The organism is Fulvivirga sp. AWR4_260 (assembly GCF_056158185.1).
Window position 1 is genome coordinate 2,479,876 of the sequence record NZ_JBSWSU010000015.1, and the last position, 57,671, is coordinate 2,537,546.

Sequence of the window (57,671 nt, forward strand, 5' to 3'; positions counted from 1 at the left end):
TGTTTGAGTTGATGAGCTTTTTGCTATGTTTATCTATTGGTCTTTTTATCTCATTTTCAATTTTGTCAAGCACATCTAAAAAAGTTTGCATCTCTTCTGTGGATAGATGAAGTGCTTCACTGAGTTTGTAGGAGAAAAAACCGTAGTCTTCAATCTGTTTCACTAGCGGAGATCCTAAAATTAGATCCGGATGAAAGTTTAGCGCTCTGCCCAGAGGTTGATAGATATCGGTTTTATCTCGCACGTCTATTACCTGACCTGGGCCTATAAACACCAATGTGCCTTCTTGGTAATCATAAGTATGTTTTCCATAAATGAGATCACCACATTTTACTTCTTTTAATATTATCGCATAGGTGCCAAAGGTCATTTTGTGGCCATGCCTTGGCTTAGCTTTAGAGAAGTCCAGGACACTCACCAGAGGATGATGGGTGGCGTGGTTATTAAAATCATTATAGTCTTTAACCGTGTCGAATGTTTTGTGATCACTCATATTACTAGTGTTTAAGAGCTCCAATGTAGGGCTATTATTGATGGATTATGCCTCAATAAGTAATTATGGTAGGCATAACCGTAATGTATATACTTACTTCCAGATGATCCAGCCGTAAGATTGTATAAAGCTAACAGAAGACAATGAAATTCATTTAAATATTCCATACACATGAAAAAGCAATTATTATTTGGACTTATGTATACCATGCTGTCATATGCAGCTTTGGCTCAAGAGTCTGTATTTCCCAAAGGAGAAAAAGCACCGAATGTGCATCATACAGGAGATGTTTGGCTCAATCATATCAGTGCCTCAGATGATACTTTCGATTACAATATTGTACTCACTACTATGGCCGCTGGCGCCAGGCTTAACTGGCATAAACATCCTGAAGGACAGCAACTTCTCATTACTAAAGGAGTAGGCCTCTACCAGGAGCGTGGAAAAAAAGGTCAGGTGGTATATGCAGGTGATGTGATTAAATGTACACCTAATGTTGAGCACTGGCATGCAGCAGCTCCAAACAGTGATTTTGCCTATCTGGCTATTTCAGGTACTAAGCCTACAGTATGGACTACCGAACTTACGCAAGAAGAGTACAATGCCATAGATATACCAAGTGAAGAAGATTTGGAACAAAAGATTATAACCCTTTCTGGACAGAAATGGAAATGGATGGCAAACAAAGAAAATGACAAGCTGGAGAAGTTATTCCATGACAAAGCAGAGTTTGTGCATATGGGAGGTTCATGGGGGAAAGAACAGGAGTTAAATATCATTAAGAGTGGTGGTATTTGGTACAAGAAAGCTGATGTTCACGAGGTTAGAGCTAATGTTATAGACAATACCGTTATACTTCTCAATAGAATAACACTAGTGGCAGAAGTAGGGGGCAATGAAGTGACTAATCCGTTTGAAGTAACTGAGGTTTATGTGCATGAAGGGGGAGAATGGAAGCTTGGCTCGCTATCATTTACCAAATTGCTCACCCCGGGTGACCATTGATATGTTGAGGTTAAAGAATTTCAGTTTCACAAATATGATATTGCAAATTTTATTATTCAGTGCCTTTTTTCTGAGCTGTAATTCAAGCGGTGAGGAGTACAATAAGGCTGTAGAAAAGCCACTGCCAGAAGGCACTCTTATCTTATATCTTTCTCGCACCAATAATACCAAAGCTGTAGCTGAAATGATACATCAGCAGGTTGGAGGAAGTTTATTGCCGCTTGAATTAGAGAATCCATATCCGGAAGATTATCAGCAAATAGTGGATCAGGTGGCTAATGAAAACGCATCAGGGTATTTGCCACCACTAAAAACTAAGATCGACATAGCTACCTATGATACTATTTTTCTAGGTTTTCCTACATGGGGAATGCAGCTGCCACCCCCCGTGAAAAGCTTTCTAAATGAATATAATCTTCGGGGTAAAACCATCATTCCATTCAATACTAATGCTGGTTATGGGGTAGGTGGTAGCTTCAGTACAGTAAAGGAACTATGTCCTAAAAGCACTGTGCTTGAGGGGTTTACTACTAAAGGAGGTATAGAAAGAGATGGTGTTTTGTTTGTTATGGAAGGGAAAAAACAGGTGGAAGTCCAAGGGCAAGTGGCAGCATGGTTAAAAAGAATAAATGTATTAAAGTGAAATTTTAAGAATGAAGACTATTCAATTAAATAATGGGGTAGAGATGCCCATTTTAGGATATGGAGTTTATCAAATTCCAGATTATGATGAATGTAAAAAGAGTGTTTTAAAGGCACTTGAAGCTGGCTATAGGAGCATTGATACAGCTCAGGCCTATCATAACGAGCAGGCCGTGGGAGACGCCATTAGAGAAAGTGGCATTAAAAGAGAAGAGCTATTTATAACCACAAAATTATGGATTTCAGATTATGGATTTGAAAATGCGCAGAAGGCATTTGAACAGTCCATCAATAAATTACAATTAGATTATTTAGATCTCTACTTACTTCATCAGCCATACAATGATGTTTATGGCTCTTGGCGGGCACTTGAAAATTTGCAAAAAACAGGAAAAACAAAGGCAATAGGAGTGAGTAATTTTTTTCCTGATAGGTTGGTGGATTTGGTGAGTTATAATGAGATAACACCTGCAGTAAATCAAATAGAAACACATGTTTTTTATCAGCGAATCAAAGATCATGAAGTGATGAATGAGTTGGGTGTTCAACATGAATCATGGGCCCCATTTGCAGAAGGTAAAAACGACTATTTCCAAAATGAAATCTTAACCAAAATTGGGGCTAAATATGGGAAATCTGCGGCTCAGGTGACGCTTAGATGGATGGTGCAGAGAAATATTGTTGTCATTCCTAAGTCTGTTACTCCCTCAAGAATAGAGCAAAATATTGATGTTTTTGATTTCGAATTATCTCAGGATGACATGAGTGCGATAGCACGGCTGGATACTAATGAAACCAAATTCTTTGATCATCGCGATCCGGAAAGAGTGAAATGGTTTGCCTCTCTAAAAAGATAGTTATACAATATGCCTCACCTAAAGCACGCTCTTCTGTTGAAAATATTCACTGGTCTAATGATCTTTTTAGCTCCAGGCCTTCATGCGCAAAAACTAATTGATAAATCCAGTGGACTATCACCTCAGCAACAATCTATTGTGAGAATTTCTTCATTGGCTGCTCAAGGCGATTTGGAGGGGCTCAGAAGTGCTCTTGATGAGGGTTTAGATGAAGGACTTACTATCAATGAAATAAAAGAGCTGTTAGTCCATATCTATGCGTATTGTGGTTTTCCCAGAAGCATCAGGGGCTTACAAACTTTCATGATGGTTTTGGAGGTAAGGAAGCAAAATGGTGTGCAAGATGAGTGGGGAAAGGAAGCTTCGCCTATTGTGGATACTCGTGATAAGCATCAAAGAGGACTGGAAACACTAGAAGAATTGCTGAAGGCAAAACTGGATGGCTCAAAGCCAGGCTACCAGCAATTTTCGCCTGAAATAGATGTTTTCCTGAAAGAACATTTATTTGCTGACATTTTTGAACGAGATGTCCTAACCTTTAAGCAAAGGGAGTTAACCACTATTTCTGTAATTGCTGCCCTTGGGGATTTGGAGCCAATGTTAAAATCACATATGAAAATTTGCCTTAAGACCGGCCTAACGCCATCAGAACTTGAGGATTATATACTCATTATTAAAAAGATAATAGGTAACAAAAAAACAAAAGAAGTAAAGAAAATACTTAAAGAGGTACTCAGTGATGAAATGTAAAATAAGCGTTAAAGAGTTAATGATCAGGATAATAGTTCTTTTGAGCCTCTTGTCATGTAGGGAAACGGATGCTCAAAAGGATCGGGCTCAGAATATATTTTCTAAAGGTGAAAAAATCACCAGCGACCATTTCACTGGAGAGGTATGGTTACATATGTTTGTTAGAGATGACAGTACATTAAATGCAGCTGTTGGTAATGTTACCTTCGAGGCTGGGGCACGTACCAAGTGGCATTTGCATCGCGGTGGGCAGATTTTGATTATAACAGATGGCGTGGGCTGGTATCAGGAGAAGGGTTCCGCCAGACGTGAGGTTCATGAAGGGGAAGTACTTACCTGTTTGCCAAACGTAGAGCATTGGCATGGTGCATCTAGTGAGCAATCTATGTCTCACATGGCCATGAGTATCAATACCGGGCGGGGAGAGGTGGTATGGGGTAATGAGGTGTCTGAAGAAGAGTATATGCGCACTGATTGATGGCTAATTTTAGCTGGCTGCCAGTTACCTTGAGTTTGGTAAATCTATGCCCATGATTATCGAACTTTAAGAGTTAATTCAATTTTTGCGCTAACTCGCTATATAACAGAGAATTATAAAGACAAAAAAATAGGGGTAAATGATTTTTTAAATCAATTACCCCTTCAGTAGTCCGTAGGGGAATCGAACCCCTGTTACCAGGATGAAAACCTGGCGTCCTAACCCCTAGACGAACGGACCTAGTTGTTTTCCCTTGTTGGGAGTGCAATGTTAGTGATATTATTTGAAATCACAAAATCTTTAGATGTTTTTTAGTTGAGGTTAGAACCTCAAAGATTTTATGATAGCATCATGCCCATTAATTTGCTCTTTCATATAAGTTATTTTGATATAACTCAAACTTTTTTTGCCCTACTTTTTCAAATCCAAGCTTTTCGTAAAACGCGCACAATTTAGGGTTTCCTGCATCGCAGTCTAACCTCAATAAAGGTATGCCTTCCGTTCTTGCTTTCTTGCCTATGAAATCCAGTACTTGCTGGCCTAAATTTTGGCCGGAATATTTTTCTGTGATAACCAGAGAGTGAACATACTTAGCTTTATCGGGCATCTGCCCCCAATACAATTCATCACTTGCTAAGACTCTAACCATACCAATTAGGTCATCATTATCAGAAATAATAAAGTAAAACTCTTTTTTACTAAACCCCTCTTTTAACCATTCAATTTTTTCTTTAGGTGGATTGTGCCAATATTGCCAATGATCAATTCCCTTTTTTGCAATACTCTCAGCGGCTTGTTTAAATAATAATAGGGCAGTGGTAAGCTCGGACTCTTCGGCTTGACGTAATTCAAAGTTGGGCATAAGCTCATGATGATGGTTTCTACACTAACTTACATTAATTAAATCGTTAAAAATCATAATTACGCTTTATTAGGAATATTTAACAGGCGTTAGTCTTGATTTAGTGAGGTTTCTGTTAAACCATATGAATTTTTAATCACTTATTTTTTGAATCAAGTTGATCTCACTCCACAGCCAATGAGTCTGTAAGAAGGTACGGGTTTTCTGGCTCAAGCATTTCAAGGGCTTGTTTATAGCGCCAATGCACATTTTCAAGACTAGCCTTGTTTAAAATAAATAAGTTTTCATATTTGCGCTGCACTTCTTGTATTTCAGCCCTAGTGGTTTGTTTGGAAAATAAACTTTCAAACACGGGAGTATGCAGGCCAAACTCCATCATTTTATCTTGCAGCTTTAACAATTGCGAATATTCTCCATAGGCTTCGTTTAATAAGCTTAATTCATAAAAGGAAAATTCAGAAAGCACCCCTGATTGATTAGCTGCCAGCCATGCATCATTCTGTAGACCTGAAGCCTTTACATAACTAAAAAAGGCATTCTGTATATCCGTTTTTAAATTTAGTAGTAAAACTTCATCGTGGCTGTCGTATGTTTCTAAAAGTCTATTAAATAGCTTGGTTACTTTCTGCTCTGTAGTATCCGCATGCTCAATCATCCATCCATCTATAAAGCGCAAGCCTCTTTCCAGCTCATGAGCTAAATGACGCCTGTAAGCTTGCTCTTTTTTATACTTCTGAAATTGATAATTTATATGGTAGCCCAACAACAACACTAACATACAACTGCCAATAATGGTAGCTTTATTTTTTATCTGTAGCATACTTCTTATTATAAATTGTTCATGAGATCTTGGTTGTTCACTTCAATTTGTTCCGTTATCTTATTACCTAAAAAATTGCCTAGGAGATTTTAAAATTAACTATGATACTAACGAACAATAATGACCTATCACAAATTAATGGGATAATTATTGAACAGAAGTGCCAATTTATAATTTGGTGCGTTTGTAAGGCTTTAATACTGTATGTTCGTGATAGTTGGTCACTCACTAATGATTTACTTACCAACTATTTCAAAAATATATTTATTTGGTAACCGAACATTTAATAGAAAGGTAAGGTTTGCAGCGCTTTTATAGTTCGGTTACTAAATAGATGTTTCTTTATCCGTGTTGCCAAGCGCTCAATAATAGGTTACTAGTTTTACTATTCTTTCCTTCAGCTATTTGTTTAGCTCAAGTATGGTAAAATTATACTTCAACCATACGGTGCTTTTTCTGATATTCAGTAGGTGTCATTCCCACCATATTTTTAAATATTCTATTGAATGAAGTCTTGCTTGGAAACCCTGCCTCATATCCAATCGCGAGTATTTTAAAATGGTCATATCCTGGGTTTTTCATCAATTGCTTTGCTGTATCTACCCTGTATAAATTAATGAAATTGTTAAAATTCTTTTCAAAACACGAATTAATGATTTCAGAGAACAAATGAATGCTCATGTTAAGTGCTTCTGCTATATCTGATTGCTTAATATCTGGATCGAGATAGGGTTTCTCACTCTCCATGTAGTTAAGTATCTTTTCCATGTAATGTTCTTGATCATCAGAGGGGATGGAGGCACTTTTAACAGAAGAGAGGCTCTCGGTTTCTTCTCTTTTCTGCACGTCATAGGCTAAAGACTGGAGTTTGTCCTTTAATTTTTCATTCTCATTTTCCAGTAATTTCTTGGCTCCTTCAAGCTGTATCGATTCGGCTTTAAATTGCTTTTTCTTTTGCACGTAATAATAGATAGACAATGCAAGTAGAGTGCAGAAAATGCTTAACGCTACAATGTATAACTGCTTTTGCTGATGCAGTGATTCAATAGACTGCTTATGCCCGGTAATGATGGCAGATTTATCTTCCGATTCTTTTTCAAGTTGCCTCCGTTCAGCATTCGATAATGATTGTAGGTATTTTTCTCTTGATCTGATATATTCTTTCTCTTCGTAAAGCGACTTTTCATAGCTAGATAGCATTTCGTATGCCTGTGCCAAGTACTGATGCGCTTCCATGTTAATTTTTAAAAAGCTCGCTTCAGCTGATACTTCTTTTGCCTTTTCCAATGGACTTACTGACTTTTCAGCATGCCCTAAACCGATGTAGGAGGCACCGATAATCAAATTGCTCCAACCCTGAATTTCCTTTAAATCATCATTAGTAATGCCATCTAAAGCTTTTTGGGCTACTTCAATGGCTTTCTCATAATTTTTAAGCTTAAGGTAGCACTCTGCTATATTATTATTAGCTATGATCATGGCATCCTCACGTTTCATACTTGCAGCTAGGTTTCTTACCTTCTGCATATATTCCAAGCCTGAAGTATAATCTTTTTTATTTAACATGGCCGTACCAATTACATTGTATGCTGCCAAAAGGTACTGCTCGGAGTTTTCATGTGCCTGGGCAAATGATATAATGGCTTTTGATGTAGAAATAGCCTCATCATATTGGCCCATTGCATTATATAAATTAGCCAAATTTGTTTTAACCAAATAGACAAGTTGATCATTCGTCTCGTAGCTTTCCTCCACTTGTCCCGCGGCCCTGATATAGTAGTCCAGCGCCTGCTTATACTGGTCTGTCTGCTGATAATAAATTGCTACATTTACTAAAGCTCTAACTTCTATTTCTCCTAATTGATTGGCTTCAGCTATAGACAATACCTTAACCGAATAATCCCTATAGTCATCCATATTGCCAGCCATATATGCCTCTACCGATAAGGATTTATATTTAGCTATAGTGTCTTGAATATGATGAGTTTTATCCTGTGCATAAGCTGATTGAATGCTTGGCAACGCACCTAATAAATAAAAACATAACAGACGAACTAAAAAGGGATTCATTGATTTAAGATATAGATTTAATAGCAGTAATGTGAAAATTGCTAAAATAGATTTTAAATATAAAAGAATTGTAGAGTAAATATAATTCCATCATCACTATTATTATAAAATAAGAAATTTCAAAAGTAAAATGCTTACAAGCAATAAATTGGATGATTTACTATGATTACTTTGCATGATTCTATGAAAGAATAAAATGATATAAGCCATGACTATAAGGGATTTATTGGCCGATGACTGGCTGGCCGTAAAAGAGATATATGAATTTGGAATAGCCACAGGTATAGCCACTTTTGAAAAGGAAGCGCCTACGTGGGCTAAGTGGGATGAAAACCACCTAGCCTTTAGCCGAAAAGTAGCCACTATAGACGGTTTAGTAGTAGGTTGGGTGGCCTTAAGTCCGGTATCTAGCAGGTGCGTGTATGCTGGCGTGGCTGAAGTGAGTATTTATGTGCACCCGGCATTCAAGGGTCAGCAGGTAGGTAAAGTACTTTTAAAAAACGCTATTGAAGACAGCGAAACTCATGGAATATGGACTTTAAATGCATCTACCTTTCCTGAAAATATAGCTAGCAGAAGTCTATTGCAAAAACTTGGCTTTCGTGAAATCGGGTACAGAGAGAAAATAGCCTTGAAAAATGATGTCTGGAAAGATAATATAATTCTAGAGCGAAGGAGTGAGCTTTCAAAGTTTAATTAATAACAAGTAGATTTAAGCAAGGCCTCTATAGAAATGAATTCTTAAACTGAATAGGGGATTGGTTAGTTTTGGTTTTGAAAAACTTGCTAAAAGACTGCAAATGCTCAAAGCCTAATTCATATGCAATTTCACTAACCGTTAAATCAGTAGTGGATAGCTTTTCTTTTGCCCTTTCTAATATCTTATCTTGTATGTGCTGCCTGGTGTTCTTACCCGTTAATGTCCTTAATAAATTACCTAAATAACTTGGCGATACATTTAATCTCTTGGCTACTTCCTTCACCTCAGGTATTCCATGTAAAACAACTTCTTGACTATTAAAGTAATCATCTAGCAAAACCTCCAAACGATGTAATAATTGATGATTGGCCTTTTCTCGTGTTATAAATTGCCGATGGTAAAAGCGATCGCAATAATTTAACAAGCCTTCAATCTGTGTAATAATAATATTTTTACTAAACCGGTCAATGTTGCCATTTATTTCTGATTCTATATTTTCTATTGCCAAGAGGAGTGTGGTTTCTTCCTTTTCGGAAAGAAAAAGAGCTTCGTTTACATCATAGTGAAAAAAGTCAAATTTACTTATGCCAGCGGCAAGGGCAGTATTCCATAAAAAATCAGGATGGATAAGCAACATCCATCCTTTAGGGCTTGAGACCTCGTCTATTTCAACTTTAAATACCTGATTGGGCGCAGCAAAAAATATTACTCCCTCGTCAAAATCATATTCTGACTGGCCATATCTAATCTTTCCCGCCACCTCACGCTTAAGGGCTATGGTGTAAAAACCGCACATATAGGCCCCTTCATTAGGCCTATGTTGTATCAAATCATAATCTATTATACTGATTAGCGGATGTAATGGCGGATTTAAACCACGCAAACGGTGAAAATCAGTAATGCTGACTATTTTTGTTGGGAGTAAATTTTCCATTGTAAAAGACTTATAAGGATTGACCTCCAGAAACCTCTATAGTTTGTCCGTTGACCCATCCCGATTCATCTGAGCATAAAAATGCCACTACTGAACCTACATCCTGTGCGTTTCCTAGTCGATTTAATGCCGTGAGCTGCTTAACTATATTTGCCGTTTCTGCTGTTTTGTTCATTCCTCCTCCAAAATCAGTGGTAATGGCTCCTGGGGCTATGGCATTTACACGAATGCTTCTTTCGCCTAGCTCCTGAGCTAAAAAACGTGTATGCACACTTATAGCACCTTTTAATGCGCCATATACTGACATGCCCGGAAACGAAACTCTTCCTAAAGTGGAAGACAAGTTAACGATGCTGCCACCTTCATTTATGTAAGGTAGCATTTTTTGCGTAAGGAAAAACACGCCCTTGTAATGAATATTTACAGCATCATCAAATTGTAGTTCAGTAGTTTCCATTACTGGCGAATACAATGCTGTGCCGGCATTGTTAATTAAAAAATCAAAATAATGACTGCCATATGTTTTATTAAGGTAGACCATTACCTGATCAGCAAATTTATCGAACGTAGAAATATTACGAATGTCTAGTCGAATACACATTGCCTTTTGTCCTATTTCCTCTATTTCCTTCACTACATTTTTAGCTTCCTCTTCGCTATGGTTGTATGTTAAAATAATATCAATGCCTTTTTTTGCTAGTGTTATGGCCATGTTTTGACCTAGACCACGGCTTCCTCCGGTTACAATCGCGATTTTTGTTTTTGAATCCATTCAACTTGTTTTTTATGATGGCTCAAAACTCCAAAACTGTAATGCCAATTACTTAGTCCGAACCACTTTTGGTTTAGCCGTAATGATTTACTCAGCCAGTTAACGTTGCTCACTGGGTATAATCTTTAAATGAACTTTATGCTACCCACAATTCTTATGCGGCAGAAGTAGCAAAATCTGTATCCTTTCTAACCTTTGATGATTAGTAAATAATAATTGACTTATTCATTATAAAAGACATAATTGTATTATGGATAAATTTAAAACGGTAGACGCGTATATTGAGAATTCATGTGTGGAAGCACAAGAAATAATGACCAAGCTAAGAGCAATAATAAACTCAAATATTAATGGAGTAGAAGAGAGGATTGCCTGGAATGTACCCAATTATAAACTTAATGGCGTTTTAGCAGGATTTGCCGTGTACTCAAAACATGTCAGTCTTGGATTTAGCGAAAAGGGGTTAAGCGATGATGAAAGAAAGCTTTTTGAAAGCCATGCCTATAAAACAGGTAAAGGGACTGTGCAAATAAAATTTAATCAAGAAGTGCCTGAGTCCCTAATTATTCAAACACTAAAAAATCATGCAAAGTAAGATTCAATAATGCAAATGAGCTCCAAAAGCTCTGCTCTGCGACTGTACTGACAATATCGGATATGTATGTTATTCATAAACAATGGTTTATAAATCACCTCTCAATACCATACATTTAGTGTGATATCGTAACGATTTAGTATCAAACTCGTTCACGTGGGTAAACCGTTATTATCAATGATGGCCAACAGCATCATATTATAACCAAACAAAATCAGTACGATGGAAGAATCAAAAATCAATGCAGTAATTAATGAATTGGCCTACTCGCTTCAAACTAGAAACTACAATAACTTTGTAAGTTATTTTACGGATAACGCAATATTTGAAATACCTTTTTCACTAAATGGAGGCACCATAATATATGGTAAAAAAAATATTGAAAGACATTTCGAAAATGTACGTCAGAAGCCAATTTCAACTTTGATCGAAATTCAGAGTATTTACAATAAAGCTTTTCATTGTAAAGATGGTAATACAGTAATTGTCGAATATTATATGAAAGGCAAGACCTTAAAGACAAATGATTTTTTTGAAATACAATCTTCAATTGCAAATATTACGTTTAACGATAATGGGATTATTAATTACAAAGATTTCCCTAATACCTTAGGAATCGCGCAAAATGCTGGTATTTTAAGTCAGTTAGCTACTTCTTGGATTAAAAAGTAAGCTTCCAAGTAAAAGAATAGTTGTACTTCACACAGGCTTAAAGAGAGATAGAACGTAACTATGAAATTTGAATTAACAAATACCGAAAGAGAATATTTTGGGCTGCAAAAAGTTCAAAGCCATTGGGATAAGGTACAACTTACGAAGGAAATATTTCTCTATTTTAACAATAATACGATCGTGAAATCTATTTCTGTAAACGACCATTTCTACAAAGAAAACGAAATGAATGAGGAGACTGAGAATAGAGAAATCTTGTTGCCAAAAACGAAAAAGGGAAAGCCTAAAAAACTCAATTTTTCATCTTTTCAGAGTAGAAATGGAATTGGCACTTATTTCTCATATGATTCTGGCCTTGGAGTGAGAATAGGCAACTATACAACACAAAAGACATTCTATTCAACAGACTTTGAAAGGATTAAAATTGAAACATTTGAGGAATTACAACTGTGGATTACCAAATTTATTAATGAAAGCACCGAAGAAGATAAGTCTGCTATTTTAAAGTTTAGTCAAGAAACGCGTAAGAATGTAAAAGTCAAAGAGGGGGATTTTTTCTGTTTTAAGGTAGACAGACGTAACTATGGATTTGGAAGAGTACTTCTGGATATAAGAAAATTAAGAAAGGACAAAACTCTGCAGAATGAAAAACATTATGGACTTAATCAATTAATGGGCCAGCCTTTAGCCATTAAAGTATATCACAAAATAAGCTCTAATCCTGATGTTGATTTGAATGAAATTAAAAATTTAAAGTGTTTTCCTTCACAATACATCATGGACAATACACTCTTTTATGGTGACTATACAATTATTGGCAATGTGCCTTTAGAAAACAATGAATTAGAATTTCCTATGTCCTATTCCAGGTGCATAAGTAGCAGTGATAAGAATGCTGTATACCTTCAATGGGGTTTAATTTACAAACAAACAGATATAGGCGTTTTTGATAAATACCTTTTAGCTGAAAACCAAAACTCCACGAATGAAAATAATAAAACTATTGTGAATCCCTTTAGGAATGAAGGCATAGGTTTTGGTATAAATTTGAATAAGGAAATTCTGCTTAAATGCATTGAAGAAGGTAATAATGAGCCCTTTTGGAACGAAAGATTTTATGCTAGAGATTTTGATTTAAGAAACCCTAAGAACCAAAAAATTAAAGATGCTATTTTTACCCAATTTAACCTTAACTCAGGACTTACCTACGCAGAAAACCTAGTCAAATAATATTGGCAATACATTGGATCACGCTTACGCTCATTAAAGTAATATACACCTTCTTCACTTTACCAGTCACAGTAATGATTCTGTACTATTTACAGAACTTACTGATGTAGCTTCATACAATATTTCTATGGATGGTTTAGATCATAACATCGGTTGGTGAATTAGCTCATTACATCGCATATCATTGACTTGCACCCTCTAAAATAATTTTGCTATCTTAATGCCAAGATGCTCATAATGAGCACACAAAACTGTTTGTAGATATATCCCGGTCATTCACAGGAAATTGACGGTTATCATTAGACTTACAGTGGAGATTATTATCAATAACTAAAACTATCAATCACTTAAACTATAATGAAAAAAAACTATTTAATCATTAGCTTATTTGCAATTACCGCCTTTACCTCTTGTTCAAAAGATAATAAAACAAACCACAATCAACCTGAAGAAGTTACTGAAACAGAGCCCGCTTCCTCTAATCAAGAGGAGCCAGTAAATGAAGTTTCTGCTGATAAAGTAAAAGAATTCTCGTGGGAAGATGTTTCTGAGTCTACCGTTGATATTGGGGCTTACCCATATATTACACCTCCAAAAGGAATGGCTGTTGATGAGAATACCAGCAGCACAGAATCTTATGATTTCCATAAACTTGAAATGTTTAATGGTGAATCATTTTTTGACATAGAAGGAAGAGTAGATAAAATGGGTATTATGATGGAAGATGGTAAAGAGTGGAACCAATACCTGTTTGATAAAAGTATAAAAGACTATTTAAATTCTATAGGAGCCCAACTCATTTTTGAAGGTAAAATTCCTGAGGAGTTGGTAAGTCAAAAAGGAGGGAGCGTAAACGAACGCTACACCTATTTTAACAACTTCTATGTTGGTGATGTAATAAATCATCCTATTCGCATGTATGTATTGAAAACTCCCACAAAAAAGATAGGTATTCAAATCTATTCTGACGTGGTTAATGCGCAAATTGGAGTAGTAGAATCGAAAGCATTTGAGCAGACTATTGAAAAAATAACGGCAGATCAGATTATTAATGACATAAATACAAAGGGTTTTGCAACGTTACATATCAATTTCGATACAGGTAAATCACGAATAAAAGCGGAATCTTATGAAATAATTAGTGAAATATCGAAAATGTTGAAATCAAACGCAGACTTAAAAATAAGCATAGAGGGGCATACTGACAATGTGGGAGATGCAGAAGCTAATAAGAAGCTTTCAGAAAACAGGGCAAAATCTGTTCTTATGGCACTCGTAGATGAAGGAATAGACGAATCTCGATTAAAAAGTGAAGGATTTGGGCAAAGTAAGCCTGTGGGTGATAATTCTACAGATGAAGGAAAAGCCCAAAACAGAAGGGTTGAGTTAAGAAAGATTTAAAAGTATATTATAAAAGGTAGTTCTGGTTCTAATTGAATCAGGGCTACACCACCTCTTGCCCCGTCATGCCCTAATGCTAAATAGGCTATCCATTATTAAAATTACCCAGACCTAAAAAGGAGCAGATGGGAGTAGTCAACGCTTCATTGCCCATAGAATATTGCAGCAAAGCGAGCAATACTAAAAAGTTTTGGTGAAATCAAAGGAACATGCCAAAATTTAGAAATTACCATTCAAAGGAACCAAAATATTTACTATAGCCTAAAGGAAATGCCTGATGCAGAACAATAGAATTAAAAACCTTCGTAAAGAGTTGCTTTCAGATAATTGGTATCGTTTAGATAAGGTTACCTACGATATTCAGTTAAAAAATGGCACATGGCAGTTTCAAACAAGAGAAGCTTATGATAGAGGAAGCGGAGCTACCATTCTATTGTATAATTTATCAAAAAAAAAAACAGTTGTATTGACAAAGCAATTTCGGCTTCCAACTTACATTAATGGAAATGAATCTGGTTTTCTAATAGAAGCCTGCGCTGGATTGCTAGATCAGGATAGTCCCGAAGACTGTATAAAGAAGGAAGCCGAGGAGGAAACAGGGTACAGGCTGAACAAAGTTGAAAAGGTATTTGAATCGTATATGTCATCAGGCTCTGTGACGGAAACACTTTATTTTTTCATTACAGAGTACACCGATAATTTAAAAGTGAGTAATGGTGGCGGATTGGCTGAAGAGCAAGAGTTCATTGAAGTGATGGAATTGCCTTTTGACAAGGCTTATGGCATGATCCAAACAGGAGAAATAAGAGACGGTAAAACCATTATGCTGCTTCAGCACCTAAAAATAAAAGGCCTTATAGGCGTCTAAAACCTCAAAATGTCCCAAGGCATATGATAAGAAGAAATAGGCGTATAATAAATACGCGTATTTGATCTTTTAGCCATAGGATATGAGCGATTGGCGATAATTTAAATATTCTCATCATTTTAGCTTTGCTACTATAATTAAAGCGATAAATCATGAACAAATATTTATTAACGTTAATCGTAGCAGTTTTTATGACCACACACTCTAAAGCACAAACATTTACCTTAAAAAGTAACGATCTGGGAGGCCAGATTACAACAAAACAACTGGGCAATGCCATGGGCTGTACTGGTGAAAATGTATCACCAGAACTGCATTGGGAAAATGCGCCAGAAGAGACAAAAGCATATGCTGTAACCATTTATGATATGGACGCTCCAACTGGTAGCGGGTTCTGGCATTGGGTAGTTTATAACATTCCTGCAAATATTACTTCATTAAAAACTGATGCCGGTAATTTTTCTGGCAAGCAATTACCTAGTGGAGCTATCAATGGTAATAACGATGCCGGACTACCTGGTTATGTAGGACCTTGTCCGCCTGAAGGGCAAATTCATAGGTATGCAATTACAGTGTTTGCCTTAAAAGCTCCGCTAGATTTAGATGCAAATGCAAGTGCCGCAATTATTGGCTTATTTTTAAATATGAATGCTATAGAAAAAGCTTCATTGCTGGTATACGGAAAACGAAACTAGCATGAGCTAATTAATTTTGCCTCGCTTGCTATCCAGTATAGTCTAAAGCTGTTCTGGTAGCAAGCGAGTTTAAGCTTTAAATGATATACCTTACATACTTGTTTTACGTGCAATGATGAACTAGAAATAAAGCCATGGAATCAGAAGAAATTTTTAAGGCTTGCCTCTGACAATAATTTACTTAATTTTGAAATAGCAATAAGCCTTTCTAATACAAGAGAAGGAGGGAGGTGCACGCATAATTATACTAAACAAGCGCAATGGTAGTGTGCTAATTTATTTCGTAAGTTTAACGTTTGCACTTTTCGCGTATATATCAAAATATGTTATGAGCGTTTTTACTATATACAATTACACATCTGACAGGCAAGTGCCACGAAACAAGATTTTCCTGCCGAAAAATCTAATTACTTTTTTAGAGGAAGGCGAAAAGAGCGTTTATTATGCAGATAATAAAACCTCTATTAAAAACGATCAATTCGCAATACTATCATCAGGAAACTGCTTAATGACAGAGAAGCTTCCTTCAGATAATGCTTATAAAAGCACCATGTTATTTTTTGATAACTCAGCCCTGATGAACTTCTTTGTGAAATACGCTGCCATCATTGACAAAATTTCAACAAGTACTAATACAACACAAAAACCATTTGTAGTACTACCTAAAGATGAATTTATCAGAAATTACATTGCATCACTTCAGTTAATTCAATTAAAGCCAGCATCATTTACTGAAAAAATAATAGAGCTAAAATTTGAGGAATTGATGCTTCATTTGCTTGAGATGCACCCTGCTCAAGTACTATCCTTCCAGAATATAAAACAAGAGGAACATTCAGATTTTGAAATACGAAAAGCCGTTGAGATGAATATCACCAACAATCTGACCCTCGAAGAATTAGCATTTTTATGTCACACTAGTATTTCTACCTTTAAACGTAAGTTCGTAAAGCTGTATAACGAAACACCAAGCCATTATTTTTTGCAGCAAAAAATGGAGATAGCCAAATCTTTACTATTAAAAAATGAAAACCCTAGCGAAGTATTTTACAAAGTAGGCTACGAAAACCATTCAAGCTTTTCTCAGTCATTTAAACAGGTATATGGTATTAGTCCTAAGCAGTTTCAGCAGCAAAATTTGGATGCTCCACAACAGTTTTTGAACGATTAGCCATAAGCACTGCCACAGGCGTCATTTTACCTTTGCGCAGAACATTAAACGTAAAGACAATGACAAAACAAGACCTGCTAGAAATAGCAAATTACAGCAATTGGGCTGATGAAATCGTAATCAACTGGTTAGATCAAATTACCGATGAGCAGTGGGAAAAAGAAATAGAAAGCAGTTTTAATTCTATAGCAAAAACTGCAATTCACATAGTAAGTGGCAAAAAAGTATGGGTGGACTTTTGGCAAAATACACCAGAACTCGTTTTTCTGTCGGCTATATTCGATGGCTCTAAAAGTGATTTAATCACGATATGGAAAAACACCATGGACCATTATAAAAATGTCATAGAAAATTATGAGGAAGACGAGTGTTCCAAAATCATTTCATTTAAGGTGAGGGGAGAAGAATGGGAAATGGAATTTGCTCAGACTGTAATGCATCATAACAACCACGCCACTTATCACCGTGGGCAACTGATAACCATGCTAAGACAAGCCGGCTTCACCAACCTTCGCAATACAGATATGGCTACTTACTATGCCAAAGTAAAAAAATAAACTAAATACAGATTTCAGCTATGCTCAACTAGGTTACTGACAATAAAACATCAGCAGATATTTATCTGCTGATGTTTTGTTTGATGGTATCAGAATTTAACAAGAAACAGAACGCATATAAAAATAACATTTTTACTTAATTTAATTGTATAATAATATGATTAAGCCTCAATTTATCCGTTTGATGCTAACTATTTGGATTAATGTATCTGGTCTATAAGGGAAAGCACTGGGCAAAGATGCTATTTTCGGTACTATTGATTCTTGGAGTTCTTGTAGGTATCTATTTCTTAATTTTTTAAGAATTGAATCTAAACTTATTTCAACAAATTTTTCTAGTTGCTATAACTGTTGTTTTTGGGTATGTCTCATATTACCTCAATACCAGTGATAGATTAGATAAATTTGTGCGGTTTCAAAAAAAGGAGCATGTTAATTATTGATGTACTCCGTGCCCGCCATGCTGCACGGATGCATGACATTAGGATTATAGCCCACATTTCCTTACCTCCAGCATAGTTGAACTGATCTATAAAGATAATTTGTTAAAAGCTTTGTGTTTGCTTCAGTGGGGGCTACTCTTTGGTGGAGAATACTACAGGAACATGGTTCCTTATAATAATGCATGCTTCCATACAAAAAAAGGCTGCATATTTTTATGCAGCCTTTTTTGCTTGTAGTCCGTAGGGGAATCGAACCCCTGTTACCAGGATGAAAACCTGGCGTCCTAACCCCTAGACGAACGGACCATTGCAATTGCTTTCCTTAAAAGCGATGCAAGTATCGCCAATCATAAATAATATTCCAAAATATGAGCAATAAAATTTATAAAAAAATGCAAATCCTAATTTTTTACAGAATTGATATCGTCCCTTGTATTAGTTAAATTAGGTAAGTCATGAAAATTTTACTTGTAGAAGATGAGCCCTCGTTGGTAGACACCATTGTTAAGTACCTCAAAGACGAAGGTTATTTATGTGAAATAGCGACAGACTACAATGAAGCTATACAAAAAACCAGCATATATGAATATGATTGCTTGTTGGTAGATATTACGCTACCTCACGGAAATGGCTTAGATGTAATCAAAAGTTACAAAAAAGCTCACCACATTGGAGGTGTAATCATCATATCCGCCAAAAATTCCATTGAAGACAAAATAGCAGGTTTGGATATTGGAGCAGATGATTATTTGACAAAACCTTTTCATCTCCACGAATTAAATGCAAGGATTAAATCTTTAATGAGGAGACTTAACTTTAATGGAGAACAACTTATCGTGTTTAATGATATTGTAGTTAACCCAGATGAAAAAACCGTGAAAGTGGCGGAAAAAGATATAATACTTACAAAAAAAGAGTTTGATATTTTAGTATTTTTTCTACAAAACCCTAAACGTGTATTGTCTAAAAACGCTATTGCCGAACATTTGTGGGGTGATCATATGGATATTGCCGATTCTTATGATTTCATATATTCTCAAATTAAAAACTTGAGAAAAAAGATTAATACACACAGCACCTACGATTATATACAGTCTGTCTATGGTGTAGGGTATAAACTAATTAAAATTTGAAATTACTATCAAAAACAAACCTATATTATGTACTCTACACAGCGTTATTATTAGTCTGCTGTGGAAGTGTTTTTTATTCCATCATTAATGATATCATAGAAAAAGAAGTTCAGAAAGTTTTAAACTATGAGCTCGCAGAATTTATAGAAAATGCAGATAAAGATTCCTCATGGCTTAGCTTTAGCAAACCTATAGAGTTTGAAATAGTACCTTCTAAGCTAATCATAACTGAACCGCTAGTTAAGGATACACTTATTTATGAGCACGAAAAGGGTGAATATATTCCTTACCTAGAGATGAAACTTAGTCACTCATTCTATGGTAAAAATTATGAAGTGGTTTTAAGAGAATCATTAATAGCGACTGATGGAATTTTAGTAGGAGTAACAGAAAGCATGATTATTCTATTCATTTGCTTACTAATAGGCCTCTTTGCCATTAATAACTATTTGTCGCGCACTCTCTGGCAACCTTTCTACAGCAACATTTCAGCTATTAAGAATTACAATATTAGTAAGCGCGCCAATATTCCGCACATAGAAAGTGACATTAATGAATTCTCTGAACTGAACAACACGCTGCACCATATGAGTGAGCGCATTCATCATGATTTTATGAGCCTTAAGCAGTTTACAGAAAATGCCAGCCACGAAATACAAACACCATTGGCCATTATAAAGTCAAAAATAGACTACCTATTATCTCATGTAAACGATGAAGAAACATTAAAAGATTTACAACATATAGAATTGGCTACAACTAGAATTTCGAAAACTAACCAAGCTCTTTTGTTACTTACTAAAATAGAAAATTATCATTTTGACAAGCTAGAAAGCTTAAATATTGGAAAGCTTGTATACGCCACGGTAGCTGATTTTAAAGAGTTTGCCGAAGCTAAAGGGCTATCTATCACAATTGAAGATAAATTCGGGACCTCTGAAGGACTTTTCAATAGAGATTTAGTCCAAATTATGATTAACAATTTATTGAGTAATGCCATCAAGCATAATACTGCAAATGGTTTTATTAAAATTTATGTTGATAATAACAAGTTAATCGTTGAAAACAGCGGTCTTGACATAAAGGTTACCCCCGAAAAATTATTTGAAAGATTTTTTAAAATAAATCAATCGAGTGAATCTACAGGGTTAGGTCTATCCATCATACATCAAATAATAAAGGTACTACAGTACAAGATCGCCTATACCCAACAAAATAAAGTGCACAAGATAGAAGTATGGTTTAACAGAACATAAGGTTAACAGTTAGAGATAGTCCCATTTTTCTACAGATTCATAAAATAGCTTAGCAGCATACATTCAGCAAGAGCTTTATGAGTATGAAGAAGAAAGAGTTAACCATTATAGTACCCGTTTATAACGAAGAAGAATCGCTTGATAAGTTTAAAGAAGAAATGGACAAATACCTGGCCGCAACGCCAGTGGCTACGCTAATACTATTTGTAAATGATGGCAGCACTGATAAAAGCCTGAGTATTATTAAAAATATTTGTGATAAGAACCCATTTTACACTTTCATATCACTTAAAGAAAATTGTGGACTAAGCACAGCTATCAAGGCCGGTTTTGATACTGTAGTAACTACATACACAGGCTATATAGATGCTGACCTGCAAACCTCACCTTTAAATTTCATAGACTATTTCGAACAACTAAATAGCCATGCTATGGTAAATGGCATAAGGGCTAACAGACATGATAGTATCATAAAGAAGCTTTCATCTAAAGTGGCCAATCGATTCAGAAGGTTTATGATCAATGATGGCATTGAGGATACTTGCTGTCCCTTGAAGATCATGCACACAAACTATGTAAAGGAAATACCTTTTTTCAACGGTATGCACAGGTTCATACCTGCTTTAGTTCAATTACAAGGTGGCTCAGTATTTCAAAAAGAAGTCAATCATTACGCACGATATGCAGGCACGCCCAAATATAATTTATTAAATAGAGCCATTGGACCTTTTTTTGACACACTCGCATTCGTGTGGATGCGCAAAAGATTTATCAGGTATGAAGTAGGAGAACGAAAACCTGCCATTATTTTACCGCACCAAAGTAATGAAACTACTTTAGCCCAAGCTGTATGAGTTATTACATGATTATGGCTATTGGGCTTATGGCTCAAGGCTTGTTTTCCGCAAGGCTAATTATTCAGTGGTTTAAATCAGAAAAGGAGGGACGCTCATTATCTCCAACTATTTTTTGGATACTGAGTTTAATTGCCTCCATAATGCTGGTTCTATATGGTATTTTAAGAAAGGACTTAGCTATTATACTTGGTCAATTTATATCTTATTTTATATACATAAGAAACTTGCAATACAAAGGAGCATGGCCAGCATTACCTACAGCTATCAAATGGATAGTAGCTTCTTTTCCTCTGCTGGCATTTGCATTGATGGCACTAGACACTAATCATAGCTGGAATGCAATAGCACATAACAACGCCATCCCCAATAACATGCTTGTTTGGGGCACTGCCGGCCAAGTTATCTTTACGCTACGATTCGTTTATCAATGGCTATATTCAGAGAAAATACAAGAGTCTGTAATACCCTTGCCATTTTGGGTAATAAGTTTAGTCGGAGCATTATTAATTCTCACCTACGCTGTCTACAGAATGGATTTACCAATTTTTATGGGCCAAGCATTTGGCGTGGTTATTTACAGTAGAAATATTTTTTTATCCTTAAAGCACAAGGCTACGTCCTCTTCTTATGATTAAAGTTAATTCGAAATGGCTGCCATATATATTGTTATTTCTAGCAGCATTATTACTTTTTTGCAAGCTCGGCAGCTGGGGTGTAATAGAAACTAGCGAAGCAAGATATGCAGAAATATCATGGGAGATGTTCTGCTCTGGTAATTATTCTCATCCCACACTTCTTAATATTGGGCACTACCACAAGCCTCCTTTAACTTATATAATTACAGCAATTAGCTACAACCTCTTTGGCGCAACTCCATTTGCTGCAAGATTTTTCTTACAAGTAGCAGTACTCATACAGCTCGTACTAATCTACAATTTAACAAAAAAGCTATTCGGAAATTATCAAATTGCCTTATTGGCTTCTTTTATTTATTTCACCTTTCCTGTAGTTATACTATCTGCGAGGGGGCTAACTACAGATGCTTACCTCAATACATTTGTACTGGGCGCAGTTTGGTCTTACATAAGCTACCGAAAAAACGGCCATTACCATAGTTTATATCTTGCAGCTATATTGATGGGCTTTGGTTTCTTAACAAAGGGGCCGGTGGTACTAATCATTCCGGCCGTGGTTTTCATCTGTTGCAATGTGTTCAGGCCATTTGGTATAAAACGCGTGTGGAGTTATCATCATGTGTTTATTAATTTGGTATTCCTGACTATTTCGGCATCTTGGTTTGTGATGTTATACCTCGAAAATGCCAAATTCTTAGATTATTTTGTAATAGACCATACACTCAAAAGGTATGTAACTAATAAGTTCGGCAGGCATGAGCCTTTTTGGTATTACATTTTGTTAATCCCTGCCACAACATTGCCTTGGATAATTATTACTTTTAATAAGTTAAAAAATGCTTTGCTTAATAGATTTTCACTATCTAAAGAGGAAGCTGTTTTAAGTTATTGGATATTATTGCCTCTATTATTTTTCTCCCTCTCACAATCCAAGCTCATTCTATATGTTTTACCAATATATCCTGCTATAGCCATTCTGGCAGCTAAAACATTGTATGATCTTTCATCTAAGCATATCACCAAGTTTAATATTATTGCCTTTACATATGCCATATTAATTGTATTAGCGCTCATCACATTGGGTTTAGTTGTACCAACAGTGCACTACAGTGCCACTATGTTTATACTACTTGCATTGGCTTTGTTGATTATACTCGTAATACAGAAGAAGATAAAACAAAAATTAAAATCAGTATTACTTACTCTTGGCCTGACCATAACAACGTTGATTTTAATTAGCAATATGTTTATGCAGCTAAATCCGCTAACTACCAACTCAACTCTACCCGTAACACAGTTTATTGAAGCCCATAACCCTTATAATGCTCCGGTTATAGCCTTGGATGAGCGGCTTCCTTCATTAGCCTTTAATATGAAGCAAGAGATTATTTCGGCATATTTTATAGATGATGAATTGAATAGGGAAGTGCAATTTGAGGCCAACAGCAATTGGAAAGCTAATTTTATTGACCTGAACCATGCTGAAGGTTTATCTCGCTTCAAGGCACTCATAACTCAAGGGTGTTTCATTGTGGTTAAAAACAAATGGCCCAAAGGCCTTTCTACGCAACCCAATAGCGGCTATGCCGTACATAACTTTGGTAAATGGGTAGTCTACTATCCTCTCAAATAAATACCTTCAAACACTTTCAGAAATTAGCTTTAGCTTATTTTTGCTGGTACAATAATTATTTTTTTTATGATCAAGATCAAACAAGAACCTTTTTTACCATTTCCATTAAGGTTTGCAGGTGTTTTTTTAATGATAGTTGGTGTCGTGGCGATAATGATTTTCGGATTATACGCTTACAAGGGAATATTAATGGATCTTTTGCACATTGGGGAAATTAACTATTTTCAGGTGATAGGCTATCCACTACTCATTGTGCTTGGTTATGTGATGTTATCTGCCAGATATAAATTGATCATCGATCCGCAAAGTAAGTCATATCGTCAAGTGCTTTGGATACTTGGCTTTAAGAAAGGGGAGTGGGTGAAATTCGATTACATACAGAAAGTATATATTAATACGGCCACTGAAGGCCATAAATTAAGTGGATTTATTGGCTCTGCTATCAAGGTAAAAGGACAAGTCAACAAAGCCTTTATAAAATTAGATAATGGAGAAACGCTTCATCTTTTTACAGAAAAAGATAGAAAAAAGGCAGAAAAAAGACTCGATAAACTAAAACAGCGTTTCGATGGAATTTACAAAGGGAAATAGTTGCGAAAAGCAATTAAATAAGATAAAAAACAATCAATTGCGCTATCTAATTATCAATTCACTGTATTTATCCTAAGCTCTTAATCCCAGCCCATAAACTTTTTAAAATCAGCCTTATACTGTTCGCCTATTGGTATTTTAGTATCATCTATGGTAATTGATGTTTTGGTCACTGAAGTGATTTTATCTAAAGAAATGATGAAGGAGCGATGTATTCTCATAAATTGAGAGCCCGGTAGCTTTTCTTCTAATGCCTTCATGGTAATGAGACTAAGCACAGGACGATTGCTATCCATAGTATATATCTTAGCATAATCCTTTAACGCTTCAATGTAGCCAATATCTTCATATTTTATTTTTACCCACTCTTGCTCCACCTTAAGAAAAAGGTGGTTCTCTTCATTAGACTGAACCTGACTTCTGTTTTCTAATGACGCATAATAACGGGCTTTATCTGTGGCCTGCAAAAACTCATTGTAATTATATGGTTTAAGCAAATAATCAATAGCATTTACCTTATAGCCTTCAAGAGCAAAGTGGTTATAAGCGGTGGTAAAAATGATTTTAGGTGAGTCTGCACTTCTTTTGTTAATCATGTTAGCGAGCTCCATCCCATTTAAATCCGACATCTGAATATCGAGAAAAACTACATCAATATGTTCGTTTTGCAAGGTGGGCAATGCCTCAATAGAACTAGAATAACTTCCCAACAAATGCAAAAAAGGAGTTTTCTCTATGAACCTACATAGTAAGTCCAAAGCCAGGGGCTCATCATCTACCGCTATACAATTTAATTTCACAACAAGTTTATTTGTAGCTGAACAATATATTGATTTCCATTTTTAACACCATAGTTTAACTCGTGTCTATCTTTATATAATAGATTAAGCCGCCTTTGGGTATTAACAAGCCCAATCCCTTTATCGTTTATGGCATTACTGTCTATCTCAAAAATAGGATTTTTCACTTCTAAGCGCAGTTGATTATGGTTAGCTTCTAGGCTTATCTCTATTTTTCCTCCTTTTGACGCACTTACACCATGTTTAAATGCATTTTCTATAAATGACATCAAAAGCATAGGCGCTATAGTTTCGTTACTTAGGTCTTGAGGATGATTAAACTCCACTACAGTGTGCTTATTTAGTCGTAACTTCATTAACTCTATATAACCACTTATAAAACGAAGCTCATTCTTTAAAGTAGTAATATCATTTTGCGTTTCATAAAGTAAGTATCGCATCATCCATGATAGTTTATGCAACGCCTCACGAGAAGTTTCAATATCAATATAAGTGAGTGAGTAAATATTATTTAAAGTATTGAAAAAGAAATGAGGGTGGATTTGAGCCTTTAGGAAAGATAACTCTGAACTTATTTGTTGCTGCTGTAAATGCTGCCTTATTTCCTTTCCTTTTTGCCAGTGCTGCACTACTGTGGTAGTAGTACTTATACCCAGTGTAACAAACAAACTGAAAAGCATAAAAACATCAAGCTCGTCTTTATTTTTTCTGTTAGACCCAAGTACTTTCTTCATCAACTCAGGTAAATCTAAATAGACATTGATGTAGTCCGTAAGAATCATTACAGCAATAATAAGGGAAGTAATTACCAGCGTAAATAACCCTGTTTTATTATTAAGTAAAATTTTAGGTGTTAAAACATGGGCATTGACATAAAACAAAATAATTAGAACACTGTACTGATACACATGCTTTATCCAAAACTCACTAGGCAATTCTATACCCCAAGTCAGGGGAGTGTATACCAATAGCACAAAACCAAATAACGCCCACAATAAAATATGTATCAGCACTATAATGTACTGATTTTTAAAAGCCATACTCAGCGTATTCTCCAACTCCGATTTTCCTTTTTCTGACATTCACTCTCTATTTGAGATGTTAATTTAGTAAACCCATACGTTATTTACGAAATGCTGTTAGCCTCACTGGACTAACATATGCTGCCAGTCGACCAAAACCAGCCGGAGACAGATGAACACCCAAAATTAACCTACAAACAGATAAATTCTGTGTTGGTCGAGCATTAACCAGTATTAGTCGACTAGTATTAAGCCCTTGTCTATTAGCCTTTTGCCCCACCATTCTTATGGTTTGATTTATCGTATATACATACAGTTGAGCGAGTCTCTGTTAACCATTTATAATAAATAAGATGCATAGTATTAGAGTTTATTTTTCAGGTTTGTTACTAACGGGTTTGGCCTCTTTAATGATCTCCTGCGGGGGTGGTGAAGCTAGGCAACAAGATGCCCCTCCCAAAACCTTTAACGTAAAAGCACTAGAACCTACAGAAGTAGTACTTTATCAAGAGTACCCAGCAAGCATAGAAGGGCAAGATGTAGTAGAAATTAGACCCAAAGTGGATGGCTATGTAGAAGAAATATATATCGATGAAGGCGCTACTGTAAAAAAAGGACAGTTATTATTTAAAATATTTAACCCTCAATACGAACAAGACCTACGCACAGCCAGAGCAGGGGTAGAAACAGCACAAGCTGAAGTAAAGGCTGCTGAACTTACAGTGGAAAAACAAAAGCCATTGGTTGAAAAGGACATTATAAGTTCATTTGATTTAAAGACTTCCGAATATACATTACAGTCAAAAAAGGCACTGCTTATGCAGGCTAAAGCCACACTAGCCAATGCACAAACCAACTTAGGTTACACTACCATCAAAAGCCCTGTAAACGGAGTTACAGGAATGCTACCTCACAAGAAAGGTAGTTTGGTAAGTAGCACATCTACCGAACCCCTTACTACTATTTCTAGCTCAGGCAACATGTATGTTTATTTTGCATTAAACGAAAAGCAGCTGTTAGAAATTTCAAGAGAATACGAGGGAAGTACCATCCAAGAAAAGTTAAAGAAATTTCCGGATGCCATTTTATTATTAGCTGATGGTACCGAGTATGACCAAAAGGGTAAAGTATTAACTGCTAGCGGATTAATAACTACAGCCACGGGCTCTACCAATCTTAGGGCTACTTTTCCTAACCCAATGGGCATCCTTCGCTCTGGTGGTAGCGGAACCATACGTATTCCTAGGGCATTGGATAATGCCATCGTAATACCACAGAGTGCCACTTACGATCTTCAGGATAAGCACTTTGTATATGTATTACAAAAAGATAACACAGTAAAAAGCACCTCTATTACGGTGCAGTCCACGCCAGATGGTAAATCATTTGTAGTGAGCGAAGGCCTTAAAAAAGGTGACAAGATAGTGGTAGGAGGTACCAACCAGCTGAGTGATGGGGCTAAGATAACTCCAGCTTCATAAGCTATACGCTCATTTTTTAATTTAAAGAAGTTTAAGACATGATAAAACGTTTTATAGAGAGGCCTGTATTGTCTACAGTGATCTCCGTGATCTTAGTTATTCTGGGTATTTTGGGGCTGGAAACACTACCTATCTCTCAATACCCCGATATAGCACCACCCACAGTGCAGGTTTCTGCTTCCTACACCGGAGCCAATGCTGATGTGGTTTTAAATTCAGTAATAATACCACTTGAAGAGCAAATCAACGGTGTTGAAGATATGACTTACATGACTTCATCTGCCACTAATGAAGGCTCGGGCTCTATCACAGTGTATTTTAAAGTTGGGACAGACCCCGATTTGGCAGCCATAAACGTACAAAACAGAGTTTCTAGAGCATCTAGTCTGCTACCAGCAGAGGTAACGCAAGCCGGAGTTACAGTCACTAAAAGACAATCTAGTAACATCCTCATTTTTGCGTTGCACAGTAAAGATACTGCAGCTTATGATCAGACCTTTTTGCAGAACTATGCTAAAATTAACCTTGTGCCCCAACTTAAACGTGTTAATGGGGTAGGTGATGCAACTGTATTTGGCTCTAGAGATTATTCCATGAGAATTTGGCTTCAGCCAGATAAAATGGCTGTTTATGGTTTAGAACCTTCTGACATCAACAATGCCCTTAGTAGCCAAAATGTGGAAGCTGCTCCGGGTAAATTAGGAGAAAATGGTGACCAGTCTTTTCAATATGTAATCAAATATACCGGTCGTTTAAAAGAAGTAGAGCAGTTTGAAAAGATTATAGTAAAATCACTTGGCAATGGACAAAACCTGTATTTAAAAGATGTAGCACGTTTAGAATTAGGGGCTCAAAGTTATGCTACCTATAATATTGCCAACGGTATGCCAGCTGTAGGTGTAGCCATAGCTCAAACTGCTGGCTCCAACGCCAGAGATGTAATTAATGACAGTAAAGCGGTGTTAGAAGAAGCTGCGCAAAACTTCCCTGCAGGAATAGATTATATCACCCTGGTAGATGCTAACAAATTTTTAGATGCTTCCATAGAAAAGGTGATACACACCCTGTTAGAAGCATTTATTTTGGTATTTATTGTAGTTTTCATATTCTTACAAGATTTCAGATCTACATTAATACCCGCCATAGCCATACCTGTGGCTATTGTAGGAACATTCTTTTTCCTCAACCTTTTTGGCTTTACCATCAATCTCCTTACGCTTTTCGCTTTAGTCTTAGCCATTGGTATTGTGGTGGATGATGCCATTGTAGTGGTAGAAGCCGTGCATGCCAAACTTGATGAAGGGTACCAATCTTCGAAAAAGGCTTCTATCGATGCTATGAACGAAATTACATCAGCTATTATATCCATTACCTTGATTATGGCTGCGGTATTTCTTCCTGTAACATTTATTTCAGGTTCAGCAGGAGTTTTTTATAAGCAGTTTGGTATTACGCTAGCCGTAGCCATTATACTTTCGGCCATCAATGCGCTTACCCTTACGCCAGCGCTATGTGCTTTATTTTTAAAGCCTCATAAGGAAGAACACAAACATAAAAATGTGCTCAATAGATTCTATAGCTCATTCAATGCTTCATTTGATGCGTTAACACAACGATACAAGAAAACCATACACTTTCTTTCTATCCGCAAATGGCTATCTATAGGAGTAGTAGTATTGTTTATTGGTGCATTTTATGGGCTTATAAAAAGTACTTCTTCATCATTTGTGCCTAGTGAGGACATGGGTACGGTATTCGGCAGCATTAGCTTACCACCAGCCTCATCACTAGAAAGATCTGATGAAATTTCTACAAAAATAGATAGCATAGCTCATACTATTCCTGCTGTAAATAATACCATGCGTATAGTAGGACAAAATTTTACTGCTGGTAGTGGTAGTGCTTATAGTATGGTAATTATGGAGCTCAAAAATTGGGATGATAGAGAAATGTCAGCCAATGAGGTAATAGGACAATTGTTTGCTAAAACTGCGCAGATTACCGAAGCAGATGTGGTATTCTTCCCTGCCTCCACCATTCAAGGTTTTGGTACTAATGGAGGGTTCGAGTTTCAGCTTCAAGACAAAGGTGGACACAGCGTTCAGGATTTTTACAAGGTAAGTCAAGATTTTTTGAGCGCGTTAAGTCAGCGCGAAGAAATTCAGTATGCCAGCACTCCGTTTAACCCTAACTTTCCACAATTACAACTCTCTATAAATGTGGCCAAATGTATGGATGCGGGCATAACACCCGAAAATGTACTCTCTGCTATGCAAGGTTATTATGGTGGTATATACGCCTCTAATTTCAATTTATATGGTAAGCAATACCGGGTTATGATTCAGGCAGATAGTGAATACCGAGCTAACGAAGACTCGTTCAATAATATTTTTGTAAAAACAGGCAGTGATGAAATGGCGCCTATTACTGAATTCATTAAGCTAGAACGCGTATATGGCCCGGAGAGTATTTCTCGCTTCAACCTCTTTACTTCCATGTCAGTAACTGGGTCACCTAATGATGGCTATAGCTCAGGCGATGCCATTAAGGCGATACAAGAAGTAGCTGCACAAACTTTACCGGTAGGTTACGGCTATGAGTTCTCAGGCATTACTCGCGAAGAGCTCACCACGGGAGATCAGGCTATTTATATTTTTATGCTTTGTTTTCTATTCGTTTTCCTATTGCTCAGTGCACAGTATGAAAGTTACATTTTGCCGTTTGCAGTATTACTTTCTTTACCTATTGGACTTAGCGGCACATTTTTGTTTGACAAAATATTTGGCATTGACAATAACATTTATACTCAGATTTCACTGATCATGCTTATAGGACTATTGGCCAAAAACGCTATTCTAATAGTAGAATTTGCCTTACAACGCAGAAGAGCTGGTGAGCCTTTAATACAGGCTGCAGTAGACGGTGCCGTGGCAAGATTAAGACCTATTTTGATGACTTCTTTTGCCTTTATATTCGGGTTGATTCCACTTATGGTAGCCTCAGGGGTAGGAGCTAAAGGAAACAATTCCATAGGTGCGGGTGCTGTAGGAGGCATGTTTGTAGGAACACTAATAGGAGTGCTAGTGATACCTGCTCTCTTTGTAATATTCCAATCATTGCAGGAACGGTTTTCCGGCAAAAAAGAGGTTGAGGAAGATATTTCTGTAGCATAATTCAAATCAGAGACAAAATGATCAAGAATAAATATATACTAATAGTTGTTTTAGCAGTGATGTGTGGATCGTGTCAGATTACTAAAAAGTATGAGCGGCCCGATCCCGCTCTTGCGGAAATGTATAGAGGGAAAGAAAGTACTGACACAACCACCATTGCTGATATGCCTTGGAATGAACTTTTTACTGATCCCAACTTGCAAAAACTAATTCAAAAGGGCATTGACAATAACTTAGACATGAAAGTGGCTGTGGCCAGAATGAATGCTGCTTCTGCTAACCTAAAACAAACCAAAGCTGCATTTTTCCCTTCACTTTCGGCTAATGCTTCTTATACACGATCCAAAACATCTAGTGCTCAATTAAGAAGTTTTTCTAATAGCAACGCTAACACTACTATTCCAACAATAGAACAGTATGCCCTTACAGGATCTAGTAGCTGGGAATTAGATGTGTGGGGTAAGCTAAGGAGTAATAAAAGAGCCTATTTGGCGGCATTCTTAAAAAGTGAAGCATACCGAAGAACGGTTCAAACTCAGCTCATAGCCGATATTGCCAATAACTACTATTCGTTATTGGCTTATGATGAGCAGCTAAGAATTACGGAGCGTACTATCGCCATTCGTAAAAACGACATAGAAACAGTGGAAGCACTTAAAGAATCCGGGTCATTAACCGGTGCAGACCTCGCACAGAGCAAAGCCAATTATTATGCGGCAGAGGTTACACTTCCAGAGCTAAAACGCAGTATCAAGGAAATTGAAAATACCCTAAGCGTACTTCTAGGAGAATCTCCAGATAGCATACCGCGCTCCAGTCTAGATGATCAAACACCGCTAACGAATTTATACACCGGAGTGCCTGCTCAGCTGTTGGCTAACAGGCCTGATGTAATTCAAGCTGAATATGGACTTAGAAATGCTTTTGAACTGACTAATGTAGCCAGAACGTATTTCTACCCTTCATTATCTTTAACCGCACAGGGAGGATGGGCCACCGTTAATTCTGTATCGGGCTTTTTTGATGGAACCTTTTACGGAAGTCTGGTAGGGGGGCTGGCACAACCTATTTTTAACAATGGACTTAACAAGCAACGCTTGCGCGTGGCAAAGGCTAACCAAGAGGAAGCATTCTTTACCTTTAAAAATACGTTATTAACTGCGTCAGCAGAGGTAAGTAATTCCTTATATAGCTATCAGGCAGCTAGCGATAAGCTGGTTTTCCGCACACAACAATTGGAGTCTTTAGAAACGGCTGTAGATCATACTAAAGAGTTACTTAGGTTTACCTCTAACGTGAACTATACTGATGTACTTACCGCAGAAACCAACTTGCTAACTGCGCAGCTTAATGGCATAAATGATCGCATGCAGCAGTTACAGGCTGTGGTAGAATTGTACAGAGCGCTCGGTGGAGGCTGGAAAAATTAAAAATTTATGCTAACGCATTCCTTTAAAACTCGTTGTTAGAAATGTATCAGACTAAAATAAAGTTAAAATGAAAAGTAGTATTTCATTGGTATTGTTCTTTGTCACCTTGAGCCTTTGTTATGGCCAGACGCCAACAAGAACTTTAATTACTGTTTCAAAAACAGAACATAAGCTGTCTATAGTAGATCCTGCAACCCTCAATATAATTTCTCAGGTGCCTGTAGGGCCAAACCCGCATGAGATTATCACTTCACCAGATGGTAAGCTGGCTTATGTTTCTAATCCCGGTAATAGTGACTTATATGAAATTGACGTAATAGACCTTGAGCATCAGAGGGCTCTGCCTATGATAGATACCAGACCACTATATGGGCCGCATGGTATGGCTTATGTAAATGGCACGTTGTGGTTCACAGCACAAGGCTCAAAAGCAGTGGGAAGGTATAACCCTGAAAGCAAAAGCTTAGACTGGAGCATGGGCACGGGCCAGGATGTAACTCACATGATTTATGTGGCTCCAGACGCTAAAAGCTTTTATACAACTAACGTTCTCAGTGGTACAGTAAGTATTTATGAAAATGTATTGCTACAGCCTACCATTCCGCCTACGGGTAAGCTGCCTCCTAATGCCAAGTCTCATTGGGACTGGGAGCAGACGCTGGTGCCTTCTACAGTAGGATCAGAGGGTTTTGATGTTTCGCCTGATGGTCAGGAGCTATGGACGGTAGATGCAGATGGTCTGATAACCATTATAGATCCAATAGCTAAGAAGGTGAAGGAAAAGGTGAAAACAAACATATTAGGAGCACACAGAATTAAGTTTACACCAGATGGGAAAAAAGTGGCTGTGGTAAGTGTAAGAACTGGTGACCTGGTGTTTTTCGAGGCCAGCAGCAGAAAGGAAAGTGATCGTTTGAAAATAGGGCAGGGGGCTGCCATGCTTATGGATCCGGTGGATAACAGGTTGTTTGTTTCGTGTCCGCCAGATGGCTACATATCAGTTATAGATTTAAATAAGATGAAAGAAATAAGTCGACTCAATGTTGGGGGAAGACCTGATGGCCTGGCCTGGGCCATAACCGAAGATTAAAATTTTAGATATGATAACATTAGAAAGTGATAATATCAAAGAGGTGCTTACTGACCTTCATAACAAGTCGGATGCTGACTTCAAACATAGGATGGCAGAGAATATAACATCAAAGAAAACGGCCTATATGTCGGTGAGCAGTGAAGAGGGTAAGTTTATTAATTTTCTGGCTAAGGCTTCACAAGCGCAAAACATTGTAGAATACGGTTGTTCTTATGGTATTTCAACTATATATCTTGCGGCAGCGGCTAAAGATAATGGAGGTTTTGTTACTACCACAGAGATGGAGCCCAATAAGGTTAAAGGAGCACAGCAAAACATTGATAGTGTTGGCCTTACTGAATATGTTGAAATTCTGGAAGGAGATGCCCTTAAAACACTGTCAGAATATGATCAGGAGATAGATTTTCTGTTTCTGGATGGAGCCAAGAGTCTGTACCTGCCAGTATTTGAGATGTTGCAGGAAAGGCTGGTAAAAGGAGCCGTTATCTGTGCCGATAATGCTGATAGACCGGACGCCCAACCGTTTGTACAATTTATAATGGATCAAACCAAAGAATACTCCTCATTCATGGCTTTTGACGGCCGACTGTTATGTGCGGTGAAAGGTTGATTATTCGTTAAAGTGAGAAAAGTTAATGCCTATGGAACTCCTTTTATCAATGAACTTTATCGCAATTTGGATATAACGGTATAATAATTATCTAACTTAACTTAATTTCTAGTTAACTTGCATCACTTTTCATCGCATCAAAAGTGAGACTTAAGAGAACATATCAAACTAAGTTAAAGATTGATGATTTGTATAGAAATATCAGGCGGAATATGGACATAGAACCTGATTATTCTGGCAATCATCTAACTTATTTCCTTGAATTGGATAAGGCACTAAAATCCACTAAATCTCTTTGGTATAAAATCCCCTTTGAGCACCAGATTAACATCAAGAGCAATAGTATTTTTTACTGGCCAAAAGCTATAGCCACTTTTACCCCGAGCGATTCCGGCACATCTGTTACTGTCAGATTCCATGGTGCACTTGCTGTTTTTATACTATTAGTTCTTTTTGTCTCTTATATCTTGGGTTTAGTTGCTTTAAGTGCAATTCAACAGCCGTCTCACTTTTTACAGATTCTTCCTGTTGCAATTTTTATTATACCTATAACTTTCTTAGCTGTTTTTTTTCGAAAAATACAGGACAATATTATTAGAGAATTACAATTCTCCTAACTAAGGTTTCGTTTAGCCACAAGTTATTCGACTTGAACCATTTGGCAATTATTATTTTGACTACTAATCAATTATGCACCTCTGACATGGATATAGAGATAATTTACATTAATTCATCTATACCCAGTTCTAATAAATATTTATAAGTATGTTCGTAAAATCGATCGGGTCTTGTATTATCAATGCATGAGCCGTTCGGTAAATAGATTACCATGCCTTGACGAGCCCTTGTAAGTAATACTCTGTAAGTATTTTTTAGATATTCTTGGTCAATGGACTGCTTCATATTAACCCATTTGGAACCTTTAAAGATTTGATGTCTCCACTTATTATTTTCAATATGAAAATTAGCCCCCCAAGCAAGACAAACCCAATCAATTTCTAATCCTTGTATATCAAATTCGGTAGCAATTTCTTCTAAAAAATATGATGATCTAACATCCTCTTTTCCATTTAAAAACCAGATAGGTGCTGATATTTCATTTTTAACGTCAAGCCCAACAGATTTCAGTCTACGAGCACCAGATGAAGCTATAATACCAGTTCTTTCAGAGCCTTTGGCTTTTTCTCTTAGCCATGATTTAGCTAATTCCATATCTCTAGTAATTTTAATAGGAAATTGAGACTTAAGCCCTTTATAGAGTTCTTTAGCATCTTCTACCCTCAGCTCTAATAGGTTATGGATGAAAGCAGATAATTTTTCAGACCTGAAGGATCTAACTGAAACAGCTAAATGAAGTTCTTTGGCTTTTGTTGCATTGTGAGTTAACCATTCGCGTTGTTCAGAAGATTTTATATAGTTAGGTGTGTTAATAATTAAGTTTGAGTAATGAATATGCCAATTTGAATAGTGATTTTTTAAAGTTTCAATCCATTCTTCAAGACCAGCCTCGCCTGTATTGATTTCTTGACCTCCACCTATTAGACAAACAATTGTACACCAGCCCGTATGCCTATTCATTACATCAATTAAAAATTCAGGTTCAGACATATTGAAATTTTCTATGCCTTTTTTTCTTTTCATGAATGAACTTGCCTGTTTGTTTGTCCAAGCTCGTTGAGCTTCATCAAAAACAACAACTTTTTCGGTAGGCTGTATATTTTGTTTTAGATATTCATCTCTAAAATGATGTATGTTCTGAATAAAGGCATGTGTTTTTCTTTTGGCGTCATTCTTTTTAATAGATGATCCATGCTGTCTACTAGAAGAAACTATATCCCTTGTTAAAGCCTCTCTTAGTACATCAACTAATGGTCCGTTACCCGATAAAAACACAGCATGTTCATCTTCGTGTGACTTCATACGTTCATTTGCGATGTTAAGCCCAGCTAATGTTTTACCTGCACCAGGGACTCCAGTAACAAAACATATTGACTTTGTATTAGAGGTCTTACTATTATTGATTATGTCGTTCAGATATTGAGCCGTTTTGGATAGGTTAATAGCTCCTGAATCTGATCTTGATATTTCTTCTACTTTGTGTCCATTATAAAGAGCTCGCGCAGCCTCAATTATTGTCGGTGTAGGTTTATAAATTGATTTCTCCCAATCGTTAGGCGAAAGTGGGATAGATTTTATATCTTGAATAAAAACACTTAGTGTTTTAGAAAGAGAATTTCGATTAGATTTTGCAGCATCTTCAAGCGCTAAAATTTTATTTACATCGTTCTCGATTACTGCAGCATTCGTAGAAACTAAATGCCGGTACCAGTTTAGCGCTGTGGCTTCCTTCATGGAAGTTTTTAAGATCTAGAGTGTAGTCTATCACCTGTTCGATTGCATGCTTTCCGTAGTTGTTTTCTCCCACTTTGAATTCCACAATGAAAATAGAGTCTTTAATAATAATGACGTTATCAACTCTTTTACCCATTCTTGGAATAGCAAATTCAAAGAATATATGTCCTCTAAAGCAGGCTAATTGTTCTTTCAATATTTCAATTTGGTTTATCCAAGCATTCCGTTGAAGTTCTTCAAGAGTACGATTGCTATGATTCAAACTCAAGTTTCCTAAAACAGACGTAGTGCTTTCCTTGATAAAAGAAGCAATTGAATTTTCATAGTAAGATCGAATCATAAAAATGAAATTTAGTACTTTATTATTGAGATAAGCTACTCATCTCCTTACTCTATAATCAGATATTAAACCAACCCGGTTTGCAAACATTAAAATAGGAATCAGCCTTCTTTAAAACACTAATCACACCATATGCTCTGCCGGAGCAAACTCTCTAATAAGCATATCTTCCAGTTGGTTTATTTCATCCATAAAGAGTGATTGCTTTCTTTTGCCAAAGTAGAGGGTGTTTTCTATGGGTTTGTAGCCTTCCCATATGTTGTATACATCACCATTGGCCAGGGCTTCTCTGGAGATGAAATCAGGGATAACGGCCAGTCCACTGCCTTGGGAGAGACACCTGATGATGGAGAATTTATTAGGTACTATATAGTTAGGAAAAAAATCTGGCAGCTCTTTGAAATTTCTCTCCCAAAAGGTTGTAAGCATACGCATGTCTGCTGCGGTATTGTACCATATTTGTTCCTTGAGCCATTCTTTTATGCATTTTTGATCTGCAGATTCAAAGTCGGGTATGTTGCTTAGGTCTGTTTCTTTTCCGGCCACTAAAATGAGACGTTCTACCGTGAAGGGCTCAAATATAAGGGTTTTGTTGGTGCTCACTGAGTTAGTAAGTATCATGTCCAGCGCCCCTTTTTCTAGTGATTGTGTGAGTACACTATTGGCTTCAAACTGTAAAATAAGATTAAAATCCAGTTTAGGTATATGTTTCTCTAATCCCTGCTGGAAGGTTTCCATACACATGCCTACGGTAAGGGTAGCTCTTTCTTTACCGGCCTTTTTCTTAAATCTTGTTTCTATTTCTTCCAACCCTTGCAATGATTGAAGTACCTGCTGGTAGAGCTGGTGACCTTTTTCGGTAGGAATCATTTTTCTGGCTGTTCGTTCAAAAAGAGCGTAGCCAGTATAGCCTTCTAGTGAGTTGAGATGCAGGCCCACACCCGGTTGTGTCATGTAAAGCTGCTTGGCAGCACCGCTCATGGTACCGGTTTCGTATATAGATTTAAAAGTTCTGAACCACTCTAAATTTGCCTGCATATCTATAATTATTGTTTTATATGTAGCAAAATTAACAAATTATTATTTTAGAAATTTATTCGTGAAAGATTCTTTATAGGCTCTGCCAATAGGTATTATATCTTTCTCCGATAAATAGATTTGGTTGCCGGATACTCTTTCTATTTTTAAGAGGTTTACCAGGTAGGATTTATGTACTCGTATGAATTTGTTGCCTGCCAGCTTCTGCTCCCAAAAAGACAATGTCTCCGAACTGATATGTTTTTTTTCTTCCAGGTGCAGTTCGGTATAGTCCATATCAGAGTTAATGTAGAGAATGTCTGCACTGTTTATTTTTATATAATCATACCCGGATTTTATAAAGAAGGTCTGTTCCTCATTTTCAGCAGTTAGCATGGCGGACTTATTTATCTTGTTTACGGCTTTTACGAAGCGGTTGAAGGAGAATGGCTTTATAAGGTAATCTACCACATCTAGTTCATAGCTTTGTACAGCATAATCAGAGAAGGCCGTGGTGAGTATGACTGCCGGTGGGTGAGATAAGGTTTTTATAAGATCAATGCCCGAAATTTTTGGCAGGTGAATGTCTAGAAATATAAGATCTATGGTTTGTTTTTTTAGAAATTCCAGTGCCTGTATAGCATCGGTGAAAGTGGCTATAAGCTGTAGAGATCCCAAGTCTGTAATGTACTTTTTTAGCACTCGCTGCGCAGGAGCCTGATCTTCTATAATAATACAATCCATTTTACTGAACCATGAGCTTTAGTTTTAAAAATACTTTATAAATATGCTCTTCCTCCTTAATGCTGAGCTCGTAAGCTCCGGGATAAAGCAGTTGAAGCCTTTTCTTTACATTTTCCAGACCTATTCCTTTAGAAAGATCATTGGTGTTAGTTACTGGTGAAAAACTATTCTCACAGGTGAAATGGAGAACATCTTCTTTCAGTTCTATGCCCAGATCTATTTTTATATCTTTCACTTGGCTGGAGGAGCTATGTTTGAAAGCGTTCTCCACAAATACAGACAATATCAACGGTGCTATTCTATAGCCGGGATTAATATTATTAACATTGAAATTGATTTCGCCCCGGTCTTCAAACTGAAGTTTACTTAAGTTAACAAAATTTTCCAGTTGTTGAATTTCATTTTGCAGAGAGACATACTTCTCTTTGCACTCATAGAGCATATAGCGTAGCACACTACTCAGTTCCAGAATTATTTCCGGTGTTTTTGGAGATTGCTCTATGGCATAAGAATATAGGTTGTTAAGATTGTTGAAGAGAAAATGAGGATTAATTTGAGATTTTAGGTATTGCAGCTCACTATCTTTCATGGCCATTTGTAGCTGTTCTACCTGGCGCTGTTTGGTAAGTGCATCCCAGGCAAATTTAAACCCGGCCAATATGGTGATAGTAGGTAATGCATCTAGCAGATTAATGAAAATACCCGGAAACTTTGTACCTCTTGTAGTAGGATAAAATATTTTTTCAATAATGGCCTCTTCTATAAATATGACTACTAAAATCAGCACCACTACGTAGATAATGAAGTGCAAGTATTTTTTGAGGTATAAAAAGTTAGGTAATAGGTAATAGTTGATTACTGCTGCTGCCAGTGCATAGTTGGCAAATATTACTACTTCTGCCAGGTCTACCTGCTTTTGCTCATGAAAGCAGCGGGTGTCATAGGCAAAGAATATAAACACCATAGCATGCAGTAATACCTGAAATATGAGTTCGTAAAGGTTTAGCTTATTTAGAATGCTTTTTTCTCTCATAACTGTAAAATTAAGCACAAACTGTGGCATGGTAAGAAAAAAGCAGGTAAACAGCACATTTATACTGCCCACCAGTGTAACCCCAACCACATCCTGTATTTAGAGAGGTTTTTACCATCAGGAAATGATAGGCTATGTCGTTCGCGTGATCAAAAATGTCGTTGGCCATGATCGATTTTCTTATATAAAGTTCTCAGCTCTCCTTTGCTGCAAATAAAGTTAAAGATCGTGAGTAGAATAATTCAAGTAATCCTTTTAGTACTGCTTTTTGCAGGTAACCTGGCTGTGCAGGCACAGGCTCCTGTATCAGTGAAGGGTAAAATTGTAGAACAAAATGGCGGTGCTGCTATATCTTATGCCTCAGTAGCAGTGATGGGCGTAGCAGACAAAAAAGTTATAACAGGAGCCACCACAGGCGAGGATGGCACCTTTTCGTTTAAAACAAATAGCTCAGAAGGCATATATTTCGAAGTAAGTTTTATTGGTTATAAGCCAAAAGAAATTCATCAGTTTACCATTAATAATGGCGTCATTGATCTTGGAAATATAGCTCTGGGAGAAGATAGCCAAACGCTGCAGGAAGTAGAGATTACTGCTGAGAAATCATCAGTAGAGTTTAAGCTCGATAAAAAAGTATTTAATGTAGGCTCTGATTTGAGTACCGTAGGTGTAGGTGCGCTTGATGTACTTAATAATGTTCCGTCTGTGAATGTAGACATAGAAGGGCAGATCAGTTTAAGAGGAAATACCGGAGTACAGATTCTTATTAATGGTAAGCCCTCTGTGCTGGCCGATGAGCAAAGCAATGCCTTGGGCACGCTTACAGGAGATATGATTGAAAGCATAGAGGTGATTACTAATCCATCAGCTAAGTATGAAGCCGAAGGATCATCAGGCATTATCAATATCATTCTTAAAAAGGAAGAGAAAAAAGGGTCTAACGGATCAGTTTCTATAAATACAGGTATTCCTAATAACCATAGCTTGGGTTTTAGCTTAAACAAACGTACAGAAAACTTTAATTTGTTTACCCAGTTAGGAGCGGGTTTGCGTACCAGAAATAGGGAATCTAAGAGCATAAACCAAAGCTATAGCGGGGGTTCCGTAATAGAGGGGTATGGAGATGAGGAGAAGACAGAAAAGTTTGTGAATGCCACCTTGGGAGCTGATTATTATATCAATGATTTAAATGTTATTACCTTATCTGGTAATGTAGCCTATGAAAAAGAAAGTGAACCTTCGGAGTATGATTTCTATACGTACCAAGAAGGACAGCTGGTAAACTATTACCAGAGAAATGGTGAAACTTCGGCTAACAATCCAAAATTTCAATATGATCTGCAATACAAAAAGGAGTTTAAGAATAACAAGGATCATTCTCTGCTATTTAGTGCTACCGGAAATTTCTTTGGAAAAGACCAGTCGTCTGAATTTACCAATACACTGATAGAAGGCGATAATGTAGCAGATAATCAAAAAACGACTACAGATTTCCATCAGGATGACTACATTTTCAGTTTAGATTATACTAATCCGCTTACTAAGCAGGTAACGCTGGAAACTGGTGCTATGTACGAAATTAATGATGTAGCTAATGATTACGCTGTATACCAAGACGAAAGTGCTGAATGGACACTAGATCCTAACTTATCTAATAATTTTGAATATAATCAGAAAGTATTAGGTGTATATGCCACTGGAGCATACGAGGGTAAAAAGTGGGGTGTAAAAGGTGGCTTAAGATTAGAAAATACTGATTTAAGTACCGTTCTTACCACCACCAATGAGTCTAACCAGCGAAATTATACCAACCTGTTTCCATCACTACATACATCTTATAAGTTCAGTAAAATGTTTTCCCTTCAGGCTGGTTATTCAAGGAGAATAAGAAGACCAAGGCTTTGGGATTTGAACCCATTTTTTAATATTCAGAACACGTACAGTATAAGAAGGGGTAATCCGGAATTAATGCCTGAGTTTGCAGACTCTTACGAGCTTACTTCTATTATGATGTTCTCGAAAGTATCATTAAATGCCAGCATTTATTACTTATATACTGATGATGTAATAGAGTCTGTGTCATATTATCAGGATAATGTTAACATCAATCAGCCTGAAAATATAGGAACCAGAAAGCAAACCGGTTTTGAAATGAACGGCAAGTATGATCCTGCCGACTGGATATCGTTTAATGGCGATTTTAATTATGGTCATTTCAACCGAGAAGGATTTTTTAATGACCAGAACTTCGATTTTCAGGGTAGCCAGTGGACCTCTAAGTTGAGTACCAAAATAGTATTGCCTGCAGATTTTGAAGTGGAGCTATCAGGTAATTTTGAGTCTAAGTATAAAACCGTTCAGGGAGTAAGATCTGGTTTTGCATACGCTGATGCCGGTATGCGCAAAAAGCTGAAAGGAGGAAAGGCCGTAGTTAACCTCTCCGTGAGAGACATATTTGCTTCGCGTATTCGTGAAAGCATAGTTAGCCAGGATGATTATTACCTCTATAATTTTGGTAAAATGGGTACATTCTTTACGCTGGGCTTTAGCTACAGCTTTGGCAAGGGTGAGGCCATGACTTATTCGGGTGGTGGCAGAAGACATTAATACACATGCACAAGTTTTTTATTAACTATCCCGAATGGCCATTGGGGAATACTATCGGTCTGCTGTTTCTAAGGTTATTTGCAGCAGGCTCGCTGCTGGTAAGCCATGGTTGGCATAAGTTAAATATGCTTTTTTCTGCAGAGCCCATTAAGTTTATGGATCCGCTGGGGATTGGAGAAGAGGTGTCTTTGGGACTTGCCACATTTGCTGAAGTCCTATGCACTACACTGATTTTAATAGGACTGCTTACCCGATGGGCATTATTTCCCCTCATAGTTAACTTTTTAATCATTGTACTTGTGGTACATGCAGGAGGGGGATATGCCGCTATGGAGATTTCTCTTTTTTATCTGGTAGCCTTTATGTGTTTGCTATTTATGGGGCCGGGAAGCTGGTCTATAGATGCATACCTAAGTAAGCGAAATTGAATTTTGATTCTTAATATTATCTAAAACACTTATACCTATATGAAAAAATTAATGATTACTACTATGCTGATGTTAAGTGCCGTATTTGCAAGCCAGGCACAGCGAATATCTACTCCACAGGCGTCTCCAACGCAAACTATCACGCAGAATTTTGGTTTAGGAACTATTCAGCTCTCTTATAGCAGGCCTGGCTTAAAGGGCCGTAGCATAGGAGATGGGTTTGTGCCTTATGACAAAGTGTGGCGTACAGGAGCTAATATGGCCACTACATTAGAATTTAGTAATGATGTGGTTATTGGCGGTAAAGATATTAAAGCTGGAAAATATGGGCTTTTGAGTATTCCTGATGCCAAAGAATGGGTGGTAATCATCACTAAAGATCTTAATATCAATAATCCTAGCCTTTATAATCAAAATAATGATGTGGTGAGGTTAACCGTGCCTGTAAAGAAGTTAACTGAGTTGGTAGAAACCTTTACTATAGATTTCACTCAATTTACAGGCAGTAGCTGTGTGCTTAATTTAGAATGGGAGCATACACTTATAGAAGTGCCTATTACTACTAACACCGATCAGGTGGTGATGAAAGAGATTGAGGACATTTTTAAGCAGGATAATAAGCCTTACTATGCTGCCGCTCAATATTATTATGATAATGATAAAGACCTAAAACAGGCCAAAGAGTGGATAGACTTGGCTAGTGCAGACCCTCGTAGTGCAAGAATGAACCACGTATGGTGGTTAAAAGCTCGCATTTACAAAGCTTTAGGAGATAAAAAGGGAGCTAAAACTGCCGCTTTGGAAACTATTAAGGTAGCCAAAGCTAATAACAATGAAGATTATCAACGAATGGCTCAGTCGTTAATTGATGCTCTTTAAAATTTGAGCTTAAAATATGAAAAGTATAATTTTAATTAAGCTCGCTACAATTTGCCTTGTATTTGTATATGGCAGTGGCTATTCTCAAGATGTTCTTGTAGTAAATAAAGTAAGAAGCAATGCTAACTTGCCTGGAAGTGTGGCTTTTATTGATTCAAAAGAAGGGAAGGTAATAAAAACAGTAGCTGTAGGTAATGAGCCACATGAAATTGCCTTATCTGATGATGGAAAATATGCGTTGGTCACCAATACAGGCAGTTATAAAGAGCCAAGCAATGAACTTTCATTAATTGATATAAAAAATCAAAAGGAAAAATACAGGATCGACTTGGGGGCTATGTGGAATCCGCATGGCGTATTTTTCTTTAATGGTTATTTTTATTTCACGGCTGAAGGTTCCCGAGTGGTTGGGGCTTATCAGCCAGAGACCAATAAAATTACATGGATAAATGGTACTGGTCAGGATCAGACACATATGCTGGTAATGACTGATGATGGTAAACACCTAATATGTACCAACCGGGGTTCTGGTACTATCTCTATTTTCAGCCTCAAAGGAGATGATCCGATGAAGGGCGGAGCTTGGAAAGAAAATATCATAGAGGTAGGTAAAGCTCCAGAAGGCTTGACGCTTTCACCCGATGGCGAACAAGTGTGGGTAGGACTCAGAGGTGGCAATGCTATTGTAATTGTAGATATAGTGACCCAAAAGTTATTAAATACATTTCCGATCAATTATGGTGTAGCCAGAGTGAAGTTTACTTTAGATGGAAAGTACCTGTTGGGTACGGATTCCGGAAAAGGTGATTTAGTGGTTATTGATCCTAAAAAACAGGTGGTAATTCAATCTATTCACTTAGGGGCAAGTGCTGAATCCATCTTCTTACTTCCTGATAATAAACATGTTTGGGTGGGAGTCACTAATGAAGACCATATCGCAGAAGTAGATCTTGAATCCATGAAGATCAGCCGTCTTATCCATTCTGGCAAGGGGCCAGATGCAATGGTTTGGATAGGCAAATAATCTTAGCTCTATGTATAATTAAAATTATACATAGAGCTAATTTAACTTATTTTTATTATAAATAATGAGAGCCTAGCTTTGTAAAGAATTTAAGAGAAATACTTTATGAAAAAGGTTTTTGTAATTAACGGAGGTAAGCGGTTTGCACATTCACAAGGTAGATTTAATAAAACGCTGATAGATCTGGATCAAAGTTTTTTTACGGCTAAAAATGGTTTTGATCTTCAGGTAACAGATATTAACGACCCTTATGATCTGGAGCAGGAAATAGATAAGTTCGTTTGGGCCGATGTAGTAGTTTATCATTTTCCTGCCTGGTGGATGGGAATGCCGTACGCCTTAAAAGAATATATAGATAAGGTTTTTACTGCCGGCCATAGAAAAGGAATGTACCGCAGCGATGGCAGAAAAGATGAGAACCCTGCCATTAATTATGGTACAGGTGGGCTTCTGCAAGGCCGAAAATATATGGTTACTACCACTTGGAATGCTCCGGAAACGGCTTTTACACTACCAGGCGAGTTTTTCAAAGGGAAAAGCGTGGATGAAGGCATTTTGTTCGGTTTTCACCGTATGAATGAGTTTATCTCTTTAGAAGCTCTGGAAAGCTTCCATTTTCACGATGTAGAGAAAAACAATAGTCCGGAAAGAATGGAGGAGCATAAACAGAATTATCTCAGCCATTTGGAGAAGGTGTTTAGAGCTACCGGTTCAAACATTAGCAAAACAACTAAGCAATGACATTTAAACATTTAATTAGTGCTGTATTTATGGTTGCTGCGTTTTTAGTTACTAATCCATTACTAGCACAAAATAATAATAAGATGGAAAAGAAAATACTATTTGTAGTTACCAGCCATGCCGAGAAAGGCAATACAGGAGAGGAAACAGGTTATTATCTTTCTGAAGTATCACATCCTTGGAAAGTATTTAAAGATCATGGTTTTGAAATGGATTTTATTAGCCCTAAGGGTGGTAAAGCTCCGGTAGATGGTTTAGACCTGAAAGATCCTATTAACAAAGAGTTTTGGGATAATGAGAAATATCACCATAAAATAGATCATACTTTAAAGCCCTCCGAAGTGAAAGCTGAAGACTATGTAGCCATTTTTTATGCTGGCGGACATGGTACCATGTGGGATTTTCCTGATAATAATGAAATAGCTGCTTTGGCTGCAAAAATTTATGAAAATAATGGCGTGGTAAGTGCCGTGTGTCATGGTCCGTCAGCATTGGTAAATCTTAAGTTGAGTGATGGATCCTATCTGGTAAGTAATAAAAAGATCAATGGCTTTACAAACGAAGAAGAAACTGCAGTAGGTCTTCAGGATGTAGTGCCGTTTTTGCTGGAAGACAAGTTAAAGGAAAGAGGAGCCATATTTGAAAAATCTGCGCCCTGGCAGTCGCACGTGGCAGTAGATCAGCGCGTAGTTACAGGACAGAACCCTCAATCAGCGCATGCGGTAGGAGAGGAGACGATAAAAGTTATAAACGGAGTTCAAAATGAAAAATAAAATGGTATCTGTGATGAAAGCTACTTGGCTTGGCCTTCTCTTACTCCCCATGGTAGTAGCTTGTGGAGGCAAGCAACAGGCCGATCAGGAAAGTGAAGCAATAGAAAGCAAGGCAGACAGTTCAATAACGGTAGCAGAATTTTATGGCCAGCAGGTTACGGGTGTTTCCGTAAGTGATAATGGACGTGTCTTTGCTAATTTTCCAAGGTGGCGAAAAGGCGTGAATAATGCAGTAGTAGAGGTTCATGGCGTGGCCGACAGCCAAGCATACCCTAATGAAAACTGGAATGGATGGGAGATAGGAGATGCTCCTTCAGATTCGGTATTTGTAGCGGTGCAGTCGGTAGTGGCTGATAACGATAAGCTATATGTATTGGATACCCGAAATCCCATGTTTCAAGGGGTGCTGAATGCGCCAAGAATCTTCGTTTTTGATCTTGATACTAATAAGTTAGTGGATGTGCTACAGCTTGATAATGAGGTTTATAAAACCAATTCGTATACCAATGATCTGCGCATAGACCACGAGAATAACTGTATTTATATTACCGATTCTAATGAGCCAGGCTTAATAGTGTATTATCTGAGAAGTAGAAAAAGCAGGCGAGTTTTAGACCAGCACTATTCGACCACTGCAGAAAAAGATCATTTAATGATTATGGGAGAGAAATGGGGAGGAAAGCCGGTTCATTCAGACGGTATTGCACTTAATGATAATAATAAAAGGCTTTATTATCATAGCCTTACGGGGTATACGCTTTACTCAGTGCCTGCTCAGCTGCTGGCTATAGGTACAGAAGAGCAGATAGAAGCAGAGATAAGGAAGGAAGCAGAAACTCCGGCACCCGATGGTATGATTTTTAGCAATGAAGAAAAGCTCTACATGGCTGATCTGGAGAACCAGAAAATAGTTTATCTGGATAAAGAGGGCAATTTACAAACTTTCTATAGTGGTGATCATGTGAAATGGGCTGATACATTTAGTATTTATGATGGTTATTTATACTATACAAATTCAAGAATTAATGAAGTGAAAGGTGATGCCTCACGCCTTACATTCACTATAAATAAAATTAAGTTATGACCTCAAATAAAGCAAATAGGCCATATCCTAAAACCTTTTCACATATAGGTATTACCGTGCCGGATATAGATAAGGCAGTAGAATTTTACACCACCGTTATGGGCTTTTACACTATAATGGAACCAAGTGTGATACAGGAGGAGAATGATACGGCCATAGGTAAAATGTGTATAGATGTGTTTGGTGAAGGTTGGGGATCTTTTAAGATAGCTCACCTCTCATCTGGAGATGGTATTGGGTTTGAACTATTTGAGTTTAAAGAAAGTAAAGATTTGAAACCTGAATTTGCCCCGTTCAGGTCCGGATTATTTCATTTTTCAGTGCAGGATCCTGACGTAGAGGGTTTGGTAGAGAAAATTGTGGAAGCAGGAGGTAAGCAGCGAATGCCAGTGAGAGAGTATTTTCCAGGAGAGAAACCATATAGAATGTGCTATGTGGAGGATCCATTTGGAACGGTTTTCGAAATATATTCGCATTCTTATGAGCTGCATTATTCCGCAGGGGCATATTGAAGATAAAGTGAAGTTGAACGTTTAAAGTAAAAATAAAATGAGTGATATAAAATGGCCACAGGGATTTATACCGGGCTTAACAGATAATTATGTTTCTAATGAGGTAATAATCAAAGGCTTAACGGCCGATCAGGTGTGGGAATCTATAGTAGACACTTCTGCCTGGCCTTTGTATTATAGCAATGTTTCTGATATTCATTTCTATAATCATGAAGCACCTTTACTAAAGTCAGGAACCAGGTTTAAATTCACCACATTTAGCTTTTTAGTGGAGGCAGAGGTAGTAGAGTTTCAGCCTCCGGCAGCTGACGGGGTAGCACGAATAGCATGGCATGGCTGGGTAGAAAATGAAGGAAAAACAGTGCTGGATGTACATCATGCATGGCTTTTTGAAAATCTATCTGAAGGCCGCGTACGTATTCTTACTCAGGAAACACAAAATGGAGCACCTGCCAGGGAGTTAGCTACTACAAAGCCAAATCCGATGCTAAATGCTCATCAGGAATGGATAGAAGGTTTAGCAGCGGCAGCGAGTAATATAAAATAATGCAGAAACAGGTAAAATAATGATATTATGAATAATCCATTTATGCGAGCAGTGTTAACAGTGAAGGAAAAGATTCAACTTACCCCTCACTACATCAGAATAATTTTAGAAGGGGATGAAATAGACGTTTTTGCTCATGCTAAGGTGGGTGATAATAATAAAATTATTTTACCTGTAAATGGAGTGGTCAACTTACCCGAGGGAAGGGATGGTATGGACAGGAGCCGTGTGCGTACTTACACCTTGCGTGCTTTAGATTTGGAGAAAGGTGAAATGGTAGTGGATTTTGTGGCACATGGTGATGAAGGACCTGCTTCTGGCTGGGCCATAAGTGCGCAAAAAGGAGACCAGCTAGGGGTACTTATGAAAGCGAAAAATAATACCTTATTCGAAACAGCGAGCAACTATTTTTTCATGGGCGATCATACCGCCCTACCTGTTATTAGCGTAATGCTTGAATCTTTGCCAGACCATGTTAAGGGAAAAGTAATCCTTGAAGTACGTGATGAACATGATATGCTGTCATTACAAAAGCCAGCTGATGTGGAAATAATATGGACTTATAATAATCAGCCAGGTAAGCAAGAGTTGCTTTCATCACATTTATCCGCAGAAGATCTTCCATCAGACATATTCTTTTTTGCTGCTGCCGAATACCAATCTATAAGAGCCATTAGAGAAAAAGTATCTCAGGCTAATTTGGAACGCAGCCAGTGGAGAGCATATTCTTACTGGAGATATGGTGAAAGTGAAGACGGCTCAGCACAACAAAGAAGCCAGATTGCGCATAGGGGTTGAATTGTCTAAAACCTCAATTTTAAAATATAGCACTATATCTATTTATACAAAATGGTGATTTTAGTATAATAAAGAGGCAACAACAGATTAAATAAATACATTCATTAATCTGTTGTTGCCTATATGAGAGGTTAGGGTATTATCATATTGCTAATAGGAGGCCTGTTCTGTTTTGGTTTGAATAGTATAAGCCGCGAATATGCCAAGTGCCGGGTCTCCTCCAATATTATTAGGAGGGTTTGTAGGCGTAGTTCCTCCAATAGGTCCACCACCAGAAAATTGTGAAAGTGTATAAAAGTAGGTGTAAGTGGCCATATCAACACACCTCATTTCCACGGTTACAGAGTCTCCTTCTTCTATCTCCATATCAGGGCTGAAAATGGATCGTTCGTTAACGGTTCCATTATTTAAGTTGTCATTAAAAACATAATATGATTCGTCCACTTCGCCATTTACTGTAAGAAGAAAGCGATAGCGATTATCCGGAGTTTCAGGATCTTTATATATAGGCAGCGCAGTAAAATCTCCATCAGGCCCGGACGATTCCTCAAATTCCAAGGCATCAAAATTCACCTTATGAGGCATGGTAGAGGTAGCCGTATATTCTTTCTCATCAATATTGATGGTTAAATAATAGGTATTTCCTGGTACACCTGTTACAGTGTGGGTTTCATATAACCCATCAGATACTTCAGAGAGTGTATCTATATTATTATGATTATCAGATATCACTACCAAGGCACCTGTAACAGCAGGATAACTGTTAGATTCGCTAAAATTTACTGATTGAGTAATCCTCACATAATAAGGGCCTGGAGCATCGGTTATACTCCCATCTATTACCACCTGTGATTCTGAAGAGTTCAGATCTATGTCTATTTCTTTTTCACATGCTGTGAAGAGCATGACAGAAATAATGAGTACAAATATATTTTTCATGTTATTAGATTAAATTTTATCAATTACATTTTGTAAATGAGTCCGTGAATAGACTTTAAAATTTGAAATTGTAGGTAACTGATGGCACCCAGCGAAACAATGCTGTTTGCATAGCCCTGGTGCGGGTAGGATCATCCGGATGATCTTCAAAAGTTATAGTATAGGCATTTTGTCTTCCATACACATTATACAAACTGAAATTCCAGGAAGACTCAAACCTTTTGTTTTTATGTGGTTTAGAATATGTGGCTCCTATATCTAACCTGTGGTAATCAGGCATTCTATATCCATTTCTTTCCGTATAATAAAATACTGTGTTTCCTTCAATATTGTATTTGCCACTAGGGAAAGTAACGGCATTACCTGTGTTGTAAACGAACAGTGCGGAGAGTGTCCATCTGCTTGAAAGTTCGTATGTAGATACAATAGATAAATCATGAGTCCTATCCTGGCGGGCCAGGTACCAATCATTATTATTGATTCCATCAATCTGCCTTTCTGTGCGCGACAATGTGTAGCCAATCCAACCAGTAAGCTTTCCGGATGTCTTTTTAATCATAAACTCCGCCCCATACGCCCTGCCTTTACCGTATAGCAATTCACTTTCCACATCTGGCGCAGAAATCAGATCGGCACCATCTTTATAATCTACCTGATTTTGTAAATCCTTATAATATGCTTCTATGCTTACCTGATATTTACTTTGGTTGAAGTTTCTAAAATAGCCTAAACTGAACTGATCACTAATTTCAGGTTTTATATTATAAGAGTTACCTATCCACTGATCTGTAGGTGTAGAGCTGGTACTATTGCTGAGTAAATGCAAATGCTGCGTATTTCTGGAATACCCTCCCTTAATACTACTGACTTCGTTAATGAGGTAACTGAACTGAAAACGAGGCTCGAAGTTGTAATAGGTTTTGCCAAATTCATTATCTCCCAGTAGTACGCTGTCCTGTAAAAGACCATGTTCATATTGATAATATGTGTCTTCACCCATTAGAGTATAAAATGAGAACCTTAAACCATAATCAATAGTTAGCCTTGAGTTCAGTTTAGCATTGTTGCTTATAAAAACAGAATTTTCAATTCCGGGCCTGCTTTGCTGACTTGCCGATATGCTATCTCCTTCAAAACGAGTTGGTGTTAGGGTATGATATATGGCATTAAAGCCAAATTTCAGGTTGTTTTTAGCATTAAGAAAGTAGTCGAATTCCTGTTTTAAATTCCAGTCTCGTATATCTGTATTTACATTAAAGTCTGAGCTTTGCCCATTAATAGCAATATTTGATTCATACGTGCTATAAATGATTGAAGTATTAGAGAATAACTTTGGAGAGATAATGCTATTCCAGCGTAGGGTACCAGTAGTATTTCCCCAGTCAATTCTAAAATCATCACCAAAACCCAACACATCCTGGCCAAAGTATCCACTAATAAATATTCTATTGTTATCATTAACCCAAAAGTTGGCTTTGGCATTCAGATCATAGAAATACAGTGAATTATCTTCAAAGTCTTCACTGGCCCGAAGAAAAAGATCCGCATACGTTCTTCGGCCAGAAAGTATGAATGAAGATTTACCTTTTTGTATAGGTCCTTCCAGGCTAAGGCGGCTACTGATTAATCCCAGGCCTCCTGAAACACTATACTTTTGATTATTACCCTCTTTCATTTTCACATCAAGCACAGACGAAAGTCGGCCTCCATATTGAGCCGGGCTGTTTCCTTTTATAATGGTAACATCTTTTAAAGCATCACTATTAAAGGTGCTGAAAAAGCCTAAAAGGTGAGATGCATTGTAAACGGGTGCTTCATCCAGCAAGATTAAGTTTTGATCTGCCGAACCACCCCTGACAAAAAAGCCTCCATTTCCTTCTCCTGCTGACTTTACCCCAGGCATAAGCTGTAGGGTTTTAATAATATCTTTCTCTCCGAATATAATGGGTAACTTATCGGCCTCCTTTATATCTATTTTTTCTACTCCTATTTCTGTGTTTTTTATATTATCATTTTCCTTTTCTGCTGTTACTACCACTTCCGACAATTGGGTAGTATTTTCAGATAAATTTTTATCCAGCTTAATGTTATCTGTTAGAGTTATAAAAGTTGTATCTGACTTATACCCCATAAAACTATAAATCAGGTGGTATTTCCCTTCTGGTAAGGTAAGAGAATAAAAGCCATATGTATTACATGCTGTGCCTGTTTTAAGCTCTGGAACATAGATAGAAACTCCGATTAATGTTTCTCCGGTGCCGTTATCTTTAATGGTTCCGCTAATGGTATGATTTTGTGCTACAGTTAGTCCCCATGAAAAAAGAAGAACAGAAATAGTAAGTAATAATCTCATAATAGATCTTTTGGTCTTGAAGGGACAAAACAAAGGTCAACACCATTGAGAATAAAATTAAAGCGATAAAACAGGAGAAATGAGCGAAGAAATAAACCCTGGATCCCGCACCATAAAAAAAGTCTGAGATTTTACCTCAGACTCCTTTCATTATAATTTCAGCTTTTAGTATGCGAATTACTCCAGACCTTTTTTATCAGGATTCCAAAATGGTTTAATTTTAATTTCTCTATTTTGCCAATGAAGCTGGCTTTTAAAATATCTATTGAGAGCTACGCAAATTCGACTATCGCCTCCTATATATACCATTTTTTCACCCATCATAGCAGGTAATATTTCATTGATCTTATGAATTAACTCAAGGATAGGTTTGTTTGGCAATTTATAAAAATCAAAGGGTTTAGAATTATCGATATCATTGAAAAAATCACTTTGGCTTTCACCATAAATAATGCTATTAACCTGTTTATAGAATGGTAAATTTCTTTTAATTACGTATAGATGAGATAATGCGGAAATGTCGCCAATCATTAAATAACTATCAGCTATATCATCTTGTACGAATTTCCCTTTCTTCCACCTGAAAAATACTTTATCTCCTGGTTTTAATTGAGTAACCCATCTCGCTCCCGCACCATTGCTATGGGTGGCTATGGCCAGATCTAGTGTATTATCTTCTTTATCAATATTCCAGACAGAATAGCTCCTTACAAAATCATTTCTCGACAAAGTTTCATCAGTTACACCTATTGCCACCCGCAGAAAATAGCCTGGCATAAAGTCAGCTTTACTAATATTTTCGTTTTCAATACTAATTTTATAAACAGCATCGGAAATTTTTTCTTTACCAATCACCGTGCCTTCCTCAAGGATCTGTTTTAAAACTGTTTTTAATAAGCCCATTTATTCAAATATTTGGTTAAGCAAATAGCGATTGCTAATAATAATTACTTTTTATAAAATCTGGTTTCACCTTCTGGAAGTGTAATAAATTCATCTTCGGAAAGACCTTCTTTGTCCATAGCCTTGCTAAGATCCTCCAGAGGTTGTTCAAAACGCTCAGAAGCTAATTGAAAAGTGCCAAAATGCATACCTATGCTTTGAATGGCTCCCAAATCCCTATGTGCCATAACAGCTTCTGCAGGAGAGGTATGAATGGCTTTCATAAAAAAATCTGGCAGGTAGGCCCCTATGCCTATTATTGCGATTTCGGGTGAGCCCATACGCTCTTTTATATCTGCAAAGTGAGTAGAATAACCTCCGTCTCCCCCGAAGTATACAGTACGGTCACCTGATTGTATATAATAGCTCCCCCACAAGCTTTTATCCCGATCGAAAAGACCGCGCGCTGATGAATGCTGAGCAGGAGTAAATGTAATGCGAGTTGACGGGGTCACCTGTACACTGTCCCACCAGTCAAGCTCTTTCACATTACTTATACCTATTGACTCCACTAATTCTTTATCGCCAATTGGAACTATCACCTTAGGAGAAAACTTCTCATTAAGTGTTTTTAAGGTTTCTACATCCAGGTGGTCGTAATGATTATGGCTTAATAATATCACATCAATATTAGGTAGGTTCTCTATTTCTACAGCCGGTTTTCTTACACGCTTAGGGCCTATCCAGCTTATCGGACTGGCTCTTGTTGACCATACAGGATCTGTAAGAATGTTAAGATTAGATGTTTGAATTAAAAAAGTGGCATGATTTACAAAGGTTAATGCCAAATCACCCGTTTTTATATGGTCTGAAAGCCTGGGTACTCCCGTATTCTCTACGCTATCAGGCCAGCTTGGGCGACCTTCTCTCATCATTCTGAAAATGTCTGAGAAACCTGGTGAAAACTGTTCCTCCAGGGTAGGGTTAAAAAACTTCTTACCGTTATAGTGGTCAGATTTCTTCCTCCTATCTTCTGATGCTGAATCTTTGAACTGATAGATTCCTAAAGAGATCAGTATTCCCAATCCAATAAATAATCCGATACCTAAAATCGTTGACATTTTCATGCTTTTCGTTTACAAGCTAAAGTTGGAACTTTAAAACTCATCTCCTGAATTATTGCGATAAAGTGTTGTAAGTCCGCGAAGAAGTGATACGCTAAGATTTATTTGTGAATGAATATTTATTTACAAGGCTGTTTAGTGTTACGGAATCTATGTTGGGTCACCTATTTATAGGTTATCCTCTACCCAATCAAACAAAATTTCGGAAGCAGCACCATATCCACCCATTTGGGTATGGTTTTGAGCACTTGTATCTTCATCAAACAGCATATAGTGTTTAGGGCACTTTAAGGCATCATAGAAAATTTTGGCTCTTCCTGGGAGCACTTCCGCGGTAGCATCCATAACCATAACTTTACAGGTGATCTGATCCAAAATATCTTCATTGGTATATTTGTCAAGCTCTTTGATTACCGTATCGAAATCATTTTGCACACCGTGCTTCCAGGCATAATCCTGTACCATAGCATCAATCATAGAAGGTCTGAGAAACTTTGGCAACTTTTTTATTTTTCTGAATGCATCAGCTATTGAAGTTCCCCAACTGATGTTGCCCGGGTTAGTAATACACAATCTGATTCTTTTCTCGAATGCGGCAGCCCTAGGAACCAGATAGCCTCCAAAACTGATCCCCAAAAGGCCAATTCGGTTCATATCTATGCCTGATAGTGTTTCAGCATAATCAACAATTGGGGTAATTACCTTTTCCCAATCATTTCTGAATTTTAAGCCCTGCAATCGAAGAGCTGCTCCCTGACCGGGCCCCTCTACAACTAAACAATGTATGCCTCTTTTTATGGCCTCATCATATACCCAAACAGTATCTTCCCCCCATGTGTCTCTACCTGGAGTAATAATCATCAATGGTGCTTTTTCTTTAGCTACAGGTGAGCGATAAAAATATCCGGGCAAAAAGGTATCTTCATAAGGAACCTGAATCTTTTCTCCTGGATAACCGGATGTTTCAAGATAGCGATTATAGCAATGCACACTATTCTTTGAAAAATCTACTACAATAGAATCGTCTTGTTCACTGAAACACATTAGAGCTATTCTCCAATATGATGCAGCTCTCAAATACGCAGATGCTGCGGAAACCATTTTATTGTTTTTATATGATCCTTCTGCTCTAGATTGTACCTTTTCGGCCGTATTACCCCAAGCTATAGCCCAATCCTTTTCAGAAGAACCATTCAATTGGCCGAGGGTCTCAAATACTTCCCCCGCATCTGTCATCTGAAATCGAATTAACCCAAGGATATGCTTGGTCAGAGCATCTTTCAACATATGATCAAAAAACTTCAACTCTGACCAATGTTTGCCGGAGTAGATATACTTTTTCATATCTACTTTGCTTTTCATCATAGCCATGGGGCTCTTACTTTTAGCCATTGTATTTATCTTCTTCTGTTTTAAGGTTATTTAAGGTTAATTCAGACAGTTTTAGCTATTCTATCTTCTAACCAGAATACTTTTTAGAGATTAACCATAGCTTCGCTCTCTTGCCATAGTTGCTTTTGAAGCTCTTTATTTTGAGCCAGCTTCGATGGATTTAAAAATTTATGTTTCCCTTTTACCATCGAGATATAAATTTGGCCTTCAGGTGGGTTCAACTTACCTAACGCAATATCCGCTAGCGCTTTGCCCGGAACTTTGGGTTGACTCAAATTATATTCATGACGAAATATGCCTATAATACGGAATACTGTATGCATCAGAATTCTCATAATAATTTTAGCAAGCATAGGGCTCTCACGGCCTAAAGAAGTGCTGGTAAGCCCCGGATTAAATGCTATAACTGAGATGTTTTTCTCTTTTACCATCTCAGAATCTACCAGATAAAGAGCCGTCATTATATTACAAAGTTTGGATGCTGCATAAGCACGCATACCACTGCCAAAGCCACCTTTTACAGGATTAGCCTGTTTCTGAGGTTCCAGAGATTTAGGAGCCATGGGAGTTACTTCCGGATCGTGCGTATCGCTTGTGGTGATTATTAATCTGCCATTTTGGGTCAGGTAAGGCATTAACAGGCGAATTAACAAGTAATGAGCCAGGTGGTTAACGGCAAAAGCCATTGCATAACCATCCACACTTCTTTTCTCATTAGTAGGTGTTTGCATACCTGCATTTAGAATAAGAACGTCTATTTTTTCTTCTCCTATACTGTTAATCACCTCTTGAGCAAATTTTCTTACACTATCCAGAGAAGCCAGGTCCAAAGGCAGGCTTAGGTAACCATTGGTAGGAATGCTATTACTTCTTGCTCCTATGAGAATTCGGGCGTTTGTTTGATCCACCAAATTCTTTACTGCATGCAAACCAATTCCAGAAGTTGCTCCCGTCATTACTATAGTAGGGGAAAACAAATTATACTCACGAACTCTTAATTCGCCCATATCTAGATATACTTTTAGTGATTATTAATCCAAATATTAATCCTGAGGGCTTGATAAAAGAATTAAAGCGATGAAGTATACAAATGGAGCGAAGAAATCAGCTCTATACGCAATTCATATTTATTGATTATTGAATCTTTTGAAGAAGGCTTCAACATAAGTATTGCCTATAGACACTTCTCGGTCAGAGAGTAGTATAGTTTTATTTTTAATAGATGTAATTCTATGCACAGGAATTATGGCAGAACGATTAACACGAATAAAATCCTTTTCTGGTAATTTTTCAGAAATTGCCTTCATCGTCATCCTGGACATTACAAGTTTTTCATTCTGGATAAATATTTTCACATAGTCAGCCATCCCTTCAATAAATAAAATCTCTGACAAAAGAATTTTTACTAAGCTAAAATCAGCTCGAACAAAAATGCATTCATCGTCATATAGATCTGTTTTTCGCAAGAAATGGAAGTAATCTTTAGCCTTGGACATAGCTTGGTCAAACCGTTTCTTGTTAAATGGTTTTAGAAGATACTCAATGGCATTTAGTTCATAACTAGTAGCGGCATATTCACTAAATGCTGTAGTGAAAATTACCATAGAATCTTGAGGCAAAGCTTTCACCAAATTGATCCCAGACATGCTCGGCATATGAATGTCAACAAACAGAAGGTCAACCGGATATTTACGTAGATGCATCAGGGCCTCCTTGGGTGACAAAAATGTCTTTTTTAAATCAACCAAATCACTTTGACTACAAAAAGTTTCAATCACTTTCAAGGCCAGCGGCTCATCATCTATAGCTATAGCATTTATCATAATAAATTAATGTGTAATGAAACCATAAAATCACTTTCTGTAGCCGTAATAGATAATAAGTGCTTTGATGGATAAATCAATTCCAACCGGCGTTTTGTGTTTTTTATGCCTAACCCACTTCGCTCTGAAGTTTCGGTTTGCATTTCAACTATTCTATTACTTACAGCCAAATGCAGCTCACTATTTTCAATAGTTATCTCAATTTTAATATCACTTTGACTTTCTATATTTACACCGTGTTTAAAGGCGTTTTCTATAAATGGTATGAGCAGCATAGGGGCAATCTGAAAATCAGAGTAATTTCCAGAGAAGAAATAATCTAATTTTATTCTTTTGTCCAACCTTATCTTCTGCAATTCAATATAGTTATTGATGTAATTAACCTCATCATCTAAGGGTACAAAATCCCTCTGAGTATCTCTCATGGTATAGCGCATCATTTCTGACAACTTATCTACCATATCAGCGGCTTTTGGTGAAGTATCAATGGCAATGGCGAAAATATTATTCAATGTATTGAATAAAAAGTGAGGATTAATTTGCGACTTAA

Annotated in this window: 58 protein-coding genes and 2 tRNA genes (2 of these 60 only partly in view); 36 read left to right on the top strand and 24 right to left on the bottom strand. The window is 37.2% G+C overall.

Translation table 11 applies throughout. The features are described from left to right. A protein-coding gene (locus tag ACXACQ_RS16730) for a helix-turn-helix domain-containing protein (RefSeq protein ID WP_474977112.1) crosses the window boundary here: on the bottom strand, window positions 1–493 show its 5' portion. 404 nt of this gene lie to the left of the window's left edge; only the first 493 of its 897 coding nucleotides appear in the window; its start codon is at window positions 491–493; the stop codon falls past the left edge of the window. A 171-nt stretch (window positions 494–664) separates the two neighbouring features. On the opposite strand from ACXACQ_RS16730, the gene ACXACQ_RS16735 reads away from it, so the two are divergent. The 5 genes from ACXACQ_RS16735 to ACXACQ_RS16755 are packed head-to-tail and all read left to right on the top strand — an operon-like array spanning window position 665 to window position 4,225. Further along, window positions 665–1,498, top strand: a complete 834-nt coding sequence (locus ACXACQ_RS16735; RefSeq protein ID WP_474977113.1) for a DUF4440 domain-containing protein — start codon at window positions 665–667, stop codon at window positions 1,496–1,498. Window positions 1,499–1,532: 34 nt separating this feature from the next. Continuing rightward, on the top strand, window positions 1,533–2,141 hold the full coding sequence (locus ACXACQ_RS16740) for a flavodoxin (RefSeq protein WP_474977114.1): 609 nt from the start codon (window positions 1,533–1,535) through the stop codon (window positions 2,139–2,141). A gap of 10 nt (window positions 2,142–2,151) precedes the next feature. Beyond that, window positions 2,152–2,997 (top strand): aldo/keto reductase, encoded by an 846-nt coding sequence (locus ACXACQ_RS16745; protein ID WP_474977115.1) that lies wholly within the window; start codon window positions 2,152–2,154, stop codon window positions 2,995–2,997. Between the two features lie 36 nt (window positions 2,998–3,033). Then, a complete protein-coding gene (locus ACXACQ_RS16750) occupies window positions 3,034–3,747 on the top strand; it encodes a carboxymuconolactone decarboxylase family protein (RefSeq protein ID WP_474977116.1) in 714 nt (237 codons plus the stop codon). Next, window positions 3,737–4,225, top strand: coding sequence for a cupin domain-containing protein (locus ACXACQ_RS16755; protein ID WP_474977117.1), 489 nt, complete (start codon window positions 3,737–3,739; stop codon window positions 4,223–4,225). Before ACXACQ_RS16750 ends, ACXACQ_RS16755 begins: the two co-directional genes overlap by 11 nt. 168 nt (window positions 4,226–4,393) lie before the next feature. Here ACXACQ_RS16755 and ACXACQ_RS16760 read toward each other — a convergent pair. The 4 genes from ACXACQ_RS16760 to ACXACQ_RS16775 all read right to left on the bottom strand — a co-directional run bounded on the left by ACXACQ_RS16760 (window position 4,394) and on the right by ACXACQ_RS16775 (window position 7,977). Next, window positions 4,394–4,465 (bottom strand) — tRNA-Glu (locus tag ACXACQ_RS16760). Between the two features lie 118 nt (window positions 4,466–4,583). After that, a complete protein-coding gene (locus ACXACQ_RS16765; RefSeq protein WP_474977118.1) occupies window positions 4,584–5,087 on the bottom strand; it encodes a GNAT family N-acetyltransferase in 504 nt (167 codons plus the stop codon). 163 nt (window positions 5,088–5,250) lie between these two features. Continuing rightward, window positions 5,251–5,907, bottom strand: coding sequence for a hypothetical protein (locus ACXACQ_RS16770; RefSeq protein WP_474977119.1), 657 nt, complete (start codon window positions 5,905–5,907; stop codon window positions 5,251–5,253). A 429-nt stretch (window positions 5,908–6,336) separates the two neighbouring features. Next, entirely contained in the window at window positions 6,337–7,977 is a 1,641-nt protein-coding gene (locus tag ACXACQ_RS16775; RefSeq protein WP_474977120.1) for a tetratricopeptide repeat protein, read from the bottom strand. Window positions 7,978–8,185: 208 nt separating this feature from the next. Here ACXACQ_RS16775 and ACXACQ_RS16780 point away from each other — a divergent pair, with 208 nt between their 5' ends. Beyond that, entirely contained in the window at window positions 8,186–8,677 is a 492-nt protein-coding gene (locus tag ACXACQ_RS16780) for an N-acetyltransferase family protein (protein ID WP_474977121.1), read from the top strand. Window positions 8,678–8,702: 25 nt separating this feature from the next. On the opposite strand, the gene ACXACQ_RS16785 is transcribed toward ACXACQ_RS16780, so the two are convergent. Continuing rightward, window positions 8,703–9,611 (bottom strand): helix-turn-helix domain-containing protein, encoded by a 909-nt coding sequence (locus tag ACXACQ_RS16785; RefSeq protein ID WP_474977122.1) that lies wholly within the window; start codon window positions 9,609–9,611, stop codon window positions 8,703–8,705. A 10-nt stretch (window positions 9,612–9,621) separates the two neighbouring features. Next, window positions 9,622–10,383 carry an SDR family NAD(P)-dependent oxidoreductase gene (locus ACXACQ_RS16790; protein WP_474977123.1) on the bottom strand — a complete coding sequence of 254 codons (762 nt, stop codon included), beginning with the start codon at window positions 10,381–10,383 and terminating at the stop codon, window positions 9,622–9,624. Window positions 10,384–10,633: 250 nt separating this feature from the next. Between ACXACQ_RS16790 and ACXACQ_RS16795 the strand changes: the two genes are divergently transcribed. From ACXACQ_RS16795 to ACXACQ_RS16830, 8 genes are all read left to right on the top strand, one after another. After that, window positions 10,634–10,978 (top strand): iron chaperone, encoded by a 345-nt coding sequence (locus ACXACQ_RS16795; RefSeq protein ID WP_474977124.1) that lies wholly within the window; start codon window positions 10,634–10,636, stop codon window positions 10,976–10,978. A 222-nt stretch (window positions 10,979–11,200) separates the two neighbouring features. Next, window positions 11,201–11,650 carry a nuclear transport factor 2 family protein gene (locus ACXACQ_RS16800; protein WP_474977125.1) on the top strand — a complete coding sequence of 150 codons (450 nt, stop codon included), beginning with the start codon at window positions 11,201–11,203 and terminating at the stop codon, window positions 11,648–11,650. 60 nt (window positions 11,651–11,710) lie between these two features. Continuing rightward, window positions 11,711–12,880 (top strand): immunity 26/phosphotriesterase HocA family protein, encoded by a 1,170-nt coding sequence (locus ACXACQ_RS16805; RefSeq protein ID WP_474977126.1) that lies wholly within the window; start codon window positions 11,711–11,713, stop codon window positions 12,878–12,880. 357 nt (window positions 12,881–13,237) lie between these two features. Beyond that, window positions 13,238–14,281: an OmpA family protein gene (locus ACXACQ_RS16810; RefSeq protein ID WP_474977127.1), complete on the top strand. Its 1,044-nt coding sequence runs from the start codon at window positions 13,238–13,240 to the stop codon at window positions 14,279–14,281. Between the two features lie 277 nt (window positions 14,282–14,558). After that, window positions 14,559–15,149 (top strand): GDP-mannose pyrophosphatase NudK, encoded by a 591-nt coding sequence (gene nudK / locus ACXACQ_RS16815; protein WP_474977128.1) that lies wholly within the window; start codon window positions 14,559–14,561, stop codon window positions 15,147–15,149. A 152-nt stretch (window positions 15,150–15,301) separates the two neighbouring features. Continuing rightward, a complete protein-coding gene (locus ACXACQ_RS16820) occupies window positions 15,302–15,844 on the top strand; it encodes a YbhB/YbcL family Raf kinase inhibitor-like protein (protein WP_474977129.1) in 543 nt (180 codons plus the stop codon). Window positions 15,845–16,172: 328 nt separating this feature from the next. Then, on the top strand, window positions 16,173–17,015 hold the full coding sequence (locus ACXACQ_RS16825) for a helix-turn-helix domain-containing protein (RefSeq protein ID WP_474977130.1): 843 nt from the start codon (window positions 16,173–16,175) through the stop codon (window positions 17,013–17,015). A 59-nt stretch (window positions 17,016–17,074) separates the two neighbouring features. Continuing rightward, complete coding sequence (locus ACXACQ_RS16830; RefSeq protein WP_474977131.1) at window positions 17,075–17,572, top strand: DinB family protein; 498 nt, start codon at window positions 17,075–17,077, stop codon at window positions 17,570–17,572. 677 nt (window positions 17,573–18,249) lie between these two features. Here ACXACQ_RS16830 and ACXACQ_RS16835 read toward each other — a convergent pair. Next, window positions 18,250–18,321 (bottom strand) — tRNA-Glu (locus tag ACXACQ_RS16835). 149 nt (window positions 18,322–18,470) lie between these two features. Between ACXACQ_RS16835 and ACXACQ_RS16840 the strand changes: the two genes are divergently transcribed. The 6 genes from ACXACQ_RS16840 (at window position 18,471) to ACXACQ_RS16865 (ending at window position 24,120) form a co-directional block, all read left to right on the top strand. Beyond that, window positions 18,471–19,148 carry a response regulator transcription factor gene (locus ACXACQ_RS16840; RefSeq protein WP_474977132.1) on the top strand — a complete coding sequence of 226 codons (678 nt, stop codon included), beginning with the start codon at window positions 18,471–18,473 and terminating at the stop codon, window positions 19,146–19,148. Further along, complete coding sequence (gene porY / locus ACXACQ_RS16845) at window positions 19,145–20,404, top strand: PorY family sensor histidine kinase (protein WP_474977133.1); 1,260 nt, start codon at window positions 19,145–19,147, stop codon at window positions 20,402–20,404. The genes ACXACQ_RS16840 and porY overlap by 4 nt, the downstream gene beginning before the upstream one ends. An 83-nt stretch (window positions 20,405–20,487) precedes the next feature. Beyond that, window positions 20,488–21,258, top strand: coding sequence for a glycosyltransferase (locus ACXACQ_RS16850; protein ID WP_474977134.1), 771 nt, complete (start codon window positions 20,488–20,490; stop codon window positions 21,256–21,258). Further along, window positions 21,255–21,896, top strand: a complete 642-nt coding sequence (locus ACXACQ_RS16855; RefSeq protein ID WP_474977135.1) for a lipid-A-disaccharide synthase N-terminal domain-containing protein — start codon at window positions 21,255–21,257, stop codon at window positions 21,894–21,896. Before ACXACQ_RS16850 ends, ACXACQ_RS16855 begins: the two co-directional genes overlap by 4 nt. Further along, complete coding sequence (locus ACXACQ_RS16860; RefSeq protein WP_474977136.1) at window positions 21,889–23,529, top strand: ArnT family glycosyltransferase; 1,641 nt, start codon at window positions 21,889–21,891, stop codon at window positions 23,527–23,529. The genes ACXACQ_RS16855 and ACXACQ_RS16860 overlap by 8 nt, the downstream gene beginning before the upstream one ends. A gap of 66 nt (window positions 23,530–23,595) precedes the next feature. Next, window positions 23,596–24,120 carry a hypothetical protein gene (locus ACXACQ_RS16865; protein ID WP_474977137.1) on the top strand — a complete coding sequence of 175 codons (525 nt, stop codon included), beginning with the start codon at window positions 23,596–23,598 and terminating at the stop codon, window positions 24,118–24,120. 80 nt (window positions 24,121–24,200) lie between these two features. On the opposite strand, the gene ACXACQ_RS16870 is transcribed toward ACXACQ_RS16865, so the two are convergent. Both ACXACQ_RS16870 and ACXACQ_RS16875 read right to left on the bottom strand, forming a co-directional pair. Next, window positions 24,201–24,920, bottom strand: coding sequence for a LytR/AlgR family response regulator transcription factor (locus ACXACQ_RS16870; RefSeq protein ID WP_474977138.1), 720 nt, complete (start codon window positions 24,918–24,920; stop codon window positions 24,201–24,203). After that, window positions 24,917–26,002, bottom strand: coding sequence for a sensor histidine kinase (locus ACXACQ_RS16875; protein ID WP_474977139.1), 1,086 nt, complete (start codon window positions 26,000–26,002; stop codon window positions 24,917–24,919). Before ACXACQ_RS16875 ends, ACXACQ_RS16870 begins: the two co-directional genes overlap by 4 nt. Window positions 26,003–26,295: 293 nt before the next feature. Between ACXACQ_RS16875 and ACXACQ_RS16880 the strand changes: the two genes are divergently transcribed. The 6 genes from ACXACQ_RS16880 (at window position 26,296) to ACXACQ_RS16905 (ending at window position 34,346) form a co-directional block, all read left to right on the top strand. Beyond that, complete coding sequence (locus ACXACQ_RS16880; protein ID WP_474977140.1) at window positions 26,296–27,423, top strand: efflux RND transporter periplasmic adaptor subunit; 1,128 nt, start codon at window positions 26,296–26,298, stop codon at window positions 27,421–27,423. 38 nt (window positions 27,424–27,461) lie between these two features. Beyond that, window positions 27,462–30,596, top strand: coding sequence for an efflux RND transporter permease subunit (locus tag ACXACQ_RS16885; protein ID WP_474977141.1), 3,135 nt, complete (start codon window positions 27,462–27,464; stop codon window positions 30,594–30,596). Window positions 30,597–30,613: 17 nt separating this feature from the next. Then, window positions 30,614–32,026: an efflux transporter outer membrane subunit gene (locus ACXACQ_RS16890; RefSeq protein WP_474977142.1), complete on the top strand. Its 1,413-nt coding sequence runs from the start codon at window positions 30,614–30,616 to the stop codon at window positions 32,024–32,026. 67 nt (window positions 32,027–32,093) lie between these two features. Beyond that, complete coding sequence (locus ACXACQ_RS16895; RefSeq protein ID WP_474977143.1) at window positions 32,094–33,116, top strand: beta-propeller fold lactonase family protein; 1,023 nt, start codon at window positions 32,094–32,096, stop codon at window positions 33,114–33,116. A 10-nt stretch (window positions 33,117–33,126) separates the two neighbouring features. Next, window positions 33,127–33,729, top strand: a complete 603-nt coding sequence (locus ACXACQ_RS16900) for an O-methyltransferase (protein ID WP_474977144.1) — start codon at window positions 33,127–33,129, stop codon at window positions 33,727–33,729. A gap of 212 nt (window positions 33,730–33,941) precedes the next feature. Beyond that, window positions 33,942–34,346 carry a hypothetical protein gene (locus tag ACXACQ_RS16905; RefSeq protein ID WP_474977145.1) on the top strand — a complete coding sequence of 135 codons (405 nt, stop codon included), beginning with the start codon at window positions 33,942–33,944 and terminating at the stop codon, window positions 34,344–34,346. Window positions 34,347–34,449: 103 nt separating this feature from the next. Here the strand turns inward: ACXACQ_RS16905 and ACXACQ_RS16910 are convergent, their stop codons facing one another. The 6 genes from ACXACQ_RS16910 to ACXACQ_RS16935 form a co-directional block, all read right to left on the bottom strand. Then, window positions 34,450–36,081, bottom strand: coding sequence for a DUF2075 domain-containing protein (locus ACXACQ_RS16910; RefSeq protein ID WP_474977146.1), 1,632 nt, complete (start codon window positions 36,079–36,081; stop codon window positions 34,450–34,452). Then, complete coding sequence (locus tag ACXACQ_RS16915; protein ID WP_474977147.1) at window positions 36,002–36,421, bottom strand: hypothetical protein; 420 nt, start codon at window positions 36,419–36,421, stop codon at window positions 36,002–36,004. The genes ACXACQ_RS16910 and ACXACQ_RS16915 overlap by 80 nt, the downstream gene beginning before the upstream one ends. A gap of 123 nt (window positions 36,422–36,544) precedes the next feature. Beyond that, on the bottom strand, window positions 36,545–37,459 hold the full coding sequence (locus ACXACQ_RS16920) for a LysR family transcriptional regulator (protein WP_474977148.1): 915 nt from the start codon (window positions 37,457–37,459) through the stop codon (window positions 36,545–36,547). Window positions 37,460–37,501: 42 nt separating this feature from the next. Then, entirely contained in the window at window positions 37,502–38,182 is a 681-nt protein-coding gene (locus tag ACXACQ_RS16925) for a LytR/AlgR family response regulator transcription factor (protein WP_474977149.1), read from the bottom strand. A gap of 1 nt (window position 38,183) precedes the next feature. Continuing rightward, on the bottom strand, window positions 38,184–39,215 hold the full coding sequence (locus ACXACQ_RS16930; RefSeq protein WP_474977150.1) for a sensor histidine kinase: 1,032 nt from the start codon (window positions 39,213–39,215) through the stop codon (window positions 38,184–38,186). A gap of 10 nt (window positions 39,216–39,225) precedes the next feature. After that, window positions 39,226–39,384 carry a hypothetical protein gene (locus tag ACXACQ_RS16935; protein ID WP_474977151.1) on the bottom strand — a complete coding sequence of 53 codons (159 nt, stop codon included), beginning with the start codon at window positions 39,382–39,384 and terminating at the stop codon, window positions 39,226–39,228. A gap of 59 nt (window positions 39,385–39,443) precedes the next feature. Between ACXACQ_RS16935 and ACXACQ_RS16940 the strand changes: the two genes are divergently transcribed. From ACXACQ_RS16940 to ACXACQ_RS16985, 10 genes are all read left to right on the top strand, one after another. Continuing rightward, window positions 39,444–41,822, top strand: a complete 2,379-nt coding sequence (locus ACXACQ_RS16940; protein WP_474977152.1) for a TonB-dependent receptor domain-containing protein — start codon at window positions 39,444–39,446, stop codon at window positions 41,820–41,822. A 5-nt stretch (window positions 41,823–41,827) separates the two neighbouring features. Further along, window positions 41,828–42,250, top strand: a complete 423-nt coding sequence (locus tag ACXACQ_RS16945; protein WP_474977153.1) for a DoxX family protein — start codon at window positions 41,828–41,830, stop codon at window positions 42,248–42,250. A 39-nt stretch (window positions 42,251–42,289) separates the two neighbouring features. Beyond that, window positions 42,290–43,129 carry a DUF2911 domain-containing protein gene (locus ACXACQ_RS16950; protein ID WP_474977154.1) on the top strand — a complete coding sequence of 280 codons (840 nt, stop codon included), beginning with the start codon at window positions 42,290–42,292 and terminating at the stop codon, window positions 43,127–43,129. Window positions 43,130–43,145: 16 nt separating this feature from the next. Then, the gene (locus tag ACXACQ_RS16955; protein ID WP_474977155.1) at window positions 43,146–44,153 is read left to right on the top strand and encodes a YncE family protein; all 1,008 of its coding nucleotides are present in this window, start codon (window positions 43,146–43,148) and stop codon (window positions 44,151–44,153) included. Window positions 44,154–44,258: 105 nt separating this feature from the next. Further along, window positions 44,259–44,894 carry an NAD(P)H-dependent oxidoreductase gene (locus tag ACXACQ_RS16960; RefSeq protein ID WP_474977156.1) on the top strand — a complete coding sequence of 212 codons (636 nt, stop codon included), beginning with the start codon at window positions 44,259–44,261 and terminating at the stop codon, window positions 44,892–44,894. Beyond that, window positions 44,891–45,667 (top strand): type 1 glutamine amidotransferase domain-containing protein, encoded by a 777-nt coding sequence (locus ACXACQ_RS16965; RefSeq protein WP_474977157.1) that lies wholly within the window; start codon window positions 44,891–44,893, stop codon window positions 45,665–45,667. The genes ACXACQ_RS16960 and ACXACQ_RS16965 overlap by 4 nt, the downstream gene beginning before the upstream one ends. Next, window positions 45,657–46,751: an L-dopachrome tautomerase-related protein gene (locus tag ACXACQ_RS16970; RefSeq protein WP_474977158.1), complete on the top strand. Its 1,095-nt coding sequence runs from the start codon at window positions 45,657–45,659 to the stop codon at window positions 46,749–46,751. The genes ACXACQ_RS16965 and ACXACQ_RS16970 overlap by 11 nt, the downstream gene beginning before the upstream one ends. After that, window positions 46,748–47,263, top strand: coding sequence for a lactoylglutathione lyase family protein (locus tag ACXACQ_RS16975; RefSeq protein WP_474977159.1), 516 nt, complete (start codon window positions 46,748–46,750; stop codon window positions 47,261–47,263). Before ACXACQ_RS16970 ends, ACXACQ_RS16975 begins: the two co-directional genes overlap by 4 nt. 37 nt (window positions 47,264–47,300) lie before the next feature. Next, window positions 47,301–47,810, top strand: coding sequence for an SRPBCC domain-containing protein (locus ACXACQ_RS16980; RefSeq protein WP_474977160.1), 510 nt, complete (start codon window positions 47,301–47,303; stop codon window positions 47,808–47,810). A 27-nt stretch (window positions 47,811–47,837) separates the two neighbouring features. Then, complete coding sequence (locus tag ACXACQ_RS16985) at window positions 47,838–48,608, top strand: siderophore-interacting protein (protein ID WP_474977161.1); 771 nt, start codon at window positions 47,838–47,840, stop codon at window positions 48,606–48,608. 150 nt (window positions 48,609–48,758) lie between these two features. Here the strand turns inward: ACXACQ_RS16985 and ACXACQ_RS16990 are convergent, their stop codons facing one another. The 8 genes from ACXACQ_RS16990 to ACXACQ_RS17025 all read right to left on the bottom strand — a co-directional run. Further along, entirely contained in the window at window positions 48,759–49,547 is a 789-nt protein-coding gene (locus ACXACQ_RS16990; RefSeq protein WP_474977162.1) for a DUF4249 domain-containing protein, read from the bottom strand. Between the two features lie 55 nt (window positions 49,548–49,602). Then, window positions 49,603–51,900: a TonB-dependent receptor gene (locus ACXACQ_RS16995; protein WP_474977163.1), complete on the bottom strand. Its 2,298-nt coding sequence runs from the start codon at window positions 51,898–51,900 to the stop codon at window positions 49,603–49,605. 177 nt (window positions 51,901–52,077) lie between these two features. After that, on the bottom strand, window positions 52,078–52,803 hold the full coding sequence (locus tag ACXACQ_RS17000; RefSeq protein WP_474977164.1) for a siderophore-interacting protein: 726 nt from the start codon (window positions 52,801–52,803) through the stop codon (window positions 52,078–52,080). A gap of 44 nt (window positions 52,804–52,847) precedes the next feature. Then, a complete protein-coding gene (locus ACXACQ_RS17005) occupies window positions 52,848–53,903 on the bottom strand; it encodes an MBL fold metallo-hydrolase (RefSeq protein ID WP_474977165.1) in 1,056 nt (351 codons plus the stop codon). A gap of 171 nt (window positions 53,904–54,074) precedes the next feature. Next, a complete protein-coding gene (locus tag ACXACQ_RS17010) occupies window positions 54,075–55,298 on the bottom strand; it encodes an alpha/beta hydrolase family protein (RefSeq protein ID WP_474977166.1) in 1,224 nt (407 codons plus the stop codon). Window positions 55,299–55,381: 83 nt separating this feature from the next. Further along, the gene (locus tag ACXACQ_RS17015) at window positions 55,382–56,305 is read right to left on the bottom strand and encodes an SDR family NAD(P)-dependent oxidoreductase (protein WP_474977167.1); all 924 of its coding nucleotides are present in this window, start codon (window positions 56,303–56,305) and stop codon (window positions 55,382–55,384) included. 120 nt (window positions 56,306–56,425) lie between these two features. Next, complete coding sequence (locus ACXACQ_RS17020; RefSeq protein WP_474977168.1) at window positions 56,426–57,121, bottom strand: LytR/AlgR family response regulator transcription factor; 696 nt, start codon at window positions 57,119–57,121, stop codon at window positions 56,426–56,428. Next, on the bottom strand, window positions 57,118–57,671 hold the 3' portion of the coding sequence (locus ACXACQ_RS17025) for a sensor histidine kinase (RefSeq protein ID WP_474977169.1). The gene runs 238 nt beyond the window's last position; only the last 554 of its 792 coding nucleotides appear in the window; its start codon lies off the right edge, out of view — the gene reads right to left on this strand; it ends in the stop codon at window positions 57,118–57,120. Before ACXACQ_RS17025 ends, ACXACQ_RS17020 begins: the two co-directional genes overlap by 4 nt.

What these genes read in the sequence shown, in the direction of transcription:
- ACXACQ_RS16950 (WP_474977154.1), top strand. Translation starts at nt 42,290, where the DNA reads ATGAAAAAATTAATGATTACTACTATGCTGATGTTAAGTGCCGTATTT.
- ACXACQ_RS16765 (WP_474977118.1), bottom strand. Translation starts at nt 5,087, where the DNA reads ATGCCCAACTTTGAATTACGTCAAGCCGAAGAGTCCGAGCTTACCACT.
- ACXACQ_RS16920 (WP_474977148.1), bottom strand. Translation starts at nt 37,459, where the DNA reads ATGCAGGCAAATTTAGAGTGGTTCAGAACTTTTAAATCTATATACGAA.
- ACXACQ_RS17020 (WP_474977168.1), bottom strand. Translation starts at nt 57,121, where the DNA reads ATGATAAATGCTATAGCTATAGATGATGAGCCGCTGGCCTTGAAAGTG.
- ACXACQ_RS16830 (WP_474977131.1), top strand. Translation starts at nt 17,075, where the DNA reads ATGACAAAACAAGACCTGCTAGAAATAGCAAATTACAGCAATTGGGCT.
- ACXACQ_RS16975 (WP_474977159.1), top strand. Translation starts at nt 46,748, where the DNA reads ATGACCTCAAATAAAGCAAATAGGCCATATCCTAAAACCTTTTCACAT.
- ACXACQ_RS16985 (WP_474977161.1), top strand. Translation starts at nt 47,838, where the DNA reads ATGAATAATCCATTTATGCGAGCAGTGTTAACAGTGAAGGAAAAGATT.
- ACXACQ_RS16790 (WP_474977123.1), bottom strand. Translation starts at nt 10,383, where the DNA reads ATGGATTCAAAAACAAAAATCGCGATTGTAACCGGAGGAAGCCGTGGT.
- ACXACQ_RS16960 (WP_474977156.1), top strand. Translation starts at nt 44,259, where the DNA reads ATGAAAAAGGTTTTTGTAATTAACGGAGGTAAGCGGTTTGCACATTCA.
- ACXACQ_RS16955 (WP_474977155.1), top strand. Translation starts at nt 43,146, where the DNA reads ATGAAAAGTATAATTTTAATTAAGCTCGCTACAATTTGCCTTGTATTT.
- ACXACQ_RS16810 (WP_474977127.1), top strand. Translation starts at nt 13,238, where the DNA reads ATGAAAAAAAACTATTTAATCATTAGCTTATTTGCAATTACCGCCTTT.
- ACXACQ_RS16945 (WP_474977153.1), top strand. Translation starts at nt 41,828, where the DNA reads ATGCACAAGTTTTTTATTAACTATCCCGAATGGCCATTGGGGAATACT.
- ACXACQ_RS16900 (WP_474977144.1), top strand. Translation starts at nt 33,127, where the DNA reads ATGATAACATTAGAAAGTGATAATATCAAAGAGGTGCTTACTGACCTT.
- ACXACQ_RS16965 (WP_474977157.1), top strand. Translation starts at nt 44,891, where the DNA reads ATGACATTTAAACATTTAATTAGTGCTGTATTTATGGTTGCTGCGTTT.
- ACXACQ_RS16780 (WP_474977121.1), top strand. Translation starts at nt 8,186, where the DNA reads ATGACTATAAGGGATTTATTGGCCGATGACTGGCTGGCCGTAAAAGAG.
- ACXACQ_RS16890 (WP_474977142.1), top strand. Translation starts at nt 30,614, where the DNA reads ATGATCAAGAATAAATATATACTAATAGTTGTTTTAGCAGTGATGTGT.
- ACXACQ_RS16910 (WP_474977146.1), bottom strand. Translation starts at nt 36,081, where the DNA reads ATGAAGGAAGCCACAGCGCTAAACTGGTACCGGCATTTAGTTTCTACG.
- ACXACQ_RS16995 (WP_474977163.1), bottom strand. Translation starts at nt 51,900, where the DNA reads ATGAGATTATTACTTACTATTTCTGTTCTTCTTTTTTCATGGGGACTA.
- ACXACQ_RS16855 (WP_474977135.1), top strand. Translation starts at nt 21,255, where the DNA reads ATGAGTTATTACATGATTATGGCTATTGGGCTTATGGCTCAAGGCTTG.
- ACXACQ_RS16915 (WP_474977147.1), bottom strand. Translation starts at nt 36,421, where the DNA reads ATGATTCGATCTTACTATGAAAATTCAATTGCTTCTTTTATCAAGGAA.
- ACXACQ_RS16875 (WP_474977139.1), bottom strand. Translation starts at nt 26,002, where the DNA reads ATGTCAGAAAAAGGAAAATCGGAGTTGGAGAATACGCTGAGTATGGCT.
- ACXACQ_RS17010 (WP_474977166.1), bottom strand. Translation starts at nt 55,298, where the DNA reads ATGGCTAAAAGTAAGAGCCCCATGGCTATGATGAAAAGCAAAGTAGAT.
- ACXACQ_RS16795 (WP_474977124.1), top strand. Translation starts at nt 10,634, where the DNA reads ATGGATAAATTTAAAACGGTAGACGCGTATATTGAGAATTCATGTGTG.
- ACXACQ_RS16770 (WP_474977119.1), bottom strand. Translation starts at nt 5,907, where the DNA reads ATGCTACAGATAAAAAATAAAGCTACCATTATTGGCAGTTGTATGTTA.
- ACXACQ_RS16990 (WP_474977162.1), bottom strand. Translation starts at nt 49,547, where the DNA reads ATGAAAAATATATTTGTACTCATTATTTCTGTCATGCTCTTCACAGCA.
- ACXACQ_RS16755 (WP_474977117.1), top strand. Translation starts at nt 3,737, where the DNA reads ATGAAATGTAAAATAAGCGTTAAAGAGTTAATGATCAGGATAATAGTT.
- ACXACQ_RS16860 (WP_474977136.1), top strand. Translation starts at nt 21,889, where the DNA reads ATGATTAAAGTTAATTCGAAATGGCTGCCATATATATTGTTATTTCTA.
- ACXACQ_RS16775 (WP_474977120.1), bottom strand. Translation starts at nt 7,977, where the DNA reads ATGAATCCCTTTTTAGTTCGTCTGTTATGTTTTTATTTATTAGGTGCG.
- ACXACQ_RS16745 (WP_474977115.1), top strand. Translation starts at nt 2,152, where the DNA reads ATGAAGACTATTCAATTAAATAATGGGGTAGAGATGCCCATTTTAGGA.
- ACXACQ_RS16980 (WP_474977160.1), top strand. Translation starts at nt 47,301, where the DNA reads ATGAGTGATATAAAATGGCCACAGGGATTTATACCGGGCTTAACAGAT.
- ACXACQ_RS16895 (WP_474977143.1), top strand. Translation starts at nt 32,094, where the DNA reads ATGAAAAGTAGTATTTCATTGGTATTGTTCTTTGTCACCTTGAGCCTT.
- ACXACQ_RS16970 (WP_474977158.1), top strand. Translation starts at nt 45,657, where the DNA reads ATGAAAAATAAAATGGTATCTGTGATGAAAGCTACTTGGCTTGGCCTT.
- ACXACQ_RS16785 (WP_474977122.1), bottom strand. Translation starts at nt 9,611, where the DNA reads ATGGAAAATTTACTCCCAACAAAAATAGTCAGCATTACTGATTTTCAC.
- ACXACQ_RS16885 (WP_474977141.1), top strand. Translation starts at nt 27,462, where the DNA reads ATGATAAAACGTTTTATAGAGAGGCCTGTATTGTCTACAGTGATCTCC.
- ACXACQ_RS16840 (WP_474977132.1), top strand. Translation starts at nt 18,471, where the DNA reads ATGAAAATTTTACTTGTAGAAGATGAGCCCTCGTTGGTAGACACCATT.
- ACXACQ_RS16740 (WP_474977114.1), top strand. Translation starts at nt 1,533, where the DNA reads ATGATATTGCAAATTTTATTATTCAGTGCCTTTTTTCTGAGCTGTAAT.
- ACXACQ_RS17015 (WP_474977167.1), bottom strand. Translation starts at nt 56,305, where the DNA reads ATGGGCGAATTAAGAGTTCGTGAGTATAATTTGTTTTCCCCTACTATA.
- ACXACQ_RS16880 (WP_474977140.1), top strand. Translation starts at nt 26,296, where the DNA reads ATGCATAGTATTAGAGTTTATTTTTCAGGTTTGTTACTAACGGGTTTG.
- ACXACQ_RS16735 (WP_474977113.1), top strand. Translation starts at nt 665, where the DNA reads ATGAAAAAGCAATTATTATTTGGACTTATGTATACCATGCTGTCATAT.
- ACXACQ_RS16930 (WP_474977150.1), bottom strand. Translation starts at nt 39,215, where the DNA reads ATGAGAGAAAAAAGCATTCTAAATAAGCTAAACCTTTACGAACTCATA.
- ACXACQ_RS16905 (WP_474977145.1), top strand. Translation starts at nt 33,942, where the DNA reads ATGGACATAGAACCTGATTATTCTGGCAATCATCTAACTTATTTCCTT.
- nudK (WP_474977128.1), top strand. Translation starts at nt 14,559, where the DNA reads ATGCAGAACAATAGAATTAAAAACCTTCGTAAAGAGTTGCTTTCAGAT.
- ACXACQ_RS17000 (WP_474977164.1), bottom strand. Translation starts at nt 52,803, where the DNA reads ATGGGCTTATTAAAAACAGTTTTAAAACAGATCCTTGAGGAAGGCACG.
- ACXACQ_RS16935 (WP_474977151.1), bottom strand. Translation starts at nt 39,384, where the DNA reads ATGGCCAACGACATTTTTGATCACGCGAACGACATAGCCTATCATTTC.
- ACXACQ_RS16820 (WP_474977129.1), top strand. Translation starts at nt 15,302, where the DNA reads ATGAACAAATATTTATTAACGTTAATCGTAGCAGTTTTTATGACCACA.
- ACXACQ_RS16925 (WP_474977149.1), bottom strand. Translation starts at nt 38,182, where the DNA reads ATGGATTGTATTATTATAGAAGATCAGGCTCCTGCGCAGCGAGTGCTA.
- ACXACQ_RS16825 (WP_474977130.1), top strand. Translation starts at nt 16,173, where the DNA reads ATGAGCGTTTTTACTATATACAATTACACATCTGACAGGCAAGTGCCA.
- ACXACQ_RS16805 (WP_474977126.1), top strand. Translation starts at nt 11,711, where the DNA reads ATGAAATTTGAATTAACAAATACCGAAAGAGAATATTTTGGGCTGCAA.
- ACXACQ_RS16850 (WP_474977134.1), top strand. Translation starts at nt 20,488, where the DNA reads ATGAAGAAGAAAGAGTTAACCATTATAGTACCCGTTTATAACGAAGAA.
- ACXACQ_RS17005 (WP_474977165.1), bottom strand. Translation starts at nt 53,903, where the DNA reads ATGTCAACGATTTTAGGTATCGGATTATTTATTGGATTGGGAATACTG.
- ACXACQ_RS16800 (WP_474977125.1), top strand. Translation starts at nt 11,201, where the DNA reads ATGGAAGAATCAAAAATCAATGCAGTAATTAATGAATTGGCCTACTCG.
- ACXACQ_RS16865 (WP_474977137.1), top strand. Translation starts at nt 23,596, where the DNA reads ATGATCAAGATCAAACAAGAACCTTTTTTACCATTTCCATTAAGGTTT.